The following is a 57671-nucleotide window of genomic DNA, read 5'->3' as shown; positions in this document are numbered from 1 at the left end:
GCTCATTTCAGGTGGGACTTTGTTGGCCAAATAGCTTGTGGTACTGAAACCGCCACGTCGGCATTCCTGATAGTTAGGCGTGTCATCGGTTTTCAAATCAGCCATAAAGCGTTGTGTGGCCGCGTTTTCATCACACACTTCATTTTCTAGATTGTAGGCAAAGGACAAGTCACCAAAATAGTCGCCATCGTCGTAATCCAACTGCAGCTCTATTCCACTTGTTTTCATCTTGTCCAAATTGGTAAAGCTTGTTGTCGCCACAGAAGTATTTCTATCCATGACATCCTCTATAACTTGATCGAAATAGGTTAACTTCACATTGGCATGGTCAAAGTAGTAAACGTAGCCAAGCTCCCACAATTTAGAGCGCTCAGGAGCCAACGGTGAAGACGTTGCTGGAACAGCCGAAAAACCCACGGTACTTTCGAACATACTCGGGAAGCGCAATGATTCGGCATAGCGAACATAGCTGCGGCTATCCTCTGTCATTAACCAAGTGATTGAAGCCGATGGCATCCAACCACTATCTCTCGATTCATAGTTGGTATAGGTACTGGTGGATGAGCTACTTATCGATTGAGCTTTGCAGCTACCCTCGACATAGTTAGGGCTGTTTACTGCAGCGATACACGCGTTGTCTACCGCACTGTAGTTATGTTCTCCATTGTGACGCCACTCAGACTCGATATCTTCAACATAGGAAGTATGCGCACTAGCCGCTGCAATTTCTTGAGCGACCAACGCATCCTGTTGCGCCACTTTTGCATCTAACTGTGCTTGAAAACCTGGGACGAGGAAGGGTGGAAGATTAGGGATTCCGTCACGTAAGTTAGCGATCTCCTGGTTCAAGCTAGTATCTGCGTTTCGAACTCGAGACTCTACGCCAGCTAGGTATGTTGCGCGATTGGCATCTGTAATAGGCACATTCATCTGATAAGAAAGTCGATAACCTTCGCCACCGTATTGAGATAAAGAAGAGCGATCCCCTGCGGCAAGGCGATTTTTTACATAGTTATCGATAGATTTGTAGTAGCCATAGCGAACACCGGCATTGAAGATAATAGAGTCACTCGCTCGCCATTCGACATTTGCACTACCATTGTACTCGGTACGTTCACCCGCTCGGACTTGACCAAACTCAGCGATGACAGAGTCCAGGTCTCCTTGCGGTGCTAATTGATGGTACTGATAGTTACCTGACAACGTGACATCAACATCACTACCAAGTAGCATTTTGTTGCTAAAGCTATACCCATATCGGTCTTCTTCTGAATTCATCAGGGAAGTATTTTTAATGATCGTCCCCCCTTCAGTAAGACTATTGGGCGAACCGGGGCCGGTATTAGAGCGAATGTCGGATAGCGTCACCCAGAGGTTGGATTTAAAGTCGATATAAGGGTTAGCAGGGTTAGACCGCACCCTAAGATTATAAGCTTGCAACTCGGTATGATTCAGCGGCCACTGAGCAAGCCCGGACATATAACGTGTTTCTGCTCGATCGGCCAAGATTTCCCCATGAACACTTTTTGTATAACGAGCACCAAACTCAACCTTAGTCGCTGGATTAATGTTAAATGCAAACTTACCTAAAAAAGATTCCATTTCAGAAGAGGTATTTGGCACCTCTTCTCCGGGATGGTAAACCAAAGCCAAATGCTCTGGTTGAATAAATAGCCTGCGGTTTTCAACGCCTTGTGACTCATCGCCATTAAACGGTTGTTGATAGAAACTGGCTTCTTTGGTTCCCGAAAAATAATTGCCGCGATTACGGTAAGCGTAAGCAGCTAGCCAATCAACCTTAGGCCCAACTCCACCAATCGCCAGACGATAAGCGACATCTTCGCCATTAAATGGGTTGTCATCTTGACGTTCCTTTGGGTCAACCACTAAGGCTGGGTCAGTATACAAAAGGTCATAAGCTGGGTTAGCTAGATCTGCATACTCAGGTATCGTACTGATGTCCTGTCCTGTATATAACCTAGGTTCTCGAGGAGCAGTAGAGTTACTACTACTTTCCGCGACAAATTCCATACCAAATGTTTCACCAGGCAGAACAATGTCATTGGCTGACAAAGTGGTAATTTCAACCGCTCCACCCACCGAGGTGTTTACATCAGGGTTAATTTGAGCGCCTTTATGTACCGTCATTCCGCCAATGAGGTTAGGGTCCAGAAAGCTACGGTTAGAAGCGGCACGATACCCATTGTCCATGGTAATTTCCTGCTCAGTGCCATCAATGATGACAGGCACCCTACCCGGACCTTGGACACCTCGAATATTCGGATCAATACCTCCGCCATTACGTGCATCACCACTATTAACGTTTGCCATCCCTTTAAAAATATCAGAAGCATCCGTTCCTCTAAAACGTTCGATCTCTTCTTTTCCTCGATACTCAGTGGCGAAATCTTTGTCGTATACGTTGGCCTCACCGACTTCATCTCGGTTTGCACCACCATCTAACCTGGTACCCACTTGAACGGCATCCAAAGCCCATTGATCTCCAATATCGACTAAGTACGACCCGTCTCGCTGTTTCTGCGCGCTAAGGCCTGCATCTGCAAGTAAAACACTAAATGCATCTTCAGGTTGGTAATCCCCCTGCAAACCTTGGCTATACTGACCCTGCGTCAAACTGGCATCGAGCGAGTACTCGATACCTGCTTGCAAAGCAAACTGGTTAAGCACCGTATCTAGGTTGCCTGCTGGAATATTAAAGACCTGAGCTTGAACAGAAAATGCTACCCAAGGGAGAATCAGACCAGTACAACGAAGCTGAGTACGCATGGTCATTGAAAGCCTATTTAAGGGGAAGGGGGACTTCACGTCTGATATCCTTATTCGCTGAGTTAACTAGTGTCTACACCGAGCGAATAAGCCAAAGCCTCAATCAAAGTGAGAAAAAATTATTATCTTGTCAGTAATTTATTCTTTTTTCGCAGAAATACTGACCCAAAAACGAGTTCGAGAATTAACTTCAATGGGTAGGATTTGCGTGAGGTTGTGTAAGGTTTGATCGGTATCTCGAATGGAATACACACCTGAAATACGTATCGAAGATAGCTCTGGGGCGACTTTTATCACGCCACGACGATAGCGAGATAGTTCTGCGATAAACAATGGTAGCGGCGTATCCTGAGCGAGGATTTTCTCATCCAACCAAAGCGCATCTGTTGCTAATAAACTCTGCTTTTCTTCGTATTGATACGTATTGAAACCACTTTTTTGCCCAGCTAATAGGTGCTGTCCTTCATTTCGTTGCAGAGGTTTGGTAATGACCTCTCCTTCAAACACACCAACCATAGTCTGTTGTTGAGCTAGACGGACACTAAATTTAGTCCCTATCGGCATGACACTACCATGGGGCGTAACAACACTGAATGGCGTTAGGTGATGGCCAGTCGTCACCATCACCTCTCCTTCCATCAATCGAATTCTTCTGTGATGCTGATTGAAATCAACGCGTATCCTACTCGCAGTGTTAAGTACGACGACGGTACCATCAGACAACTGTATTGGTTTTACTTCCCCTGTTGCAGAGACATACTCGGTCTCTCCTCGTGGCAAAGCGGCATCACTAGACAACACCAAGCTCATCGTCGCTAATGAAACACCGCCCCAAATCAATACCTGTCTGCGTGAGACACGTTGGCGATAAGTACCAAGTATTTTGCTGCCTGACTGGGGGTCTGGCACAGATGTGAATTTTCGCTGTAGAGACTCCATCTGTCGCCAAGCATAGTCATTATCAGGATGGCGAGTCCGCCAAAGATGAAAAGCGCGCTTATCCTGCTCTGACACATCCTCAGACCACATTCGTGCCATCCACAGCGAAGCCTGTTCGATCGATTTACGTGAAATGCGCTCCATGTTTAGTAGTATCCCTCCATCGCAACCAACATGCAGCCTTGTAATGCTTTAGCGACATATTTCTCAACGGAAGAGACCGAAACCTCCAATCGGTGAGCAATTTCCTTGTAACTCAACCCTTCCATTTGTCTCAGGATCAATGCCTGACGCGCTTTGAAGGGCAATTTATGCAACATAGCGTCAATTTCAACTAAGACTTCAACCATCATGGTTTGCGCCTCAGGAGAGGCCGCAACTTCTTCAGGCTGGTGTTCAATGATTTCGAGATACGCGGCCTCAATACGGCGACGGCGATAGAGATCAATCACTAACCCTTTTGCAATATGTGTCAAATAACGTCGCGAGTCCTTTCTCTCTGGGAGCTTGCCACTCACAAGTAGTCGTAAGTAAGTATCTTGAACCAAATCAGCACTTACTTGAGGGCAGCTCAACCTCCGTTGAATAAACAGCGAAAGCCAGCCGTGATGTTCTCGATACATGCTGTCGACTTCATTGAGATCAACGGGACTCATGGCCGTCATAATTCGCCACTCCTTGTTTCAGTTGCACAAACCACAAATGAAAATAATTATCATTAAAATTTATTCATAAGCAACGATTATTGATAAGAAATGTGTTATGGAAATTCGATTTCCTGGATAAACTACAATTAAATCAGTTAATTGCGCTCTATAATTGGGCTGGAATAATTTCAACCACATGCTGAACTTCATAAAGGCATGATTGATATGAAGAAACTCTCAAAGCTAATTAGAAGCAAAAATGGTAAGCGACGTGAGTCAAAATGGTCGAATTAGCGACCGTGACTAGGCAGATTCAGAGACTCAGCCACTTGTGAAGATCCTTATGATCATGCTACTCTTCGCCTCCATTTTTCTGGCCTAAATTTCACCACTTCGGTGTTTCAATGTGGTCAGTGCTATCTTTAATATGTCGGTACTATCTACTGGCAGTTATCAAACCAAATGTGGGATCGTACCTATGGGTAAAGGCACTCTATATATCGTATCTGCACCAAGTGGTGCTGGAAAATCTAGTCTGATTTCAGCCATGCTAGAAACTAACCCAACCTACGCGATGAAAGTGTCAGTCTCTCATACCACTCGCGGTATGCGCCCTGGCGAGCAAGATGGTGTTCATTACCACTTTGTGCAAAAAGAGCACTTTGAAGAGCTGATTGAGAGAAATGAATTCCTTGAATATGCCGAAGTGTTTGGCAACTACTACGGCACGTCTCGTGTTTGGATTGAAGAAAACCTCGATAAGGGCATCGATGTGTTCCTAGATATTGACTGGCAAGGCGCTCGTCAGATCCGTGAACAAATGCCTTTGGCAAAAAGCCTGTTTATCCTGCCGCCATCAAATGGTGAGCTAGAGCGTCGCCTTAACGCTCGTGGTCAGGATAGCGACGCTGTTATCGCGAAACGCATGGCTGAAGCAAAATCAGAAATCTCACACTACGGTGAGTACGACTACGTGATCATCAACGATGATTTCGACACTGCTCTGATGGACTTTAAAGCCATCATCCGCGCAGAAAGATTGAAGCAAGACAAGCAAGCTGCTAAATATAAAGGCATGCTTGATGCGCTTTTAGCTGAGTAAATAGCAGGAAACACAAACAGATCCTAGACACTAGGAACTGTCAGCCTGTATAATTTCTCGTCATTCAAAATTTTAGTTAACTAATTTGGAGTTCTCATGGCACGCGTAACTGTTCAAGACGCTGTTGAAAAAGTTGGCAACCGTTTCGACCTAGTTCTAATTGCGGCACGCCGCGCTCGTCAAATGCAAACTGGTGGCAAAGATTCACTAGTGCCAGAAGAGAATGATAAGCAAACGGTTATCGCTCTACGCGAAATCGAAGAAGGTCTTATCACTAAAGAGATTCTTGATGCACGTGAGCGTCAAGAGCAGCAAGAGCAAGAAGCCGCTGAACTAGCAGCTGTAAGCAGCATTGCTCACAGCCGTTAATTAGACGTCTCGTCACTACAACTATCTTCCGGGCCTAAAGTTTGTATCTATTCGATAGCCTAAAAGACGTTGCCCAAGAATACCTAACAGAGCCTCAAATTGAGGCTCTGCGTCAATCTTATGTGGTAGCGAAAGATGCCCATGAAGGGCAAACCCGCTCTAGCGGTGAACCTTATATCATCCACCCTGTTGCTGTTGCTCGTATCTTGGCTGAAATGCGCCTTGATATTGAAACCCTGCAAGCAGCCCTACTTCACGACGTTATTGAAGATACTGAAGTCACCAAAGAAGAGCTTGAAGCTCAATTTGGTAATACCGTTGCAGAACTGGTGGATGGCGTTTCTAAGCTTGATAAGCTTAAGTTTCGCGATCGCAAGGAAGCTCAGGCAGAAAACTTCCGCAAGATGGTTCTTGCCATGGTGCAAGACATCCGCGTTATTCTGATTAAGCTTGCTGACCGTACGCATAATATGCGCACGCTCGGTGCTCTTCGTCCAGACAAGAAGCGTCGTATCGCTCGCGAAACCTTAGAAATCTATTCTCCTTTGGCGCACCGCCTTGGTATCCACAACATTAAAACTGAGCTAGAAGAACTCGGTTTTGAAGCGCTCTACCCGAACCGTTATCGCGTTCTTAAAGAGGTAGTTAAAGCAGCCCGTGGTAACCGTAAAGAGATGATTCAACGTATTCATGATGAGATAGAAGGTCGCCTTGAAGAAGTCGGTCTTAAAGCGCGTGTTTTTGGTCGTGAGAAAAACCTCTTCTCCATCTACAACAAGATGAAGACCAAAGAGCAGCGCTTCCATACCATCATGGATATCTACGCTTTCCGTGTCGTCGTCGACAATGCCGATACTTGTTATCGCGTGCTTGGTCAGGTACATAGCCTATACAAGCCACGTCCAGGTCGGATGAAAGACTACATCGCAGTACCGAAAGCGAACGGCTATCAATCTATCCATACTTCAATGGTCGGCCCTCATGGTGTTCCGGTTGAAGTTCAGATCCGTACCGAAGATATGGATCAAATGGCGGATAAAGGGGTTGCCGCTCACTGGTCTTACAAAGGCAACGGTGAGCGAACAGGTACTACGGCGCAAGTCAAAGCTCAGCGCTGGATGCAAAGCCTGCTTGAGCTACAACAAAGCGCGGGTAACTCATTCGAATTCATCGAAAACGTTAAGTCAGATCTGTTCCCAGACGAGATTTACGTCTTTACGCCGAAAGGCCGCATTGTTGAGTTGCCAGTGGGTGCTACCGCAGTAGACTTCGCTTATGCAGTACATACTGATGTGGGTAATACCTGTGTTGGTGCTCGTGTTGATCGCAACCCTTATCCACTGAGTAAATCGCTGAAAAATGGTCAGACGATTGAAATCATCAGTGCTCCGGGTGCGCGTCCAAATGCGGCATGGCTCAACTACGTAGTGACGTCTCGTGCGCGTACTAAGATCCGTCAGGTTCTGAAAACCATGCGCCGCGAAGAGTCGATTACCTTAGGTCGTCGCCTGCTTAATCATGCCTTAGGCGAGCTTTCTCTATCAGATATCGATGAAGAGAACATCAACCATGTTCTGACCGACCTAAAAGTAGAGTCAATCGACGATCTACTGGCAGATATTGGTCTAGGCGAGCTGATGAGTATCGTCATTGCGCGTCGCTTATTGGGCGATGCTGATGAGTTGACCGAAGTTGAGAGTAATAACGAAGGTAAGAAGAAACTGCCGATCCGCGGTGCGGAAGGTATTTTGCTGACGTTCGCCAACTGTTGTCACCCGATCCCAGACGACCACATTATCGCTCATGTTTCACCGGGCCGAGGCTTAGTTGTTCACCGCGAGATGTGTCCGAATGTACGCGGTTATCAGAAAGAACCGGATAAGTACATGGCGGTGGAATGGTCTGATGATTACGATAAAGAGTTCATCACCGAAGTCACTGTCGACGTACAAAATCGTCAAGGTGCGCTCGCAGAACTGACCAATGTTATTTCAAAGACGGGTTCCAACATTCACGGACTTTCAACAGAAGAACGTGATGGTCGCTTATACACAGTAACAGTACTGCTAACGACTAAAGATCGTGTTCACCTTGCTGGCATTATGCGTAAGATTAAAGCCATGCCACAGACGCTTAAAGTTCGTCGCCGCAAGAACTAACCGTTTGATTTGAATATCTAACTGCCCTTGAAACTACCATTTCAAGGGCTTTTCTTTTGTATAAGATTATGAATTTAGAACGCTACAATCGAATCCAAGAAGTGTTAAAAGCACGCCAAGCTGACTTAACCCTTTGCCTAGAAGAAGTTCACAAGCCAAATAACGTATCTGCTGTTATCCGCACCGCCGATGCAACGGGTATTCACAAGATTCACGCAGTTTGGCCAAATGAAATGCGCACACTGAGCCATACTTCTGCAGGTGCTCGTAACTGGGTAGACGTTGAAACCCATGACTCTATCGACGAGGCGATTACTGAGCTCAAAGCTCAAGGCATGCAGGTGCTTGTAACCAACCTGTCTGAAACTGCAGTAGACTTCCGCGATATCGACTACACCAAACCCACAGCCATTATTCTCGGTAGTGAAAAAGTAGGCGCATCTGAGCAGGCAAAAAAGCTTGCTGACCAAGATATTATCATCCCTATGGTCGGAATGGTGCAGTCTCTCAACGTATCGGTAGCCAGTGCCGTGATCCTTTATGAAGCGCAGCGCCAACGCGAAGCGGCAGGCATGTACGACAATGAAGTAAGCTCTGTACCAGAAGAAACAATACACCGCCTACTGTTCGAACGCGGTCATCCCGTCCTGGCTAAAGTCGCCAAGCGCAAAAAGCTCCCTTACCCACCACTAGACGAGCAAGGTCAGATCCTCGCCGATGACAAATGGTGGGCAGAGATGCAGAAGAAGTAAAAGAGCTGGAGAGCTGGAGAGCTGGAGAGCTGGAGAGCTGGAGAAATTATGTAGGGTTGACTCTTAGGGTCAACCCTTTGTCATTCGGACAGGCTAGAACTGCCCGCCATACACATTAGAGCCAAAACTAGTTTTCCAGCAGGGCGAGCCCGATCCCGTTATCCAACAGCGTAGCGTTCCCGCTCTCTAATCCCAATTTTTCCTGTACAAAAACACAGCCCAATGGTTAACTAACAAGGTCTTATCTAACTCACTGAGTCACTTACTCAAAATAACGAGCGAGCTGTGTCATGTCCCAACTGCTATCTGCGATTCCTCTCACTTCTTTGACTGGCGTTGGTGCCAAAGTTGCCGAGAAGTTAGCCAAAGTTGGGCTCAATAGCGTTCAAGATCTTCTGTTTCACCTTCCTCTGCGTTATGAAGATCGCACTCGTATCTACCCGATTGTAAAACTGCATGCTGGCCTATGGGCGGCGGTGCAAGGCAAGGTGATGAGTGTTGATACCTTGTTTGGTAAACGCAAAATGCTGTCGGTGAAAATCAGTGATGGCAACGGCACCATCACGCTGCGTTTTTTCAATTTTACCGCCGGAATGAAGAACAACTTCGCCGAAGGTAAAACTGTTCACGCTTATGGTGAAATTAAGCGTGGTGGCTACGGACTAGAGATTGTCCACCCAGACTACAAGTTCTATGCTCCGAACCAAAAAGCTGATGTAGAGCAGACATTAACTCCCGTTTACCCAACTACAGATGGTCTGCGTCAAGTTACGCTACGTAATTTAACTGACCAAGCGCTTGAGTTACTCGATAAATCGGCCGTGCAAGAGCTACTACCTAATGGTCTGTATGATCACCAAATCACCCTAGCGCAAGCACTGCACACTATTCACCGTCCGCAACCAAACATCGATTTAGAGCAGTTTGATGAAGGCAAGCACCCGGCGCAGATCCGTTTGATTATGGAAGAGCTACTGGCACAAAACCTGTCGATGTTGGCGGTGCGCAGCAAAGGTCAGCAAGACACTGCATTACCACTACCTGCTCGCAACCAACTTAAGCAGCAACTGCTCGACCAACTTCCCTTCTCGCCGACCAATGCGCAAGTACGCGTAGTGGGTGAAATCGAACGAGATCTCGAAAAGCCACACCCTATGATGCGCCTAGTTCAAGGAGATGTTGGTTCAGGTAAAACCCTAGTCGCAGCGCTTGCTGCCCTACGTGCCCTTGAGCATGGCTACCAAGTCGCGCTGATGGCCCCGACTGAACTACTTGCTGAACAACACGCAATTAATTTCGCTGCTTGGCTCGAACCTATGGGCATCAAGGTAGGTTGGCTCGCAGGCAAACTAAAAGGTAAGGCCAAAGAAGCTGAGCTTGCTCAAATCGCCAATGGTGAAGCGCAAATGGTGGTCGGTACCCATGCTCTGTTCCAAGAGCATGTCGAATTTCATCACTTAGCTTTAGTTATCATTGATGAGCAGCATAGATTTGGTGTCCACCAGCGCTTAGAGCTGCGTGAAAAAGGGGCCAAGCAAGGTGCTTATCCACATCAGCTGATTATGACAGCGACCCCAATACCTCGAACACTGGCAATGACCGCCTATGCTGATTTAGAAACGTCAGTGATTGATGAGCTCCCACCGGGGAGAACGCCGATTCAAACCGTCGCCATTCCGGATACTAAGCGGGACGATATTGTTGAGCGAGTCAGAAACGCTTGCCTCAATGAGGGTAAACAAGCTTATTGGGTGTGTACTCTGATTGATGAATCTGAGGTGCTCGAAGCTCAAGCGGCAGCGGATACAGCTGAAGAGCTGCAACGCAAACTGCCAGACGTCAAGATTGGCTTAGTCCACGGTCGAATGAAACCTGCAGAGAAGCAAGCAGTGATGCAGGACTTCAAGGACAATAAGCTCCATCTTTTAGTCGCGACGACGGTGATTGAGGTTGGTGTTGATGTACCTAACTCGAGCTTAATGATCATCGAAAACCCCGAGCGTTTAGGCCTAGCTCAGCTCCACCAGCTACGTGGCCGTGTAGGTCGAGGCAGTGTCGCCAGTCACTGTGTGCTGCTCTACCATTCGCCACTGTCCAAAACCGCCCAAAAGCGCTTAGGCGTTTTACGTGAAAGCAACGATGGATTTGTGATTGCACAGCGAGACTTAGAAATCCGTGGACCAGGTGAGCTATTAGGCACCAAGCAAACCGGTATGGCAGACTTTAAGATTGCAGATTTGGTTCGCGATCAGCGCTTAATCCCCGAAGTTCAGCGCATCGCTCGTTATATTCATGACAACTATCCAGATAATGCTGTCGCGATTATCGACCGCTGGTTGGGTGATAGAGATGTGTATTCGAAGGCTTAGCGAGAGACGAGAGATTATCGCTCTTTAGAAACGAGTCCTGTCAACGCACTAAAAAAAGACTCGTTCAATTCACAACTCAATCTGCGTCCCCCGCTCGAAGGACGCAGTCCGTTCTCGATTCTCGAAGCGAAGCGTTCCTAAGGACGGAGTCCGCTTCAATCCTTAACCTTTAAAATCTCATCCCACGGCAAGTTTTCATCACCTAAAACAATAAAATTAGGGTTTTCTAACGTATCGCGTTCATTGTAAGAGAGCGGCTCTAGTAAGGTACTTAGAATACGTCCACCCGCTTCTTCGACAATACATTGCGTTGCGGCGGTATCCCATTCACCGGTTGGGCCAAGCCTTAGGTAGCAATCGACCGCACCTTCAGCGACTAAACAGGCTTTCAGTGCTGCTGAGCCGAGTGGAACTAAATCATAATTCCAACCGCTGCTCATTCGGCTTGTGATGCGATTGATATCTTGGCGACGACTAATCGCAATCGCGATTGGGCTTTGCTTGCCATCATGTTGATGGGTTTTAATACGCACGCTTTCGCTTAAGTCTGGAATTTTCCACGCCCCTTTGCCTTGGTAAGCGTAGTACGTCACTCCAGAAACCGGACCATAAACCACTCCCATCACGGGCTTATTGTTTTCTACGAGAGCGATAATGGTGGCAAAATCGCCACTGCGGGCAATAAACTCTTGGGTGCCATCCAGTGGATCAACGAGCCAGTAGCGATCCCACTGTGAGCGTTTATCTAAACTGATATCGGCTGCTTCTTCCGATAACACCGGGATATCTGGAGTCAGCTCGGTTAGTCTTTCCACAATCAGTTTGTGCGCAGCGATATCAGCACTGGTCACGGGTGTTTCATCACTTTTGGTGAACGCCTGGTACTCTTTTTTCTCGTAAATATCGAGAATTAACTGCCCAGCACTACGGGCAATTTCAATCACTGCGGGCAAATGATGAGAAAGGTCTTCTGTCATTGGCATAAAAAATCCTTACGCTCTACCTACTCTTTCCTCACGCGACATCACTGAGGAAAACGTTAATTATTTTAAGATTCGTAGAGCGAGTAACAACGCAGTAATACTGCGCGCTTCACTAAAATCGAGGTGTGTTAAAAGCTCTTCAGCTTGTGCTAAAGGCCAACGAACCACTTCTAACGGTTCTGGTTCATCACCTTCCAATTGCTCTGAGTATAGTTGCTCTGCAATGAACAGGGTCATTTTGCTAGAGAAATAAGAAGGGGCAAGCACGACTTCTTTCAAAGGTGTTAATTTATGAGCACCAAAGCCAATCTCTTCTTTCAATTCACGTTCAGCCGCTTGCTGGGGAGTTTCACCAGGATCAATTAACCCCTTAGGAAAACCCAGCTCATAACGCTCAGTGCCCGCGGCATACTCTCTAACTAACAAAATGTCACCTTGCTCGGTAACAGGAACCATCATGACTGCATTTCGCCCACTGGGTTTCATGCGCTCATAAGTCCGCTGTTCACCATTGCTAAAGCGTAAATCCAACGCTTCAATAGAGAACAGTCGAGATTGCGCGACAGTCTGTTTCGCCAGAATTTCTGGTGGGTTCCGTTTGGCCACGAGCTTACTCCTTTGCATCAAGGGAAGGTTCTAGAATCTGTCGCTCTTTCAAAAACCTATTGTTCGAAAGATCAACACTCCTAATATATGAGAAATTTATCAGCTTTGAAAACAAAAAAAGGGCTGACATTGCTGTCAACCCTATGTATTTCATTCGGTTAAATGCATTTATTAGTAGTAAGAGTGCTCACCACGATCGTGCTCTGTTGCATCACGTACCGCAGACAGCTCACCTTCGAATTGCTGAAGAAGCTCTTTCTCGATGCCTTCTTTCAGTGTTACATCAACCATAGAACAGCCGTTACAGCCGCCACCAAAGGCAACAATGGCAATGCCTTCGTCTGTGATTTCAACTAGGTTTACATGACCACCGTGACCCGCAAGCTGAGGGTTAACCTGAGTCTGAATCACGTACTCAACACGCTCTACTAGAGGCGCGTCATCAGAAACCTTACGCATTTTCGCGTTTGGTGCTTTCAAAGTTAGCTGAGAGCCCATTTTGTCAGTTACAAAATCAATTTCAGCGTCTTCAAGGAATGGCAGACTTAGCTCATCAACAAATGCTGAGAAGAACTCAAACGCCAATTCAGTATCGGTAGATTCTACCGCTTCTGGCGGGCAGTAAGACACGCCACACTCTGCGTTTTGAGTGCCAGGGTTTACCACGAATACACGAATATTAGTGCCTTCTGGCTGCTGACCTAATAGGTTAGCAAAGTGTTTTTGGGCAGTTTCTGTAATAGTAATTGTATTTGACACGACGAATACCTGAGTAATTTTGTAGGCTATTAGTTGACCATTTTACTCCTGAAAACTGAGAGATCTAGCGTTTTAGTCAATTTATACTAACTTGCTGGCTCAGGAGTACGGCAGATGCAGTAAATATCAACGCTTTTCACCCCCGCTTCAAGCAGTAATTCACATAAATGCTGCACCGTACTTCCAGTAGTGAGAACATCATCAACAATCGCGATATGGTCAGCAACAATCTCTCCATTGAGTAAGAAAGCACGGTTTAGATTTCGCTTTCGTTCCAACTTAGTTAAACCTTGCTGCTGAGGTGTTGCTCTCACTCTTTTGAACAAGGGCTGACACGATACGTTGAGTTGCCGTGCCAGTGAGCGTGCTATCAACTCACTCTGATTAAATCCGCGCCTTAGATATCGCCCCCAGTGCAAGGGCACAAAAGTGATGACCTGTGCGGGCGTTTCTATTCTGGGGGCGAGCAGACTCGCGAGCTTATTCGCCTGCCAAAATTGCCGTTCGTACTTAAGCCTATGAACATATTGCGCAAGTGGTAGTTGATAGTCAGCAACGCAATAAAGCCGCAGCCATTTAGGTGGATGTTTAAGACATTCTCCGCACTCTGCAACATCAAAAGGAGTGGGCAAACCACAGCGCTGGCAACGAGGAATAGGCGCGAAGTAGCGTGAGCAATGATCGCAAATACCACTTTGTGAATGGGGCCTGGTCAACGCGAGATGACAAACCTCGCAATGCATAGGCAACAGGTCGGCGATGTGTTTCACTACCTTTTGAGTTAACATAACCCCACTCCATTGAAACAATATTTGATGATTGTCTAGACAGGACTGAGAGCGAGAGGATGGAAAAAGTGCTACAAACTGAGAACAACCGTGAATCTTTGTATTGGCAATCCCAAGGTCAAGGTGATGATCTAGTCTTACTCCATGGTTGGGGAATGAATGGCGCGGTTTGGCAGCAGACTGTTGAAGTTCTTAGCCAGCATTTTTGTGTCCATGTGGTCGATCTGCCAGGGTTTGGTCATAGTCACCAATCTAGTTTCGAGAATATGCATGATCTCGCTGAACAAGTCTTGCAGCACGCACCTGAGAAAGCGATCTGGCTTGGTTGGTCGCTAGGCGGCTTACTGGCAACCCATATTGCCCTCAATGCCCCACAACGAGTCGAAAAGCTGATTACAGTCGCAAGCTCACCTAAATTTGCCGCCGAGAGACCTTGGCGCGGCATTCAACCGAATGTGCTTAGCGCTTTCACCGAACAATTGGTTGATGATTTCCAACTGACTATCGAGCGTTTTATGGCCTTGCAGGCGATGGGGAGTCCTTCAGCAAGGCAAGACGTCAAACAGCTGAAAAAAGCCGTTCTCTCAAGACCAACGCCAAACCCAACCTCTCTGTTAGCAGGTTTACAACTGTTGGCCGATATCGATTATCGTGCTGAGCTAGAAAACCTAACCATCCCGATGCTACGTCTGTATGGCCGCTTAGATGGTCTTGTGCCTGCTAAAGTCGCCAGTGACGTTGATAACCTCGCACCAAACAGCGCTAGCTACATTTTCACTGACTCTTCTCATGCTCCGTTTATGACTGAATTCGAGACATTTTGTCAGAAAGTACACCAGTTCATTGATCGCTAACGCATTAAATGAACAATGTACAAAAAATAAAAATCAGCGCTAAACCTTTGCCCCAACTGGTCGATAAATAAACTAACCGGAAGAGTTACCACTCTCAGGTTGGGCGTGAGGAGGTTAATGAATGCTCGTATCACCTACGAACGTAAGCGTTCCACTGATCGCCCCATCGGTTAATGTGCAAACGGAGCAAGCGGCGCGCGACAATAAAGTCCGGGAGCCAATTACACCGACGATTGCATTGACCAAGAGCAACGCACAACGAAAGGTGACAGCAGACGATAAACGGCGAAAGCAATCCTCATGGGATCCTTCAGAGCACCCGAGCTATGAAACGGAAGAAAGTGGGAGTGTGGTTGCAGTTTCTCAGGAAGAACCTAAAGATACCCTCGAAAGGCTATTCCAACTGTTGGCACTGGAAAGTTATAGCGAACATCAAGGTAAAGGCTATGCCATGCGTTTTCGTTTACCGAAGCGCATAATCGATGCGGCGATAACAGAGGGGATGATGGAAAAGCGCAGAACCGTGATTAAATTTCATTACGGCGATGCTGTGGCTCCAAATACCCCTTCTGATGTAATTGCGGTGTTGTAGTACCTTGTCGTTCTCTGGTTCGATAAGGTAATGCCGAAAAAAATCCCCGCTAGTATCGCTACTACGGGGATTTATATTTTTAGCGCAATAACTTAACGCTTAGCTTTTGCAAAGGCAGCAGCGAATGCACCACCCATAGCACTGTTATTGTTCGACAATTCGTCACGACGACGTTGACCACCTTGTTGTTGACGCTGCTGACCACGTGGAGCACTTGAACGCTGAGTTCGGTTGTCTTGCCCTGGCTCATCGGTCAAACGCATTGAAAGGCCAATACGTTTACGCTGCACATCCACTTCCATCACTTTCACCTTGACGATATCACCCGCTTTAACCACTTCACGCGGATCAGAAACGTAACGGTCCGTCAGCGCAGAGATGTGCACTAAACCATCTTGGTGAACGCCGATATCAACAAAGGCACCAAAGTTGGCAACGTTAGACACTACCCCTTCTAACACCATGCCTGGTTCAAGATCGGAAACCTGATTAACGCCATCAGCGAATGTGGCTGTCTTAAACTCAGGGCGCGGGTCGCGGCCCGGTTTATCAAGTTCTTTGATGATGTCGCTCACGGTTGGAACACCAAAGTTCTCATCGGTGTAATCGACAGCGTGAAGTCCACGTAGGAACTGAGTATCACCAATCAGCGCTTTGACATTTTTGCTGTTTTTCTCAGCAATCGCTTTGACCACAGGGTACGCTTCTGGGTGAACAGAAGAGGCATCAAGAGGGTTCTTACCATCCATAATGCGCAGGAAGCCCGCACACTGCTCAAATGCCTTAGGCCCAAGACGCGCGACTTTTTTCAGCGTGGTACGCGCTTCAAAGCGGCCGTTCTCATCTCGGTAATCAACGATGTTTTGCGCAATTGTGCTCGACAAGCCAGCTACGCGAGTTAGCAGAGCCGGAGATGCGGTATTCACGTCGACACCGACGGCGTTTACACAATCTTCGACCACTGCATCAAGACGTTTTGCCAGCATGGATTGGCTAACATCATGCTGATACTGACCCACACCAATCGATTTAGGGTCAATCTTAACTAATTCAGCCAGTGGATCTTGCAAACGGCGAGCAATCGACACCGCACCACGCAGTGACACATCTAAGTTCGGGAACTCTTTTGCTGCTAGCTCTGACGCCGAGTAAACCGATGCACCCGCTTCGCTAACCATGATTTTCTGCACCTTGAGGTTGCCACGTTTAATCAGGTCAGCGACAAAGCTGTCAGTTTCACGTGAAGCAGTACCATTGCCAATCGCAATCAAATCCACGTTGTACTTACGTACTAAAGCATCAACAATTTGCGCTGATTTATCATATTGCTTTTGTGGTGGATGAGGGTAGATGGTTTCGGTTGCTAGCACTTTACCGGTTGAATCGACCACGGCAATTTTCGAACCAGTACGTAGACCAGGATCGAGACCAAGTGTGGCACGAGGACCCGCAGGTGCAGCCATCAGCAGATCTTTCAGGTTAGTGGCAAAAACCTCAATCGCTTCAATCTCTGCACGCTCTTTCATCGCACCCATCAATTCAGTTTCCATGTGCATCGAAACTTTGATGCGCCATGCCCAGCTGATCACCTGCTTGCGCCAGCTATCTGCCGGAGCACTGCTTAGGGAAATACCATAGTGGTCGCTAATAATCGCCTCACAGTGAGACTGGCGAACGCCCTCTTCCTGTGCAGGGTCAGCATTCATCGCAAGAGTTAGGAAACCTTCATTTCGACCACGCAACATAGCAAGTGCGCGGTGCGATGGCACTTTACTTAACGCTTCATTGTGCTCAAAGTAATCTTTAAATTTCTCACCTTCGCGCTCTTTGCCATCGACCACTTTAGCGACCAGTTCCGCGTTACGATTAAGATGAGCACGAATTTTCTCTAGTAGATTGGCATCCTCAGCGATTCGCTCCATCACGATAGCACGAGCGCCATCCAGAGCCGCTTTGGTGTCAGCAATACCTTTGTCTGCATCTAGGTAGTTTGCGGCTTCCGCTTCAGGTTCGGTCTGTGGCTGATTCCAAAGCTTGTCTGCTAGCGGCTCTAAGCCCGCCTCGATCGCGATTTGGCCTTTAGTACGACGCTTTGGTTTGTAAGGCAAGTAAAGGTCTTCAAGACGCGTTTTACTGTCTGCCTGCGCTATCTCAGCTTCAAGCTCAGAGGTTAACTTACCCTGCTCTTGAATCGATTTAAGAATGGTTTGGCGACGCTCATCTAGTTCGCGTAGGTAGGATAAACGGCTATCAAGGTTACGCAGCTGAGTATCATCCAATCCACCCGTGACTTCTTTACGGTAGCGGGCAATAAAAGGGACTGTGTTTCCATCATCAATGAGGTTAACAGCAGCAGTGACCTGCTCAGGTCGAACACTCAGTTCCTGAGCAATCATATTACAGATAGCTTGGCTCATCCGTTGAATCTCTTGTTGTATTTTAACCTTCTTTATATTGGGGTTCTTGATGTAAAACCCAATACTTTTTGTTACCGCGAGCAAGGTTACGCAATTGTTTTGCCAATAGTTTGGCAATTATGTGAAAGTTGTGTCAGAAATAGAGATAAGTCAGAACTTAGATCTGAAAAATGGAACTAATTTCGTTCAAGACCTTGTGCGAATAACGAGTAGTTGGAACCGCTATGAAAAAAATCTTACTGGCCCTTTCTGTACTATCTGTATCCTTAGCTTCTCCTCTGGCCCTAGCTGATCAAGCTAGCGCTGCGATCAATGCTTCTACCCAGTCTCCTGTTTACACCCTTGATGACAAACTTGTCTTAGGGCGGGTAGAAAGCGTTTATCTCGACGAGATCGAGGCGCTAAAAGGGGTTTCATTTGCTGGTAAGATTGATACTGGCGCAGACACGACATCGATGCATGCCACCAACATTCACGTTTCCAGCTCTGATCCCCAGTTTAGCCAACTCAAAGATCACAAGCTGATGAAAGCACTGATCGATTTCGACCCTATTGATGATGTCGATTACGATGATTGGAATGCTGAACTTTTTGCCCCTTACGGCGTTGAAGTAACTTTCACCATTAAGCATCCGCACACCGGTGAAAGCATTGAGGTGACCAGGCCAATTGAACGTGTCGGCGTGATTCGCAATCGAACTCAAAAAGAACCTATTCTGCGCCCAACCATCACCTTGCCAATGACCATTGCTGGCAAAACCGTCATGACACAAGTTAACTTGACCGATAGAAACCAGTTTTCCGCGCCAATTCTGATTGGCAAAACTTTTCTCGATAACAACGCTTGGGTTTACGCAGGCTACGATTACCTTCAAGAGCAAAAGAACGCGCAACTTGTTGGTAAGAAAGAGTCAGTTGAAATCGCTGGCGTAAAACAGAAGATCAGCTACTCACTGCAAAACAACTACTCTTCACTGCATGCCACCAATATAAACATCGACTCTAACAAGCAACTGGTCTCTTTCGATATCGAAGATGGCAATGGCAGCAGCGAGACACTCACACGCCCATTGGTACGTATGTTGAACGTGAGTGGCAAAAAGCGCCCAATGGTGTTCGTTCCAATCGACACTAACGGCGCTGAAACTCAATACTGGTTCGTCTACTTAACTGACCGGAGCAAACTTAATTCACAGCTACGTCTCGGCAAAGGCACGCTCAATCGACGCTTTATGATCGATACTAGCGCGACGTCTTTGTTATCAGGCAAGCCTAAAATCATCAGTAGCAAGTCAAAAGCGATGCAGGTTTCCGGTGAGGAGTCACTGTTACTTGATGGCATTGAATTAACGGCAGAACCATCTCTAGTAGTGAAAACACCGCTGCTAAAAGTCGCAAGCTTCGAGATTTTTGAAAAGAAAGGCAAAGAATGGGTAACTTACTACCTCACTGACCAAAACGGCGAGGCCAAGCAGTTTTCTAAACCGATCAATAAAACCCTAAAAGTCGCTGACTCCACTCGCCCAGTGGTATTTGGTACCTTCACCCTATACGGCGAGAAAGTTGAACTGCCGTACGCAATTGATGTGCTCGATGAAGACGAGACCAGTGATTACTTCGTCATAGGTCAGAAGATGTCCAAAAATGGCGTGCTCATAAACACTCGCACAGATCATCTACTCGATTCGTACCCGCTATTTAAGGCAGGTCATATCGAGGTAGCACAAGTAGAAGGCCTTAGCTTCCCCGTTAAACTCGATACTGGTGCAGACGTCAGCTCTATCAATGCGCAGAACATCAAACAGTTTGAAAAAGACGGCAAGCCTATGGTCAGCTTTAGCTACCAAAATGATCTCGGTATGGAGAAAGACTTTACCCTAGAGGTCGTCGATAGTATGAAAATCAGGGCGAAAAAAGGTGAGAAACCGACCATTCGGCCAGTCGTTGAAATGCAAGTCAAACTGGGCGAACTCGAGAAGAAGATACGGGTGAACCTCAAAGACCGCAGCCGTTTCCACTACAGCATGATCTTAGGTAAAAACTTCCTCAAGTATGGCGCTGTGGTGGGCAGTGAGCATAATTACATCCTCACTGAAAAACCTGACTACGAAAAATAATCACAGCCAAAAGTCCCGCCTAGCGGGACTTTTGTTATTCAGCGCTGTAGCGAATAGTGTTAACGAACCACTCTTTGTAACCTTCTGGAGTTTTAACGCTGAATTCCTCATCGACTTCTTTTTTCAATAAGGCGCGCGCCATCGGTGAATCAATCGAAATATAACCTTTGGCATCACCGTAAATTTCGTCAGGGCCAACAATACGGAAGGCTTTGATTTCTCCCGCTTCATTTTCGATTTCTACCCAAGCACCGAAGAACACTTTGCCTTCTTGCTGCGGTGAGTAGTCGACCACTTTTACTTGCTCTAAACGCTTACGCAAATAACGTACGCGGCGATCTATCTCTCTTAAACGCTTTTTGTTGTATTGATAGTCAGCGTTTTCACTCCGGTCACCGAGACTCGCCGCCCAAGTCACTTTTTTTGTCACTTCCGGACGCTCTTCTTTCCACAAAAAATCGAGCTCTTTTTTAAGTCGATCAAAGCCTTCTCTTGTTATTAGGTTCGTTTTCATATTTCTGACGTTATTAAATTGAAGTTCCGATATACATTAGCTAAAAAGGAAATAAACGTTAACAATTCTTTGCACCAATAGCTTAAGAACAGTGTTACATTTTAAGTTGCGCATAAAGGTGATTGTTTCAACAGCCTGAAGTCGCGCAAGCTTATTAACTAGGTGGACCCATTACATGCAAGAAAATCATAAGATCTTAGTTGTTGATGATGATGCACGACTTCGTGCACTACTAGAGCGTTACTTGTCTGAACAAGGATTCCAAGTTCGTAGTGTTGCAAACAGTGAGCAGATGGACCGCCTGCTAACGCGTGAAACTTTCCATTTGATGGTGCTAGACCTGATGTTACCAGGCGAAGACGGGCTATCGATCTGCCGTCGCCTTCGTAATGCCAACAGCACATTACCGATTCTGATGCTGACCGCAAAAGGAGACGAGATTGATCGTATCGTCGGCCTAGAGGTCGGGGCAGATGACTACTTACCAAAACCGTTTAACCCACGTGAACTATTAGCGCGTATTAAAGCGGTCTTGCGCCGTCAAACGACCGAGCTACCCGGTGCACCAAGTAGTGAAGAGTCAGTGGTTGAGTTTGGTGATTTCCGCTTAAACCTAGGTACGCGTGAAATGTTCCGTGGCGATGAAGCCATGCCGCTAACTTCAGGTGAGTTTGCCGTACTGAAAGCTCTCGTGACCAATGCTCGTGAGCCAATGTCGCGTGATAAGTTAATGAACATGGCCCGCGGCCGCGAATATTCAGCGATGGAACGTTCGATTGACGTGCAAATCTCTCGCCTACGTCGTATGCTCGAAGTCGATCCAAGTAAACCTCGTTACATCCAAACTGTATGGGGCTTAGGTTATGTTTTTGTCCCAGATGGCAAAGAAGCGTAATCGACAATATGTTTTGATAGAGTGCGAGACCTAGTCTCGCACTCTTTGTTTTAGACTAACCTTTTCTCAAGGTAGGTGTTATGCGTATCCGCAGCTCATTTACTCAATCCATTTTTATCTTTCTGACTCTGCTTATTGCCAGCCAAGTCTATTCTTACTACGCCGTGTTTAATTACGCTCTGATGCCGAGCTTGCAGCAGTTTAATAAAATCCTCGGCCACGAAATTAATCTGATGCTGGATGACTCCGCCACCCTAGAAGATGGCTTAGCAATGGATGCGCCACTGCGTAGGCGTGTATTGGAGCAGCTAGGGGTAACCGTTCACGCTGAAGATAGCCCAATGGCAGAAGAGTATTACCATGCGGTGAGCATCGACCTGATGAGTGAAGAGATGACCAATGAACTTGGCTCGCCAACTGATGTTCGTATGATGCTCGGAGAAAATAGCTACATCCTGTGGATGAAGATAGATTCTCTGCCCGATTCCCTATTACGCATTCCTCTCTCTGAACTGCAAGAAGAGGACTTCACGCCACTGTTTCGCAATAGCTTAATCATGGCGTTGTTAATTGTTGCGGGAGGCTGGTTGTTTATCCGTTTGCAAAACCGTCCTCTCATTGCGTTGGAAAAAGCGGCCAAAGGGGTGGGTCGTGGTGAGATTCCACCACCATTACCTGAAAAAGGCGCTTCGGAAATTCGCTCGGTAACCCGTGCTTTCAACCAGATGTCTAAAGGTATCCAAGCACTTGAGGAAGACAGAGCCCTGCTGATGGCGGGCATTAGCCACGACCTGCGTACTCCGTTAACTAGAATTCGTCTTGCGACGGAAATGATGTCCCCTGAAGACAGCTATCTAGCTGAAGGCATTATCAGCGATACCGAAGAGTGCAACGAGATCATCAGCCAGTTTATGGATTATCTTAAACCAGTAAATAAACAATCTTTCATTGAAGTCGACCTTAACGAAATCGCCAACGATGTCGCTTCATCTGAAGGCGGTTACGAGGTGCAAATTGATACCGAGCTCCACCAACCGATGAAAGAAACCTTAGGCAGCCCAATTGCTATCAAACGTGCAGTGAGCAATTTAGTCGTCAATGCGATTCGCTATGGTAATGGTTGGACAAAAGTGAGCACTGGCATTACCGCGGATAACAAGTTGGTTTGGGTGTGCGTTGAAGATAATGGACCTGGGATAGAACAGAGCCAGATCGCGAAACTGTTTGAACCCTTCACTCGGGGCGATACCGCGCGAGGAAGCGAAGGAACAGGGCTTGGCTTAGCGATTGTTAAACGCATTGTCAGTCAGCACAATGGTTCAGTGATCGTCAATAATCGCAGTGGCGGTGGCTTAAAAGTACAAATCAGCTTCCCTGCGACAAAGTAACAGGGAGTCAACGAACAAGGGCAGCTGAATCGCTGCCCTTGTTCGTTGTTAGATCTAGTGTTTAGAGTCGACCTTGGTAACTAAACTGGAACTTACCTTCGCTGTCTGCGGGGGTTGGTAACCATTTTAACTGCTGCTGAAACGCACTTGGAAACTCTGACTGAGGCTTAAACCAAGCATTTGAGGTGTAACTCTGATCAGAGTTCAACTTAGCAGTGAAGCCACTTTCGACTTGATTACTCTTCTGCTCGCCAACCACATCAAAGCTGCTCGACTGACAGCTAAAGTTAGCAATCACAGGGCCAACTTCTAAGTCAGACATTGGCGTGCCAACACTATCGGTATTCCACACCACACTCCCTTGGGCACTCTCACAATAGGGAGACGCGTAAACGTATGAGCGCAAGCTAAGTTCTACTTGCCCGTTTAGTTCTAAAGGAACAGGCAGAGACGGTGCAAACTGCATCACTTTTTCAACGGGCAACGAAGCAATTAAGTTTTCAGCGTATAAACCACTTGGCGAATAACCAACAATTCCGCGACCTTGAAGCGATAGATCACTACCACGACCAAAACGTACTTGAGCCTCTGTAGTCCCAGTCAACAACTTAGCAACGTTAAGCTGCCAGTTGAGCGCGCCATAGTTTTGGTTTTGCCATTTCACTTGGTGCACTGAGCCCTGCCATACAGTTCCATCAACCCCAATTAAACTAAGTTGATTGGGTAAAGGTGCATATTGCACCACAAACTGAGCGGGTAAATGCACCATCGCACTGGCAACAAACACGGAACTAAGAAATAAGCCCGATAACACTGTTTTCTTCACCCGATCACCCTCTGCCAAGCTGAAGTCGATTTATTTCAATCATACCGTCTTTATTGCCTTTATCGATATCAAGAAATACCACCTTGATTCCATGCGTCTCTTGCAAAAAGGTTATCCAGTTTAAAAATTGATTGAAAGGCATAGGCGCTACCCACACCTGAAACTGCTCGCCACGTGGCTGGACACGAATCAACTCAACTTTAAAACGCCCAACACTTGAAGAAACTGCTTGGTTGATAGGTAGACTAGAAACCGCTCTGCCACCCTGTCCTTGGTACTGACTGATCTGATCCGCTTTGTCTTTCACCCAAGAGAGTAGTTGCTTCTCACTTTGAATACGCATCTGCGCATTGTTTGCTCGCTCGGCAACAGGTTGAACGACGCCCCAATACAGACCGCCAATGACCACCAATAGAGAGCAAGCAACCACTAAGCGCTGCTCACGTTGTGAGATACTCAGCCACCAAGTTTGTAAGGTATTGACCAATTTATTCATGCTTCATCCCTCACAACGGCTTGAGAACAAAAGAGCCATTGACTAGGCTCCCTGAGCGGTTAAGTTGACCTTGCTCGACCGCAAAATTGGAGCCCAACAGCTCTGCAGCCTTTTCAAAAGTTTGGAAATCTTTGCTTTGCGCTTGTAAGCGAACTTCATTACGTCCACTGTCATACTTAAAACTGGTGAGATCTAAACCAGGTACTTGATTGAGTAAAGGAGGCAGCTTCACCATCAAACTAATGAGTTCATTTCCATCGGAGCCACCAGACAGGCGACTCGCTTCACGCTCCATTTCACGCTTTAAATAGCTGACGGTCGGAATCTTAGTTTTACCCGGCAAGGACTGGCGGAAAATACGCTCACTTTCCGTACGATAAGCACTTGCCTGCGCTTCATACTTTTGAATCTTAAGCACATTATCGACAACAACAACTGCCAATAACAACACAGCCGCGACAGCTACCTTCTGCCATACTTTCCAATAGCGACTGAAAGACGATTTAGGCTTAAATTGACCAGTCAGAAGATTAATTTTGCTTATGATCGCTTGTTCCGCAAGTAACTGCATTACCAACTTTGGCTCGCCATTCAACCACTGCTGCTGTTCAGCAAGCTCAAGAGAAGTCGGCAAAGCCGAATATGAAGTTAGCGGTAGAAATTCTTCGTCTTGTTGTACCCATTCAGACTGAGCCACCAACGATAGCCAGCCACTCTCAACCGACATACCTTGGTAACTAGACTTCTTCAATAACCATTGCTGACCAATCTCAACCGCAGACAATCCTTCACTATCTGGAAGTGCCAATACGTCGGGCATGACCTTTTGTATCTGACAACCAATATCGCCAAGTTCCATGAGGACTTTTTCTAGCCACTGCGAATCCACCGCACACACCTGCGCTCGACCTTGCGATTTGTTAAGAATGGTAAAATGCAGTTGATCGACATCCTGTGCTAAATCATCTTCAAGCACATAGGGCAGCATAGATTCAAGCTGGCGACTGGCACCCGCGGGAATTTCTACATCGGTTAGAACCAAGCTTTCTGCTGACAACAAAACAATCGTGCGACGGCCTTCCGCGTATGTCGCGATCTCTGGCAGTGCCTGATAACTGTCTAGCTCTCCGCTCGCAATCACTTCCTTTTGCGACTCCGACCAGACTAACCACTGGATAGCCTGAGCGGTATTATTTGTCAGTCGAACGATCAGAAACTCGTTCACCGATACCTCCGAAGCGACGGCTAATGACCGTCGCAGTTTGTTTATCACTACTAAATAGCAAGCTGCGCACTCTCACGCGAGAATCCCCAACTAATAATTCAACGTCCAACTCAAAATAGGCACTGGTTACAGCCAAATAGCCTTTGCCCTCTTTACGTGCATCAGCCGTTACGTTGGCAAACTCTTTCTCATTTAAAAAGTCGTCAACACTCGCCCAACCGTCAAAAGGGCGATTTTCTAAAACCTGCTTAGCTTGAGTGACACTAAGAGCAGGTTGAAACAAAGCTGCCAACAATGCAGCATGCTCTGGCTTGATCGTATTTACATTTAATCTCAAATCGGTGGTTGGAATAGCACACACGTAAGGCAATACTTTTTCCATCACTTCACCCGAAACCTGATTGACCGCGCGTAACTCTGAGCTATCCGCCATCAGGCTATTTGCCGCCATATAGGCGGGAGACATCGACTCATAGAAGCTGTCTTCAACCCCAACCGTCGAGTTAACCGAGTTATTACTGTCGACGTATTCCCAAGTAGATTGTGCAACTGTTTCTGCTTGGTAATTTTCAATTTGCAACTCTTCGAGTAAGTTTTGAAAAACATCGACCAAGAACGGGGACTTATCCGAACCAGCTGTCGAAGCTAAACTCGACAAAGCATTGAGGTTAAAGCAGGACTGCTGATCAATTAAGCGGCCTTTTAGCGTCCCGTAATCCAACGGGTAAGTTTGCTCTTCTAATGCCCATGGCTGCGAAAGGTTAATCGTATCTGAGTCTTTAAAGCTTTGTTCAAGACCTGCCTTCGCCAATGCTTCAGCCCCGACGCTATACCAATAAGCTTGCTGATAATTGATCTGGTTAGTCGCTCGTTTAAACTGACTAAATAGACGGTCTGCCATACTCGCAGCGATACTGACCATGACCGCTAGTAACAACAGCACGATGATAAGTGCGACACCTCGCTGCTTTCTAACCATCTTGTTTCTGCTCCTCAGACAGCTCCAGAGTGCCCCCTGATGTCAGATAGATGCGCTCAATCTTGCCATAATCCTCTAGCTCTAAACTCAACGCTACGGCTTGTGGTAGAGCAAACTTAGTTTGCCACTCTTTCTGCCACTGCGTGCCATCGAAAAAACGCATCTCAAACTCTTCCACACCATCGAGCAATGGCATCACAATGCCTTCTTGCCCAGCGGGTGTGTCCGCATAACGCCACCATACTCGTTGCAGCTGCTTATCTTTAATCCGATAACCGACTTTACTTATTTCACCACGCGGAAACTGTTGCTGTGGATTGTGCCAACCAGCGCGAACGAACATCACCCCTTTTGCATCAGAGTCGAGTAAATAGTCTTTCCATTGCAGCAACATAGGAGAAGGCTCTTCGCCATTGGTACGAGCTTGACGCAGCGCCATTTGGCGAAAGTCATTGTCCATAAACACTAAGGCTCGTTGTAGCGTTTTTAAACGCTCACTACGCTCCATCGAAATTTCATTGCTGCGCTGAACCTGATTGAGAACCTGATAAGCCCCCACACTCAAGCTAGCAAAAATCGCAATCGCCACCAGCACTTCAATAAGGGTAAAGCCCTGTGACCGATTAAGACTATTTCGGGACATAACTTCTCACCGTGACCACTGGCGATCCTTTTTCACTGGTCGCGACTTTAACATCAAAGGCTTGTAGCATATCCCCTGCGGTGGAAACGGGTTCCACTGTCCAGAACCAATCTCGCTGTGCAAGTGTTTCTTTGCCTTTTTTCTTACTTGGCTTACTACCAGATAAAAGCACCTTCGCCATTTGATTGTCTGCCACCATAGCCGCAAAAGTTTTCTCTTCGAGAAAGTTAAGCGTATTAATATGTTGGCTAACCGAGCGAATGGTCGCAATCGCTGCAGTGGCAAAGATCGCTAACGCGACCAACACCTCAAGAAGCGTAAAGCCTTGCTTAGCTTTCTTCATCACTTTCTCCAGGTGCTAACAAGATGATCTGACCATTTTCTTTTGCCACTATTCGCCATGCATCGTCTTCAACACTGCGATCCTGCGGGTAAATAGCAATAGAAAATGGTGTCACTTCACCGCTCGACATAATGAAAACTTGCGGTGGTGGCAGCTTTTTCTTCTCTTGTTCAAACTCAGCGAACATATCTTCATCAAAGAGAGAACCAGGCTTAAACAAGCGCTCTTTGTCATTCCAGACGTTGCCTCCCAGCGTTAACATGATAGACAGGTTAGTCGCTAGTTCAGTCTCTGGCGGTATATGGTGTTGCTCGAGTTTTTGCCAACCTTCTGACTTTAATCGCATAAAGTGGTAGCTTGATTTCTTTTCATCAACGCGCAGACCGAAGTCATTACCACTCAACATCGCCTCTTCATTAAGAAGCTGAACACGATGATACAAAGATTGAGCGTGCTTTTTCGCGCCGTCTTCTGCACTGACTGGCAAGGTAGAAATCACCGCTACTGATGCGAGTGAAATCAGCACCAATACCAGCAAAATCTCAAGCAGAGTAAATCCAGAATGACGACGCATAAAGGCTAAGCGTTAGCAGCTAACTACTGAAAATCTTGAATATTCCAGTTACCGATATCAGCATTGGCACCTTCGCCACCTTCCTGACCATCCGCACCTAGCGTAAAGATATCGACATTGCCATGGTCACCTGGGCTTAGGTATTGGTAATCATTGCCCCATGGATCGGAAGGTAGACGCTTAATGTAGCCACCGTCACGGTAGTTGCGCGGCTCAGGGCTAGAAGGCTTAGTCACTAACGCTTCTAGACCTTGATCCGTTGACGGGTAAACGCTGTTATCAAGCTTGTACATATCAAGCGCATTCTCTAGCGCAACGATATCGGTAATCGCTTTCTGCTGATCCGCTTTTTCTTTGTTGCCAAGTAGGTTAGGTACGACAAAGCTTGCCAAAATACCTAAGATCACCACAACAACCATAACTTCTAACAAGGTAAAGCCAGACTGTTTTTTCATTTTTTTGTTCATTTTATTCTCCACAAAAAGCAGCTTAGATTTGCTAAAAGCTGTTATGAACTCATTAAGTTATTCATTTCTAAAATTGGCATTAGTGTCGCCATGACAATAAACAGCACCAACCCTGCCATTAAAGCGATTAAAGCCGGAGTAAAGATGCCCAGGGCGATATTAACTGTCGATTCAAAGTTTGAGTCTTGGTTGTCCGCGGCACGAGTAAGCATGCCTTCTAGCTCACCACTCTGTTCACCACTGGCAATCATGTGCAACATCATAGGTGGGAACAATTTAGTTTGCTCAAGAGCACGGCGTAAGCTGGCACCTTCACGAACATTATCTGTCGCGATTAAGACCTGCTGTTTAACGTAATGGTTCGACATAACGTCCACTGCAACGCGCATTCCTTCCAAAATTGGAATCGCGCTCGAAGTACAGATAGATAATGTACGCGCAAAGCGCGAAGTGTTTAGGCCACGGGCAATTTTGCCAACCAATGGCATAGAGATAACTTTGCGATCCCAACTCAAACGTAACTTAGGCTTACTGAGCGCAAACTTAACTAGGTAGATAACCACAATCAAAGCAACAAGCAGGGTGAGCCCCCAATGCTGGATAAAGTCACTGGCAGCAAGCAAAAACTGAGTGGATTGAGGCAGCTCTTGGCCCATCTGGACAAACTGACCCACAATTTTCGGTACAACAGCGGCAAGCAAAAACGCCACAATACCGACCGCGAAAACCACCAGCACGACTGGATAAATCATCGCTTGCTGCAACTTGGAACGTAACTTTTGACGGTTTTCAGCGTAGTCAGCAAGACGCTCTAACACTGAGTCCAAATGTCCTGACTTTTCGCCCGCTGAAACCATCGAACGAAACAGCTCGTCGAAGACATGAGGAAAGTCGGCCAAGCTGTCGGCTAAGGTATATCCTTCCGTCACCTTGGAGCGGACAGCAAGCAACATAGTACGGATGCGCGGTTTTTCTGACTGTTCAGAAACGGCCTTTAAACACTCTTCGAGCGGCATACCGGACTGAACCAAAGTCGCCAATTGACGAGTGATTAAGGCTAAATCGGGCGTGCTTAAACCCTGTTTAAACTGAAACGTCGCTTGGCTAGTCTGCTTTTTCACTTTCTGCCTTGTTTCGCTCACTTCAACCGGTATTAGGCCTTGTTCTTTAAGTCTGGCACGCACCTGACGAGCATTATCGCCTTCGATAACGCCTTTTTTGGTCTTACCTTTCGCATCGAGTGCTTTATATTCAAATGCCGCCATTAGCCTTCCTTGGTCACCCGCATCACTTCTTCAAGCGAGGTGATACCTGCACGCACTTTACTTAAACCATCATCGCGAATGCTCGGAGTATGCTCGCGAATCTGCTTTTCAATCGCCTGCTCTCCTGACTCGCTGTGAATCAAGGTCTGAACATCTTCATCAACCACCAGCAGTTCATGAATGCCTGTACGTCCGCGGTAACCTTTATAATTACATGCTTCACAGCCACATGCGCGATAGAGAGTTAAGTCCTCTTTCTTCTTCAAACCAAACAGTTTTTTGGTTTCTTTATCCGCTTCATACGGCTCTTTACAGTCGGAGCATAACGTGCGCACTAATCGCTGAGCCAAAACACCCAGTAAAGAGGAAGAAATGAGGAAAGGCTCAATGCCCATATCACGTAGACGTGTAATCGCACCGACGGCTGTATTGGTGTGCAGGGTCGACATCACTAAGTGACCAGTCAAAGAAGCCTGAACTGCGATTTGCGCCGTTTCTAGGTCACGTATCTCACCCACCATGACCACATCTGGGTCTTGGCGTAGAATTGCACGCAAACCACGAGCAAAAGTCATATCCACTTTGGGATTAACCTGAGTTTGACCGATACCGTCGATATCAAATTCAATCGGATCTTCGACCGTCAGAATATTGCGTTCATTGCTGTTAATCTCTGTCAGGCCAGCATATAGCGTGGTTGACTTACCAGAACCTGTGGGACCTGTGACCAAAATGATGCCATGCGGACGAGCGATCATCTGGCGGAACGCGTTGTGGTTGGTTTCTGTCATGCCAAGACTATGCAAGTCCAAACGCGTCGCATTTTTATCTAACAGACGCATTACCACTCGTTCACCGTGTGAAGACGGCATGGTTGAAACACGAACATCAACAGCGCGACCACCAATTCGCAACGAGATACGACCATCTTGTGGTACACGCTTTTCAGCGATATCAAGCTTGGCCATGACCTTAACACGCGATACAAGCAGTGGGGCTAACTTGCGGCTTGGTGAGAGAACGTCACGCAGTACACCATCAATACGGAAACGAATAGAGAGGCTTTTCTCAAACGTCTCGATATGGATATCCGACGCCCCTTCTTTAATTGCCTCGCCCAGCATGGCGTTGATAAGCTTGATGATCGGTGCGTCATCTTCTGACTCTAGCAGATCTTCATCTTGCGGTAAGTCTTCCGCCAAAGAGAAGAAATCATCATTATCGGCACCAATGTCTTCCATCAGCTGGCGCGCTTCCGAAGAATCACGCTGATAAGCTTCGGTTAGCTTGCCATCAAATGCTTCTTTGCTTAGCGCTTGCAAAGCAAAAGACTGACCACAAACACGCTTCACTTCAATCAAAGCCTGCACTGAAATCGGCGCGATATAGTAAAGCACTAAGCCACTGTCCGCAGGCTCTAAAACAAGCTTAAAGCGATTGGCAAAACTAAACGGCAAGCGTTTAAAGCTTGGATTTAACTCGACGTCCATTACTTAGCGCTCATCTGATCAATAAATGCTTGGATCTCGACAGGATGACCAATCTCTTCACCGTACTCAGGCAAGACCGGAATATGTCCGTCGTCCATTAGCTTCAAACCCTGATCTGCTCTGTAGAGCTGCTCTGCACGAATAAAGTTGTATTTACGTTGAGTGATACCATCCGCCGTCATGCCATCACGGATGATGGTTGGCTTGATAAACACCATTAGATTTTTCTTCTCAACCTGAGTGCTGGTTGATTTGAATAGATGGCCTAGGTAAGGAATATCGCCCAGTAGCGGCACCTTAGATTCACTTTCGAGTGCACGCTCATCAATAAGACCACCAAGGACAATCATCTGGCCATCTTCTACCATCACTGAGGTATTCAGTTGACGCTTGGCAAAGCGCACATCGACCGCACCATTCGCACCAAGCACATTCGATACTTCTTGCTCAATTTTTAACTGTACCGAGTTACCTTCGTTGATTTGCGGTACAACTTTAAGCTTGATACCGACCTCTTTACGTTCAACTGTCTGGAATGGATTGTCATTATTTGAGCCAGTCTGCGAGCCAGTAATTACCGGCACTTCTTCACCAACAATAAATGACGCTTCACCGTTATCCATTACGGTAATACTTGGCGAAGACAGAATGTTTGAGTTGGAATCTGTTGAAACAGCAGTGATAAGCGCAGTCCAGTCACCCATAACGACGCTCAATGCCGCGCCATTTACCCCAGAAAGAGCAGAGGCAAGTTTGGTGTAGTCACCTTTCTTCGTCACCGAGTTAAAGCCCGTCACTTGCCCGGTGGTATCAGTGAGCGTGGTTGTTTCCGTGCTATCTTTAGCCTCTTCTAAGCCGACCATAACATTACCAATCGGCGCACCAGCATTAGAGTGCTGAATCACTGCTCCTGTATCTAGCGAGCCCCACTGCACACCAAAATTAAGGCCATCACCTTCTGACATTTCAACAATCAGCGCTTCGATGAGCACCTGAGCACGGCGAATATCAAGTTGAGCAATCACATCCTGCAGCGCGTTCATGATATCTGGCGGAGCGGTTACCACTAGTGCGTTGGTATCTGGGTGAGCGGCAATCATCACTTCACCACGTTTAGCGCTACTCGCCTGTTTCGAACCGGATGATTTCTCTGCTTGCAGGTTATCTGACACGCCTTTTAGCACATCAACCAAGTCTTCTGCTTTAGCATATTTAAGGTAAACCACGCGGTTATTGCCCTTTGATGCCATCTCAATATCGAGTTGCTTGATCAACTTACGTAGGCGCTCACGTACTTGCGGATCACCAGAGATCAGAATCGAGTTTGTTCGGTCATCAGCAACCAATTTAGGTTGAAGGAAGGCGGGAGTGTTTTTGGCATCGGTGGTTTTGTTGAGAGCTTCGACAATACGCACCATTTCTGCAGCTGAAGCATTATCCAGTTCAACCACTTCGATCTCTTTATCACCCGCTTGGTCAACGCGCTTGATAATATCTGCAAGACGATTAACCACAGCCGCGCGACCCGTAATTAGGATGATGTTTGCTGGGTCATAGTGGACCACGTTACCCGCACCTGCATTATCATTAAGCTGACGTAATAGGGGGGATAGTTCACGCACTGAAACATTGCGTACCGCGACGACTCGAGTGACGACTTCATCACCATTGATACTACCATCACCGACAACAGGCACTGCCGATGTTTTCGCATCTTTGTCTTTGATGACTTTTAAGATGCCATTGTCCATTTCTACTACAGCAAAACCGTACACTTCGAGTACATTGAGAAAAAAGCTATAGTACTGCTCTTCCGTCAACATGTCGTAACTACGCACGTCGACTTTACCTCTCACCGAAGGGTCAACAATGATGGTTTTTTCTAAATTACGGCCAACAATATTGATAAATTCTTGAATATCTGTGCCTTTAAAGCTGGCACTAAAATCATTTGCTACCACCATTGCAGGTGACGTTAATAAGCTTCCTGCTAAAAGCCATGCGCTTTTTTTAAGCCAATGGTTCACTCTGTACTCCTCGGATCGCTGACGCTGCTGCGACAACCTTATAATTCAATGTATATTTCGTGTGGTTGACCGTTTCGTTCAACTGTTAGGTTGAGTTCAGTCAACTGGGACAAGCTTCTAAACACTTCTCCCATTGCCGCAGAATCTTTGAGATCCAGTCCATTTATTGAAATTGCGATATCACCCGGTTTAAGACCAACAGCGTCAAACAACGCTCTATCTTTACCCGGAGAAAGGCGGTAGCCAACCACCTCTCCATCTTGTTTTACTTGCGACATCCGCACATATTGGAAGATCTGTTTAGCATCTTGGCGGATTTCTTCGCGAATTTTATTTAATGAGTCTGGTGAAACCTGACTGCGTGTCACACTTTCTGGTGCTTTAACTGCCGTTACTGATGGTTTGGTATATTTCAGACCTTCTAACATAACGGTCTCATTGCGGCCTGAATTATCGATGATGACTCGATCAGACTGAACTTGGACAAGTTTAGCGCGAGTGCCTTCAATCACTTCATTTATGCCATACGTTGCCTGCTGACCGCGATTGGCAATCACTGCTAAACTTTTTTCTGGGTTCGAGCTAGTCACCACGCCAACCAAAACCACGTTCAAGCGACTTTTCGGCGCATCTTGTACTTTTGGTTGTTCGACCACTGGCGCACTTTCTTGATACTTGCCAAAAAGATTGCTGTTCTGCAGCTCTGAAATATCGAGTTGCGATGCACTAGACGAGCCCGCACTAACCACGCCACTAGGCTGCCATTGCGATACGGAAGATGTACTCCACGGTTGCCAAAGCATCTGCCCACCAATCCAAGCACTGATTGTGAGTAGAAGCATCATCACTACGTAGCTGATACGCTGCTGCATAGTCACGTCTTTGAGCGCCTCACCGAATTTAAGTAGTGCCATTACACTGTTTTGCTTCACTCGCTGTCCCTATCTCGCTAGCTTGGAGCCTTGTTGCACCCGTTAAGAATATGGTACTAAACCCTGTATAACGGAAGTTAATATTAGTTATCAAAGATGTAGCGGTTCATTGTATCAAAATATGAAACAAGCTAAACATAAAACCACCGAACGTCACTTTCTTAGTGCTTAATTTTTATGATCTCGCTTGAAAAATGCCACATTCGTCACCATTGTTACTGCATCTGAATGGAACAAACATTCATCACCTTAGAGGGCAAGAGACACAATGGGTTCCCAAACCGAAGCAGTAAGACTCGATAAATGGCTATGGGCTGCACGATTTTATAAAACTCGCTCCATCGCGCGCAACATGGTCGATGGTGGCAAAGTCCATTATAATGGTCAGCGCAGCAAGCCAAGTAAGGCTGTCGAACTCGGTGCGGTGATTACCTTAAGACAAGGGCACGAAGAGAAGACTGTGGTCATAGAAAAGATTTCAGACCAACGTCGCGGTGCCCCAGAAGCACAAACGCTCTACTCTGAAACAACAGAGAGTCTAAGTAAACGTGAAGAGAATGCAGCACGTCGCAAGCTTCACGCCCATAATCCTAGCCCAGATCGCCGCCCTGATAAAAAGCAGCGCCGCGATATCATTAAATTTAAACACCAATAAGCTCTAGCAGATTTACGAGGAATCGCCACATGGCAAGCAATGTTTTGAACCGCTACTTATTTGAAGATCTTTCAGTTCGTGGTGAGTTGGTACAATTGGATGACGCTTACCAACGTATTATTTCTAGCAAGGAATACCCAGCACCACTACAAAAGCTGCTGGGTGAGCTATTGGTTTCAACCACTCTTTTAACAGCAACGTTGAAGTTTGAAGGCTCTATCACTATGCAATTACAAGGTGATGGCCCTGTATCACTAGCTGTCATCAATGGCGATCATGACCAGAAAATCCGTGGTGTTGCTCGCTGGGAAGGTGATATTGCTGATAACGCGACTATTCATGACATGATGGGTAAAGGTCACCTGGTCATTACTATCGATCCTAAAAAAGGCGAACGTTACCAAGGTATTGTTGGTCTAGACGGTGACAACTTGTCTGAAATCCTAGAAAGCTACTTTGCCAACTCAGAGCAGCTTAAAACTCGCATCTGGCTGCGTACTGGTGAATACGAAGGTCAACAGCGTGCGGCAGGTATGCTAATTCAGGTTATGCCAGATGGTACTGGCACACCTGAAGATTTCGAGCACCTAGAGCAACTAACAGATACAGTAAAAAATGAAGAGCTCTTCGGCTTAGAGGCGAATGAATTGCTCTACCGCCTCTACAACCAAGAAAAAGTTCGTTTGTTTGATCCGCAAGCCGTTGAGTTTTTCTGTGGCTGTTCTCGTGAACGTAGTGGTGCAGCTATCGTGACCATCGATCGAGCAGAAGTGAACGACATTTTGGCTGAGGTTGGTTCAATTTCTTTACATTGTGATTACTGCGGCACGAACTATTCGTTCGACGAAGCACAGGTATCTGAGCTGTTCAATCAAACGGATTCAGGCAACAAAACACTGCATTAATTTTTACAGCATAGCAAGACTGTAATTTACCCTTCAAAAGGCCAGCACACGCTGGCCTTTTTTGTGATCATTCCCCCGTAATACCTAGCCTCATCCGTAATAAATTAACATGTTAATTTTTATCAATTAATAATGATTTTGCTCTAGCGCAAAGCTTTGCGCACACGATAAACTAACTCCACCAATATGTGATGTGTCGCTTAAAACCCCACCAAAAATACGGATATTTTTTGAGCTATATCCCTGTTTTCTACGAGGCCCATTGCTAGCATGGTGAGCAGATAAAAATTAAAAGATTATTACAAAATCCCTACAAAATATTCCTATAAGGAGCACCTATGACCGTTATGGAACATACAAAGGCTGCAACAATTGATCTTACCAAACACGGGCTTCAAAACGTTAAAGAGGTTATTCGTAACCCAAGCTACGAAATGTTGTTCGAAGAAGAAACTCGCGCGGATCTGGAAGGCTATGAAAAAGGCGTGGTCACCGAGCTAGGCGCAGTCGCTGTAGATACCGGTATTTTTACTGGACGCTCACCAAAAGATAAGTACATCGTAAAAGACGCGACCACAGAAGAGCACATGTGGTGGACATCAGATGCGGTGAAAAATGACAACAAACCGATTGATCAAGCGGTATGGAATGATCTTAAACAGCTCGTCACAAATCAGCTATCTGGAAAACGTGTTTTCGTCATTGATGGCTACTGTGGTGCCAACCCAGACACTCGTTTAAGCATTCGAGTCATCACTGAAGTAGCGTGGCAAGCGCACTTCGTGAAAAACATGTTCATCCGCCCATCGGAAAAAGAGCTAGCCACCTTCGAACCGGATTTCGTGGTAATGAATGGTGCTAAGTGTACTAACCAGAAATGGGAAGAGCACGGCCTCAACTCTGAAAACTTCACGGTATTTAACCTAACTGAACGCATGCAGCTTATTGGCGGTACTTGGTACGGCGGTGAGATGAAGAAAGGTATGTTCGCAATGATGAACTACTTCCTTCCTCTTAAAGATATTGCTTCTATGCACTGTAGCGCCAACAAGTGTAAAGAAAATGGCGATGTTGCCGTGTTCTTTGGCCTGTCTGGTACAGGTAAAACCACGCTATCTACCGATCCTAAACGCGAGTTAATCGGCGATGATGAGCACGGCTGGGATGACGACGGTATCTTCAACTTCGAAGGCGGTTGTTACGCTAAGACTATCAAGCTATCTAAAGAAGCTGAGCCAGACATCTACAACGCGATTCGCCGCGACGCACTACTAGAAAACGTCACTGTACGTAGCGACGGCTCTATCGACTTCGATGACGGTTCTAAAACCGAAAACACCCGTGTTTCTTACCCAATCGAACACATTGAGAATATCGTTAAGCCAGTGTCGAAAGCGGGCCATGCAAACAAGGTCATCTTCCTATCTGCTGATGCGTTTGGCGTTCTACCGCCAGTGTCTAAGCTGACTCCAGAGCAAACTAAGTACCACTTCCTATCTGGCTTTACCGCCAAACTAGCGGGTACAGAGCGCGGCATTACTGAACCGACGCCAACTTTCTCAGCCTGTTTTGGTGCTGCGTTCCTAACGCTACACCCAACAAAATATGCGGAAGTACTGGTTAAGCGTATGGAAGCAGCGGGGGCTGAAGCTTACCTAGTCAATACAGGCTGGAATGGCAGCGGTAAACGTATCTCAATTCAAGATACTCGCGGCATCATTGATGCAATTCTAGATGGCTCAATTGAGAATGCGGAAACCAAGCATATTCCAATCTTTAACCTAGAAGTGCCAACGGCATTGCATGACGTTGATCCTGCAATCCTAGATCCTCGTGATACTTACACTGACCCACTACAATGGGAAAGCAAAGCGAAAGACCTAGCAGAGCGCTTTATCAACAACTTTGATAAGTACACAGACAATGACGAAGGTAAATCACTGGTTGCAGCTGGACCTCAGCTAGATTAGTGACCTGCTTGGAAATTGTTTAGCTAAGCCCCTCTATTGAGGGGCTTTTTGTTGCCTGAAAAGAAAAAGTGTTCCAAGCTAGTAGCATCTATCGACGAGGGAAAGTGATTAAGCGTGAAAAAAGCACTCTTGCTGCTTACTATTCTAGTGGTCAGTACCATCACTCTATCCGTACTTGCCTTGTATACGGTCATGCAAACCAGTTACGCCGCAAAACTCGTCACTACTTTTATTAATACCCTGACGCCTTATCAACTAGAAACCACCCACGCTGAATATTCTCCACCATTCCAACTGACATTAAACGATGTTGAGCTGCAACATGACGACAAAGCGATCCAGCTCCCTAAGCTCACCTTATGGCTGAGCCAGTTTCCTTGGCAACAAGGCAAACTAAACTTCGACTCTATTTTAGTCGAAGGCGCAAGTTTAGATCTGAATGAACTTGAATCTACCCTTTTCGAGCAAGTTAAGCTCCACCAGCTAGCGTTGAAGCATGTCGATATCAGTAGTAATAAATGGTCGGCTCGTGGCGTGAATATGCAGATAGAAAACCCTATATGGCAAAGCGATCAATCTAGGCTGCCTTATGGCAATATCCAGCTATCTGTTGAACAACTTTACATGCAAGGAGAGGCTCTCGATAACGTGCTCGTCGATATGCGTTACCAAGCCGCCAACAGCACAATATTTGGCAGTTCTTTTAATTGGCGCGGAGCGAATATTTCCGGACAAGCAGAGCAGTACCCGCAAGGTTGGTCTTTAATTAACGTCACCATCGACCAACTAAAGCTGCCACTTTCGAGCCAGATAGAAACGCTTTCAACCACATTTCGTAACCTCAACCTGCCGATCTACCACATCAACAGCTTAGACATTCTTAATAGTTCATTTAACTATCGCCATTGGCGCTTTGAGCATCTTGATGCTTCGCTAGAGAATCTCGACCTAACCCAGCCAGTGTGGCAACAGCAGTCTGGTTATGCATCATTTGATGCGGAAAACATTGGCAACGGAGAATTGCAGCTCTTCTCTCCAACAGCCAAGCTCGCATTCGCTTCCAACCAGATCAGGATTGAGGAGTTTGACGCAGACTTCAAACAGGGACGAGTGCAGCTACAAGGCACAGTTTCACCACAAACTATCTCACTGTCGCAACTCAAGCTGGCAGGGATTAAGTGGTTAGAACAAACCGAGCAGCTAATACCTAATCTCAAAAAGGCCACAGCGGCAGTAAAGCATTTAGCAATTGATCAACTTGAAGTGGAAAACTCTCAGTTTATCCAAGTTGAAAAGCAGCCATATTGGCAAGTTTCAGGTTTGAATATTGAAGGCTCTGACCTGACGCTGATTGATCAAGACAAACACGGCCTGCTAGAAGGCAAGCTAGAGATAAGCGCCAATGCCGCTAGTATAGATAAGCTACTCACCACTCAGGCTCATTTGACTGCGCATGCCAGTAACAACAAACTCACCTTAGATCGCGCCTTCATTCCGCTAGAACAAGGTTACATTGAAGCTAATGGTATTTGGGACAGAAGCACATTGAGTGCGCCTTGGCAGCTGACACTTCATGCCGATGGCCTACCCTTAGAACATTATTTGCTACAACAAACACTGCCATTTTCTCTCGCCGGGCTGGCAGAGGTAGAGGTTGACGTTGAAGGTCTATCGGGTGACTACTCAATGCTATCACATAGCTTGTCTGGAAAAATAACGACCTATTTGCACCAATCCATACTAGAAGCAAAAAGTGTCGATGGCGAGCAAGAATATCGGCACCCATTAGACTTGGGAGCTATAGAAATGATTGCCGATCGAGGACGAATTTCTATCAGTAGCCCCAATAGCCAGTCACAGATTGCCGGAGAAATGGATTTGACCAAACCTCAGTTTGCGACCTTGCTGTTTAAGTCGCAACAAGAATGTTTAGAACTTTGGTCAGATATCCTCAATGGTGCCAACGTGATTAAACAAACTTGCAAGGCTGATAAACCTCAACCCACAACGAACACTCAAGAAGCAAGCAATTACACAGAGGCAGAAGAGTCACTACCAAGTACAGACTTATAATCTGGGATCAGCATATAGGTACCGATGAATTCTACCGCCGCCTGATCGCCACTCTGAATCGTGACATGAATGACAATTCGCGCTTTACGTCCTGACGCCAAACGATCCAAATCACCGCTGATACCATCTAGAGAAGTCGAGGCAACTGGGTTTTGCGTCACTGGATGACGGTAACGAATCTGGCTATCTGCCAACACAATATCACCAGTTAAACCGCGTTCTTTCATCAGCAGCCAAGTCATTCCCCAGCCTGTCAGGGTTGCTAACGTAAAGGCTGAGCCAGCAAACATTGTATTGTGTGGATTCAGGTTAGGGTTAAGCTGCGCACCACATTCAAACTGATAACCAGTGTATTGGTTTATCTTGATGCCCATCTTGTCACTGATTGGGATCTGATGCTCCCATCGCTCTTGTAGCTCAGTACACCACTCTGGTTTTCGCAGCACATTCGCCATCGGATCGAGTTGCTTAACCATCTGCTGATGCCTCACCGGGCCTCGCTCGTCTGTTAGTTCACCACGTCGTTCAAAGCCATTCTTCTCATAAAAGGAGATCGCATCCTCACGAGCATTACACACTAGGCGCTTTGCCCCCTCCTGACGCGCCAAAGACTCAAGCGCCACCAAGACAAGTGAGCCCATACCTTTACTACGACGAGAACCTTTTACCGCCATATAGCGTATTTGACCTTCACTGTCTGGCGTAATGTACAGGCGCCCGATTGCCATTGGTCTGCCACGACCATCAACAATCATACGGTGGTGACTCATTGGATCATATTCATCGCGCTCTGAACCAATCGGCATTCGCCACGGTTCGCGCAACATTTGCCAACGAAAGTGATAGTACTTATTCAGTTGGTTGTCTGTTTTTGGCGTGATCAGCTTAAACATAAAAATCCTTTTTATAGAGACGAGGTCGCCTCTCTACTAGCCTTATAATTATACTTGCAACCAGAAGGTTACGGGGCCGTCATTAACTAACGACACTTTCATATCTGCCGCAAAGCGTCCTCGCTCCGTCGGTAATACTTCTGCGCAGCGATCAGCAAAGTATTCGTACAAACGCTCGGCTTCCGCTGGGTGTGCGCCACGAGAAAATCCTGCTCGAGTGCCTTTCTTAGTATCAGCGGGTAACGTGAATTGAGAGACCACCAGCACTTTACCATCGACTTGTTTCACGTTAAGGTTCATCTTGTCCTCATCGTCACCAAACACACGGTAAGTCGTTACGCGCTCCATCAAACGTTTTGCTTTCGCTTCATCATCGTCTTTTTCTACGCCTAACAACACAAGTAGACCTTTGTCGATCTCTCCTACCACTTCACCATCTACGCGTACGGCTGCCTCACTTACTCTCTGGATCAGTGCTATCACTCTGCTTTCCTTTGACTGGCTCAATATTAGATTGGGTTGAGTTTACCATTTCTTGCTGCTCACTCCACTGCTCTCTTTCACCCAGAGCAGCCGTCACTTCAGCGCCCACTAAGACAATTAACCAACATAAGTAGACCCAAACAAACAGGATAGGAATTGCAGCTAAAGCGCCGTAAATCAACTGATAAGAAGGAAACTCGGTAATATAAGCAGCGAACCCTTTCTTACTTGCTTCAAACAGCAGTGCAGCGACAATCGCGCCAATAACCGCATGGGGGAATCGCACCTTCTTGTTTGGCACTAACAAATATAAACCGACGAAAGCGAAGAATGACAGTAAGAAGGGTAGCCAGCGCAATAACAGGTTGTAGACACCTGATATCGTCTCACTCTCAAGGATTTTCAGAGAAGTTACATAGGAAGTCGCAGCAATACTGGCGCCAACAAGTATTGGCCCAAGCGTCAGTACCATCCAGTACATTGAAAAGGAAAACACAGCACGGCGCTTTTCTGTTACGCGCCAAATATAATTGAGGTTTTTGTCGATGTTCGAGATCAGCATCAAAGCCGCAACAAACAAAAAGGCACCACCGACAGCACTCATTTTTCCTGTGTTGGCGACAAACTCCAGCAGAGCGTTCTTAACCGCATCTCCTGCGGCTGGCACAAAATGAGTAATCACAAAGTCTTGCAACGCAGTGCCAGCATTTTCAAAAATCGCAAAAGAGGATAAGACTGATAGCAGTACGGTTAGCATAGGTACAATTGACAGCAGGGTAATGTACGCCAGATAGCCTGCATTTACGTTGACTCTATCATGACCCATTCTAGTCAGCAGATAGCGCGCAAATAATACGGTTTGCTTTATCACTGGCTCAATTTTCAACTTGTAACTCCCTACTATCTCAGTCATCCTAACAGTCTAATTCTAAAGGAAAGGAAACCATCATGCCGTACTTACTGGCTATTGTATTGTCGATTTTTACCCTAACAGGGTGTCAATCAGCCTATTACTCTGCAATGGAACAAGTAGGCTACCATAAACGAGACATCATGGTGGATCGTGTTGAAGACGCTAAACAATCACAACAAGACGCGCAGCAAGAATTTACTAGTGCACTGGAAGCGCTTTCGGCACTAACCAACTTCGACGGTGGAGAACTAGAAACCGTCTACAACCAGATCAACGACAAATACCAAGACAGTGAAAAAGCCGCACAAGACGTCAGTGACCGCATTGCCGCGATTGAAGATGTGTCTGATGCGCTATTTGCCGAATGGCAAGAAGAGCTAAAGCTATACACTAGCACTAAGCTTAAGCGTTCAAGTGAGCAAAAACTTAAAGAGACTCAGCGCTCATACAATACTATGTTATCAGCGATGAAGCGCGCAGAAGACAAAATGACCCCAGTACTCAATACACTGCGCGACAATACTCTTTATCTAAAGCACAACCTTAACGCGAGCGCGATTGGCTCTCTACAGGGTGAGTTTGCAAGCTTGGAACAAGATATCCAATACGCAATACAAGATATGAATGCTGCGATTGCAGAATCGGATAAGTTTCTGCAAAAGCTAAGTCAAAAGTAAGATAAATCCATTAGCTTTTAGACTCATTTAATCACCTAATATTCCTCCAGAAAATAGTGCCCCTTAACAAGCAAAATTAACTTCACTTTTGCTTGCTACACGGTAAGAATGCAGCCAAATCAATGACTACTATTTTCTGCGAGGACTCATTCTAGTGCTTAGACAGTTCACTCTTATCTCTTTAATTACCATCGTCTCTGGCTGCACGGCAAAAGTAACTCTGGTTGATGGCGCTCACTCCGTAAGGTCAATGACCGCTCGCACAGAGCAACTCTATGCATGCGAGTTTTTGGGTAGTGGCTCGGTGTCTGACTTGCATGCAAATAATGTCACACCAACAATTCGCAACCAAGCCTATATGAAAGGGGCGACACACTATCGTATCACTGAAATCATTTCGAAGGATTATAGGGACCGTATGTCTGGTGCAAACTATGACATGTACCAATGTAGTAGCAGCTATAAATAACCAGCGAAGCCAACGGTGATCTAGTGTTTACAAGATAACTGTTTGGTTTTGCTCAGCATCTAAACCTAAAACTTGGCGAACAAAAGCAACCCTTTCAGTCAGCGTGCCCCATTGCACCTCAACCACTTGATAACCTAGCTCCGAATAGGTTTCGACAAGCACTTGGTGGATTTGCAGCGCTTCTTCAAAGCTATGTGGGCGCACCTCATCTTGAACATAAATCGAGGCTTCAGGTCGGCACGCAAACACCTGACTATGGTATCCAGCACTTTGGTCTAGGAACTCTTGCTCCACCTCGCAGCCGCCCACTTTAAGATAGCCAACAATATCAGGAATGGCTCGATCCATAAAAGCCACCTGTGATTGCTGCGCAGTGAGCTTTTGGTCACCCATAAACCTTAAGCATAAACGCGCGAATTTAGGCAAGTCGGTCCATGGCAAAATACCATCTGGCAGCTGGCTCTGCTGCTCAATCAACGCGCGAGAACCTTCAGTAAATACGGCATAGCCATATTCAGCCAAAGCCTCAAGCAAGGTTGTTTTACCAGCCCCCGGGCCGCCAGTAATTATGATAGGTTTCATTTCCATACCCTAAAAAAACAAAAGCCCCAAGTTGGCATCAACTCAGGGCTTTAAAGCTTAAACAATAACTAAGTGATATTACTTAGCGTTACGAGCTTCACGCTTACGATCACTTTCCGTTAGGAACTTCTTACGGATACGGATGCTTTCTGGCGTAACTTCTACTAGCTCGTCGTCATCGATGAATTCTAGCGCTTGCTCTAGAGTCATGATGATTGGCGGAGTCAGTACCTGTGCGTCATCAGTACCAGATGCACGTACGTTGGTTAGCTGCTTACCTTTTAGCGCGTTCACCGTTAGGTCGTTGTCACGGCTGTGAATACCGATAACCATGCCTTCGTATACTTCAACACCGTGACCAATGAACATGCGACCACGTTCTTGAAGGTTAAACAGTGCGTTAGTTAGTGCTTTGCCTGCCGCGTTCGCGATCAGTACACCGTTGATACGTTGACCAATGTTACCGCCTTTGTGAGGGCCGTAGTGATCAAACGTATGGTATAGAAGACCAGAACCAGACGTCAGTGTCATGAACTCAGTTTGGAAACCAATCAAACCACGAGATGGCATTACGAAGTCCATACGTACACGGCCTTTGCCATCTGGAGACATATCTTTCAGCTCACCTTTACGTAGGCCGATGTTCTCCATGATGCCACCTTGGTGCTCTTCCATCACGTCGATAGTTACCGTCTCAAACGGTTCCATTAGCTGACCATCTTCTTCTTTGATGATTACTTCTGGACGAGATACTGCTAGCTCGAAGCCTTCACGACGCATGTTTTCGATCAGGATAGATAGGTGAAGTTCACCACGACCTGATACACGGAATTTGTCTGGATCGTCAGTCTGTTCTACACGTAGTGCAACGTTGTGTACCAGTTCCTTCTCTAGACGCTCAAGGATGTTACGTGAAGTCACGAACTTACCTTCTTTGCCCGCGAACGGAGAAGTGTTTACTTGGAACGTCATTGTTACTGTTGGCTCATCAACAGATAGCGCAGGTAGCGCTTCAACTTGGTTCTGTGCACAGATAGTGTCAGAGATCTTCAGCTCACCAAGACCAGTGATCGCGATGATGTCACCCGCGTTCGCTTGATCTACTTCGTGACGCTCTAGACCTAGGTAACCCATTACCGTACCGACTTTACCGTTGCGAGTCTTACCGTCAGCACCAATAACTGTCACTTGTTGGTTTGGCTTAACGCTACCACGAGTTACACGAGCAACACCGATAACACCAACGTAAGAGCTGTAATCTAGCTGAGAAACTTGCATCTGTAGTGGACCTTCTAGGTCAACTTGTGGTGCAGATACTTCTTCAACGATAGTTTGGAACAATGGTTCCATGTCTTCGCCAGTTTCGCCTTCTTCTAGAGATGCCCAACCGTTTAGTGCTGAAGCGTAAACCACTTTAAAGTCTAACTGTTCGTCAGTTGCACCTAGGTTGTCGAATAGGTCGAATACTTGGTCCATAACCCAATCAGGGCGCGCGCCTGGGCGGTCAATCTTGTTGATTACAACGATTGGCTTAAGACCGTGAGCAAAGGCTTTTTGCGTTACGAAACGCGTTTGCGGCATTGGGCCATCAACCGCGTCAACGATAAGTAGCACTGAGTCTACCATCGACATGATACGTTCTACTTCACCACCGAAATCCGCGTGTCCCGGAGTATCTACGATGTTGATACGGTAATCATTCCAGTTAATAGCTGTGTTTTTAGCAAGAATGGTAATACCACGCTCTTTCTCGATGTCGTTCGAGTCCATGACTCGCTCTTCAGCTTCACCGCGAGACTCTAAAGTACCTGATTGCTGTAGTAGTTTATCAACCAGTGTAGTTTTACCGTGGTCAACGTGCGCGATGATCGCGATATTTCTTAAATTATCAATCTGTGGAGTAGCCATGGATTTTGATTCACTTATAAAAGAAGCAACCCTCTTAAATTGAACATTTAATGAGCACTGCCTATTTGATTAAAAAAACGACCGTAATGTACCAGATTCTAGCGAAAAACCCAGAAATATGTGATCTGATTCGCTCCATTTCGACGAATTTTTTATTGATGAAACGCAAGCTCACTCCGAGTAAAGGGAAATCCCCATTGACATGCGGTCGAAAACTCGGCTGAATGATTGTCGATTTTGTCTTATCTTGGTGCAATACACCCCAAGTGCACCAATTAAGTGCAAACAAAGATCATTTTGGTGCAAAGAGCTGCACCAAATTAACACCAAAACCGCTAATTTATTGAAATTAATGGATTAATTTTTTTGGCACGCTTTTGGCTTTAAGAGAAATAGCATCGATTAATACGATTGAAACGAAATTAATCAATGCTGGATTGAATAAACCAAATCGAGCTAAACCGCTTTAATAACACTGGAGGTTATCCAAGATGTCAGTAGAAAACGTTCTATCTCTGATCCAAGAAAACGAAGTTAAGTTTGTTGACCTACGCTTTACCGACACTAAAGGTAAAGAGCAGCACGTATCTATCCCTGCACACCAAGTTGACGCAGACTTCTTCGAAGAAGGTAAAATGTTTGACGGTTCATCAGTTGCTGGCTGGAAAGGCATCAACGAATCAGACATGGTAATGATGCCTGACGCATCATCTGCTGTACTTGACCCGTTCACTGAAGATGCAACGCTTAACGTTCGTTGTGACATCCTTGAGCCTGCAACAATGCAAGGCTACGACCGTGACCCTCGTTCAATCGCAAAACGCGCTGAAGACTACCTACGTGCTACTGGTATTGCTGATACAGTACTTGTTGGTCCAGAGCCAGAGTTCTTCCTATTTGATGACGTTAAGTTCGCGACTGACATGTCTGGTTCTTTCTTCAAGATTGACGATATCGAAGCAGCTTGGAACACAGGCTCAGACATCGAAGGCGGTAACAAAGGTCACCGTCCAGGCGTTAAAGGTGGTTACTTCCCAGTAGCGCCTGTGGATTCTTCTCAAGACATCCGTAGCGCAATGTGTCTAATCCTAGAAGAGATGGGCCAAGTAGTAGAAGCGCACCACCACGAAGTAGCAACTGCGGGTCAGAACGAAATCGCAACTCGCTTTAACACGCTAACGGCGAAAGCGGACGAAATCCAAGTTTACAAGTACGTGGTACACAACGTTGCTCACGCATTTGGTAAAACAGCGACATTCATGCCTAAACCACTTGTTGGTGACAACGGTTCTGGTATGCACGTTCACCAGTCTCTAGCGAAAGACGGTGTTAACCTATTCGCTGGTGACAAGTACGGCGGCCTATCCGAAATGGCGCTTTACTACATCGGTGGTGTTATCAAGCACGCTAAAGCAATCAACGCATTTGCTAACGCATCAACTAACTCGTACAAGCGTCTTGTACCGGGCTTCGAAGCACCTGTTATGCTTGCTTACTCAGCACGTAACCGTTCTGCTTCTATCCGTATCCCAGTGGTACCAAGCCCTAAAGCACGTCGTATCGAGCTACGCTTCGGCGATCCATCTGCGAACCCATACCTATGTTTCGCTGCAATGCTTATGGCTGGTCTTGACGGTATCAAGAACAAGATCCACCCAGGTGAAGCAATGGATAAAGACCTTTACGACCTACCAGCAGAAGAAGCAGCTGAAATCCCAACTGTTGCTTACTCACTAAAAGAAGCCCTAGAGTGTCTAGACGCTGACCGTGAGTTCCTAACAGCTGGCGGTGTATTCTCTGACGACTTCATCGACTCTTACATCGATCTTAAGTCTCAAGACGTAGAGAAAGTAAACATGACAACTCACCCACTAGAGTTCGAATTGTACTACTCTGTATAATCAACTTTAGTACGCGCTATCGCGTCGGGTTACATAAAACTAAGGCTCACCTCGCAGGTGAGCCTTTTTGTTTCTATGCCGTTTGATGCGCCTGATACCATGACTGTGACATCAAATCAGGAACGGTTATGCGCCCACTTCAACTCACTCTCACTGCAAGCCTTCTCTTCACTGCCATAATATCAGCTCAAACTGTTTACACCTGGGTTGATGACGATGGTACTCGTCATTTCAGTGACTTACAGCCCGAGAGCCTTGCTAGTGCAATTACCCTGCCTCAGCATGAACCAACTACTGCTCCTTTACATCAACAAGGTCAAAGCCAAGCTCCGTATCAGCACAATATTGAGCAACAGCAAGCCCCCTCTTACGCAGCTGCCATGACGACACCACTGGAAGTAAACATTACCGTGCCAGAGCCAGACTCAGCGGTAAGAAGCAATAACGGATCGCTGCAAATTAAAGCGACGCTCAACCGTAAACTTGCCCGAAATGAGCAACTACAACTTATTGTCAACGGGGTTAGTTATGGCGACCTTAACACTCAGCCCAATTGGCAGTTAGAAAACCTCGCTCGAGGTCAACACTCATTGAGCATTCAAGCATTTAGAGACGGCAAGCTTATTGCATCGTCTCAACCTATTACGGTGCATTTACTGCGAGCAACCATCAAATCGGTGAAACCAAGCCCTAATTCCTAGGACTTTCACCTGTTTTCGCTTCAGTTCTCACATTCAATGCGCCATACTTGAATTACTTAACGCACCATATTGGTGCATTGCACAATTCAAGTTCAAGGATGGGGCAAAAGCAGTGGATAGCGAACTCAACGACATTATTTTAAATCATCAAGTCACAGCAATTTTGATCATGAACGAATCGCTCTTGGTCAAATACGCCAACCCAGCCGCAGAGCAGCTTTTTTCCCAGAGCGCTAAGCGAATCGTTGACCACCCTCTTTCCCACTTAATTCAGCACGCCTCGATGGATCTCGCATTGCTCTCTCAGCCTTTGCAAAGCGGTCAAAGCATCACAGATAGTGACGTGACTTTTGTGGTTGATGGTAAGCCTTTGATGTTAGAAGTTACCGTTAGCCCTATTTCTTGGAAAAAAGAGTTAATGCTGTTAGTCGAGATGAGAAAGATTGGCCAACAGCGTCGTTTATCTCAAGAGCTCAATCAACATGCGCAGCAGCAAGCGGCCAAGCTTCTGGTGCGCGGATTAGCCCATGAAATAAAGAATCCGTTAGGAGGGCTGAGAGGTGCGGCGCAACTGCTTGAGCGAACCTTGCCAGACCCAAGCCTAGCGGAATACACCCAGATCATTATTGAGCAAGCAGACCGACTTCGCGCTTTAGTCGACAGATTGTTGGGCCCGCAAAAACCCGGTAAGAAACAACCAGAGAATCTGCACCTGATTTTGGAAAAAGTTCGCCAACTTGTCGACCTTGAAGTCAATCAAAGTGTCACGATTGAACGAGACTATGATCCAAGCTTGCCTGAAATTTTAATGGATGCGGATCAAATAGAACAAGCACTGCTTAACATTGTTAGCAATGCTGGGCACATATTAAAAAACCAATCGAATAGTCAAATCACCATTCGCACCAGAACGGTGCATCAAGCCAATATACATGGTCAGAGATGCAAATTAGCTGCCCGGATCGAGATTATCGACAATGGACCAGGTATTCCAGCCGACTTACAAGACACGCTATTTTACCCGATGGTCAGTGGCCGCGAGGGTGGGACAGGACTTGGGCTTTCGATTGCACAAAACCTGATCGACCAACATCAAGGTAAAATTGATGTAGAGAGTTGGCCAGGTAGAACAACATTTACGATTTATTTACCTATTTAAACAACATTAGTGGCATTGCTGTAAGGAAAACAATATGAGTAAAGGATATGTTTGGGTGGTCGATGACGACAGCTCCATTCGCTGGGTCATGGAGAAGACCCTATCATCTGCCAATATCAAGTGTGAAACCTTTGCTGATGCAGAGAGCGTGCTGATGGCGCTTGAGCGTGAAACACCCGATGTGCTTGTTTCCGACATACGCATGCCTGGTATTGACGGTATTGAGCTCCTTAAGCAAGTCCATGAACGCTCGCCTGAATTACCCGTCATCATTATGACTGCCCACTCCGATCTTGATGCAGCCGTGAACGCTTATCAGAAAGGGGCATTTGAATATTTGCCTAAGCCATTTGATGTTGATGAAACGCTGACTTTAGTTGAGCGCGCCATTACCCATAGCCAAGAACAAAAACAAGAACAGGCTTCTCTTGCTGATGATAACTACACACCACCAGAAATCATTGGTGAAGCACCCGCCATGCAAGAAGTGTTTCGCGCTATCGGTCGCTTATCGCGTTCGTCGATCTCAGTGCTTATCAATGGGGAATCAGGTACCGGTAAAGAACTGGTCGCTCATGCCCTTCATCGTCACAGCCCACGAGCCAGCAAACCTTTTATCGCCCTTAACATGGCCGCGATACCGAAAGACTTAATCGAGTCTGAGTTGTTTGGTCATGAAAAAGGAGCATTTACCGGCGCAAATAGCGTTCGCCAAGGTCGTTTTGAGCAAGCCAATGGCGGTACTCTGTTCTTGGATGAGATTGGCGACATGCCGCTTGATATTCAAACGCGATTGCTACGTGTTCTCGCAGATGGTCAGTTTTACCGCGTTGGCGGCCACTCGCCAATTAAAGTGGATGTAAGAATTGTCGCCGCAACCCACCAAAATCTCGAAAAGCTGGTGCATAAAGGCGATTTCCGTGAAGATTTATTTCACCGCCTCAATGTTATTCGCATCCAAATCCCTGCCTTAAGAGAGCGCAAGCAAGATATTGAAAAGCTCACGCTACATTTCCTCGCTCTCGCGGCTGAAGAGCTTGGCGTTGATGTAAAAACGCTTCATCCAAATACAGTTGAAACACTTAACCGCTTAGATTGGCCAGGCAACGTACGTCAGCTCGAGAACATCTGCCGCTGGTTAACCGTCATGGCGAGCGGTACTGAAGTTTTACCTGCCGATCTTCCTACAGAGCTGCTTGAAGAGAAAGCACACCACGATGTTTCCACTTCAGGTTCTTGGCAACAACAACTCGCGACATGGGCCAAAAGTTCTCTATCACAAGGCGATACCGAGCTACTTTCTTATGCACTTCCTGAATTTGAACGTATACTTTTGGAAGCAGCGTTGGAGCACACCAACGGACATAAGCAAGATGCAGCAAAAGTTTTAGGTTGGGGACGAAATACACTGACACGTAAGCTCAAGGAGCTCTATTAACACTGGAACAAACGTCACAACTTGATTGAAATAGAGGTGATTTAATCTGCGCAGCTAACCTCATTAGCTTGAATAATAAGGATAAATCACCTACTTTTTAATCAATACACTCGCTCGCATTTAATACAATAATAAATTCAGAGTACTGTATCAGCAGAAGAACACGGATGTCAGCGACCACTCAAATCACTCTTAGAACCGCCGTAGTACTACCTTTCGTGATGATTTTTATCTTCACCATAGGCGTGATCGTCACAGTTCAGAAGAATAGTTATGAAGAGATGGTGGTTGATATCAGTGACAAGCAACTCACAGCCCTGACCGACAACGTTAACCTCGAACTTCACAGCTTTTTAGATGAGCCCTTTCAAGCAAGCTTAGCTTTGAGCCATTCTATTGGCTTCAATCGACTCTATACTCCGGGTGATACAACAGATATTGAGCAGTATTTGCTTACCTCATTTCGCAATCTCTACAATAATTTCCCACAACTTGATGTGATTGGTTTTGGCGGAGAAAACGCCGAGTATATAGGCTTTCGCAAGGAACCGAATAAGGGTTATACCTTAATGGTGCAAGACGATCGCACTGACGGAAAGCTGGTCATTTATCGAGGTCAGGAGATCAGTGAAGATATCCGCTCAGTGTTTGAAGGCTACGATCCACGCATTCGTCCTTGGTATGCACCTGTTGCAAAAAGTTTAGTGCCGATGTGGTCATCTATATATGCCAACGCCGATGAGCGACAAGAAATTACCCTATCAGCATTAACTCCAGTCTTTTACGACCAAGTCTTTCAAGGTGTTGTCGTCACAGATATCAAAATCGACACCTTCAATACCTTTCTCAAAAATCAACAGCAAAAGACCAGCGCAGTACTCTACATCGTCGACGATAAAAACCGCGTCGTCGCCCAATCAACCAGTGGACGAATTGTCTCGTGGGGCACTCCACAAAGTAAGAAAGGTGAACGCTTACTCGCGACGGAAAGCTCCGATCCTATAGTGAAAGCTAACGCTGATTATTTCTCATCTCACAAGCTTCATCAGCAAAGCGAGACTCTAAGATACACACTCGATATTGAGGGAGAGCGCTACTTCAATCATTTTACCCCTTACACAGACGAACATGGCTTGAAGTGGTATATAGGCGTAGCCATTTCAGAAAATCACTTATTGGGCAAACTACCTGAAAGCCAAAGAAATAGCTGGATAATTGGTGTCATCGCCAGTTTCATCGGCATAGGTTTAGGTCTCGTCGCGTTCAACCGTATCGTCGCACCAATCACCTCTACAGCGGCAGCAGCCAAGCGTTTGGCGAAAGGTGATTGGGACAGTCACATGCCAAAACCTGGGAGTATTTACGAAACAACCATGCTGGTTTATGCCTTTAATGAGATGGCAAATAACCTTAAGGCTTCGTTTAGAGCGCTTCGCTCTCAGCTTCTCTACGACTCTTTAACTAAGCTTTATAGTCGAGAAGGTTTGATAGATACCTGTGACAAACTTCCTGCTCTAAATGGCACACTGATGCTGGTTGGTATCAATAAGTTTAGAGATATCAATGACAGCCTAGGTCACTATCAAGGTGATCAGCTGCTGATTACTATTTCGCGACGTCTCAAGTCAGCATTCACTAATGAGCATTATTTAGCACGAATTGGCGGTGATGAATTCGCTATTTATATACCTGAGCAACAAAATGGTGAGAGCTCGCTTCAAACCGCCAATCGAGTTCTAAAAACGTTCGCCTCTCCTTTTGTCATGGAGCAAGAAAGCGTTGTTGTCAGTGTATCAATCGGTATTGTTGAAAATGGCCCGGATGAAAACATGACTCTGTGGCTACGCAACGGCAGTATCGCGCTCAGTACAGCAAAACAAGACATGACAAGCATTAGCCATTATCGTCCTGAAATGGCAGATATTTCTCGTAACCGCACGCTAATGCAGGTCAAAATTAAAGATGCATTAGAACACAATGAATTTGTTCCTTTCTATCAACCGCTTGTGGACCTTAAGACTGGAGAAGTCGTCGGTGCAGAGGCCTTAGCACGGTGGCTCTCTCCCTCTGCTGGTTTGGTATCTCCGATGGACTTCATTCCTATCGCTGAAGAAAGTGGGCTGATTGGGGCGATTGGTGAACAGATACTGCTTCAAGCCTGTAACGACACAGTACAAGGGATGAAAGAGGGTAAATGGGACTCATCATTCCATATACACGTCAACCTGTCAGTAAATCAATTGTCTCAACCAGACTTCATTTCAACATTGCAGAAGGTCCTCGCTCAGTCGACGTTAAGCGCGAACAATCTGACCTTGGAAATTACTGAGTCTCGTATCGTTGACAACGATCCCGTCACTATTCAGAACATGCAAGCCATACGCGATCTCGGTGTTCATATTGCGATTGATGACTTTGGCACGGGTTACAGCTCGCTTGCATACTTGCATAAGCTGCCCTTTAACTGCCTTAAAATTGATCGCACTTTCGTTAATAACCTTAATCCTGAAGAGCTTGATACCTCGATTGTGGCTGCGATTGTCAATATGACGAAAGGAATGAAGGTATCGCTTATTGCAGAAGGTATTGAAACGGATGAACAGGCTAAGTTGTTATCAAAGCTCAACTGTCCACTTGGCCAAGGCTTCCTATACAGCAGACCTGTTCCTTATGAAGAATGGCCAAGCAATCTAGTTAACATAAAATAAAGCCCTTCTTTAATAAGCAACTCTCCAAGTTGTATTGATAATCATATCTTTTGACCGAGTCACGGTTTCTTGATTACCTTCCTCCTAAGATAAAAAGAACAACTTATGGTAAGCAAGGAAGCTTGAAGTGGCAAAGTATGCCTTCATAGTACTGTGTTTCATCTTTTCGGGTCACAGCTATGCATTGAAACCTCTAACTGGTGTTCAAGACGAGTGGCCGCCGTATTTTAATTCTCCGTCTCAACCTCTTGGCTATGCTCATCAGATAGTAAAAGACACGCTATGCCTTGCAGGTTATGAACTAGAAACACATTTTCTACCGTGGAAAAGGGCTTATAAGTCAACGCTAGAAGCAAAAACAGACGTCTTACTTGGAGTGTGGAAAACACCGGAAAGAGAGCAAGACTTTCTATTTAGCCATCCCTATTACATCAATCAAATTAAATTAATAAGCCCGAAGTCGGCACCTATTAAGTATCAAGACGCTCAGAGCCTAAGCGAGATCAGGCTCGGTTTAGTCTCTGGGTACGCTTATGGAGAAGCACTAAAATCCAAATCAGGGCTTAATATCCTTGCAGCGAAAGATGTCAAAGAGAACATTCTGTATTTAACTAAACAAAGAGCGGACGCCATCTTGATGGATGAGGTTGTCTTCTCTTGGAACGTAAAAACAATGGGGCTCAAGCAAAAAGACTTTTACGTATCAGATCTAGCGGTAAAGAGGGTTCCTCTACACATCGCTGTAAGTCGTGAGCACCCATTAGCTGAAGCGATTATTTCTCACTTCAATTCCGCTTTACGAAACAGTTCTGTATGCGAAATTCAGTAATATCAGAATTATAAAGCAACAACGAAAAAACCCCAGCATTTCTGCTGGGGTTTAAATAGTGGCGGAGAGATAGGGATTTGAACCCTAGATACGCTATTAACGTATGCCGGTTTTCAAGACCGGTGCTTTCAACCACTCAGCCATCTCTCCACAAATTGTCATCGTCAGATTAGTACACTGATGATGTGGTTACACGTATATACGAGTAACAGTATTTAAAGCCTGGCGATGTCCTACTCTCACATGGGGAAGCCCCACACTACCATCGGCGCTAATTCGTTTCACTTCTGAGTTCGGCATGGAATCAGGTGGGTCCAAATCGCTATGGTCGCCAAGCAAATTCTTTAATTCGGAAAGCTATTATTGTGTTCTCTACACATTCAATCTGTTCTTGCTTTGAGTCCATCAAAACCCTTTGGGTGTTGTATGGTTAAGCCTCACGGGCAATTAGTACAGGTTAGCTCAACGCCTCACAACGCTTACACACCCTGCCTATCAACGTTCTAGTCTCGAACAACCCTTTAGGACCCTCAAGGGGTCAGGGAAGACTCATCTCAGGGCTCGCTTCCCGCTTAGATGCTTTCAGCGGTTATCGATTCCGAACTTAGCTACCGGGCAATGCGTCTGGCGACACAACCCGAACACCAGAGGTTCGTCCACTCCGGTCCTCTCGTACTAGGAGCAGCCCCCTTCAATCTTCCAACGCCCACGGCAGATAGGGACCGAACTGTCTCACGACGTTCTAAACCCAGCTCGCGTACCACTTTAAATGGCGAACAGCCATACCCTTGGGACCGACTTCAGCCCCAGGATGTGATGAGCCGACATCGAGGTGCCAAACACCGCCGTCGATATGAACTCTTGGGCGGTATCAGCCTGTTATCCCCGGAGTACCTTTTATCCGTTGAGCGATGGCCCTTCCATACAGAACCACCGGATCACTATGACCTGCTTTCGCACCTGCTCGAATTGTCATTCTCGCAGTCAAGCGGGCTTATGCCATTGCACTAACCTCACGATGTCCAACCGTGATTAGCCCACCTTCGTGCTCCTCCGTTACTCTTTGGGAGGAGACCGCCCCAGTCAAACTACCCACCAGGCACTGTCCTCAACCCGGATAACGGGTCTAAGTTAGAACATCAACACTACAAGGGTGGTATTTCAAGGACGGCTCCACCGATACTGGCGTACCGGTTTCAAAGCCTCCCACCTATCCTACACATGTAGGGTCAATGTTCAGTGCCAAGCTGTAGTAAAGGTTCACGGGGTCTTTCCGTCTAGCCGCGGGTACACTGCATCTTCACAGCGATTTCAATTTCACTGAGTCTCGGGTGGAGACAGCGTGGCCATCATTACGCCATTCGTGCAGGTCGGAACTTACCCGACAAGGAATTTCGCTACCTTAGGACCGTTATAGTTACGGCCGCCGTTTACCGGGGCTTCGATCAAGAGCTTCGACTTACGTCTAACCCCATCAATTAACCTTCCGGCACCGGGCAGGCGTCACACCGTATACGTCATCTTACGATTTTGCACAGTGCTGTGTTTTTAATAAACAGTTGCAGCCACCTGGTATCTGCGACTCTCAATAGCTCCATCCGCAAGGGACTTCACCGTCAAGAGCGTACCTTCTCCCGAAGTTACGGTACCATTTTGCCTAGTTCCTTCACCCGAGTTCTCTCAAGCGCCTTGGTATTCTCTACCCGACCACCTGTGTCGGTTTGGGGTACGATTCCTTACAATCTGAAGCTTAGAGGCTTTTCCTGGAAGCATGGCATCAATGACTTCACTACCGTAGTAGCTCGACATCGTGTCTCAGCCTTAAAGAGAGCCGGATTTACCTAACTCTCAAGCCTACGCACTTGAACCTGGACAACCGTCGCCAGGCCCACCTAGCCTTCTCCGTCCCCCCATCGCAATTGTAAGAAGTACGGGAATATTAACCCGTTTCCCATCGACTACGCCTTTCGGCCTCGCCTTAGGGGTCGACTTACCCTGCCCCGATTAACGTTGGACAGGAACCCTTGGTCTTCCGGCGAGGAGGTTTTTCACCCCCTTTATCGTTACTCATGTCAGCATTCGCACTTCTGATACCTCCAGCAGACTTTACAATCCACCTTCAACGGCTTACAGAACGCTCCCCTACCCAATACAATAAATTGCATTGCCGCAGCTTCGGTTTATAGCTTAGCCCCGTTACATCTTCCGCGCAGGCCGACTCGACTAGTGAGCTATTACGCTTTCTTTAAATGATGGCTGCTTCTAAGCCAACATCCTAGCTGTCTAAGCCTTCCCACATCGTTTCCCACTTAGCTATAATTTGGGACCTTAGCTGGCGGTCTGGGTTGTTTCCCTCTCCACGACGGACGTTAGCACCCGCCGTGTGTCTCCCGGATAGTACTTACTGGTATTCGGAGTTTGCAAAGGGTTGGTAAGTCGGGATGACCCCCTAGCCTTAACAGTGCTCTACCCCCAGTAGTATTCGTCCGAGGCTCTACCTAAATAGATTTCGGGGAGAACCAGCTATCTCCAGGTTTGATTGGCCTTTCACCCCTAGCCACAAGTCATCCGCTAATTTTTCAACATTAGTCGGTTCGGTCCTCCAGTTGATGTTACTCAACCTTCAACCTGCCCATGGCTAGATCACCTGGTTTCGGGTCTATATCCAGCAACTCGACGCCCAGTTAAGACTCGATTTCTCTACGGCTCCCCTAGATGGTTAACCTTGCTACTGAATATAAGTCGCTGACCCATTATACAAAAGGTACGCAGTCACACCACGAAGGTGCTCCTACTGCTTGTACGTACACGGTTTCAGGTTCTATTTCACTCCCCTCACAGGGGTTCTTTTCGCCTTTCCCTCACGGTACTGGTTCACTATCGGTCAGTCAGTAGTATTTAGCCTTGGAGGATGGTCCCCCCATATTCAGACAGGATATCACGTGTCCCGCCCTACTCGATTTCACTGATGATGAGATGTCGGTTACGGGGCTATCACCCTGTATCGCTGAGCTTTCCAGCTCATTCACCTGTCTCATTAAAAGCTTAAGGGCTAGTCCAATTTCGCTCGCCGCTACTTTCGGAATCTCGGTTGATTTCTTTT

At 46.5% G+C, this 57671-nt stretch carries 48 protein-coding genes, 1 tRNA gene and 2 rRNA genes (1 of these 51 running past the window's edge); 22 read left to right on the top strand and 29 right to left on the bottom strand.

Features of this window, described 5'->3' with window-relative positions:
- The 3 genes from AC6R16_RS21170 to AC6R16_RS21160 all read right to left on the bottom strand — a co-directional run.
- A protein-coding gene (locus AC6R16_RS21170; RefSeq protein ID WP_500675633.1) for a TonB-dependent receptor crosses the window boundary here: on the bottom strand, window positions 1-2793 show its 5' portion. Its footprint begins 273 nt before the window's first position; only the first 2793 of its 3066 coding nucleotides appear in the window; the start codon lies at window positions 2791-2793; its stop codon lies off the left edge, out of view.
- A gap of 132 nt (window positions 2794-2925) precedes the next feature.
- Window positions 2926-3870 (bottom strand): FecR domain-containing protein, encoded by a 945-nt coding sequence (locus AC6R16_RS21165; RefSeq protein WP_500675632.1) that lies wholly within the window; start codon window positions 3868-3870, stop codon window positions 2926-2928.
- A 2-nt stretch (window positions 3871-3872) separates the two neighbouring features.
- Window positions 3873-4391: a sigma-70 family RNA polymerase sigma factor gene (locus AC6R16_RS21160; RefSeq protein WP_500640572.1), complete on the bottom strand. Its 519-nt coding sequence runs from the start codon at window positions 4389-4391 to the stop codon at window positions 3873-3875.
- Between the two features lie 460 nt (window positions 4392-4851).
- On the opposite strand from AC6R16_RS21160, the gene gmk reads away from it, so the two are divergent.
- The 5 genes from gmk (at window position 4852) to recG (ending at window position 11124) form a co-directional block, all read left to right on the top strand.
- Window positions 4852-5475, top strand: coding sequence for a guanylate kinase (gene gmk / locus AC6R16_RS21155; RefSeq protein WP_500640673.1), 624 nt, complete (start codon window positions 4852-4854; stop codon window positions 5473-5475).
- A 96-nt stretch (window positions 5476-5571) separates the two neighbouring features.
- Window positions 5572-5844 (top strand): DNA-directed RNA polymerase subunit omega, encoded by a 273-nt coding sequence (rpoZ, locus tag AC6R16_RS21150; RefSeq protein ID WP_004410883.1) that lies wholly within the window; start codon window positions 5572-5574, stop codon window positions 5842-5844.
- Between the two features lie 41 nt (window positions 5845-5885).
- Window positions 5886-8003: a bifunctional GTP diphosphokinase/guanosine-3',5'-bis pyrophosphate 3'-pyrophosphohydrolase gene (gene spoT / locus AC6R16_RS21145; protein WP_004746079.1), complete on the top strand. Its 2118-nt coding sequence runs from the start codon at window positions 5886-5888 to the stop codon at window positions 8001-8003.
- 68 nt (window positions 8004-8071) lie between these two features.
- Window positions 8072-8755, top strand: a complete 684-nt coding sequence (gene trmH, locus AC6R16_RS21140) for a tRNA (guanosine(18)-2'-O)-methyltransferase TrmH (protein WP_500675631.1) — start codon at window positions 8072-8074, stop codon at window positions 8753-8755.
- A gap of 290 nt (window positions 8756-9045) precedes the next feature.
- Window positions 9046-11124, top strand: coding sequence for an ATP-dependent DNA helicase RecG (gene recG, locus AC6R16_RS21135; RefSeq protein ID WP_500675630.1), 2079 nt, complete (start codon window positions 9046-9048; stop codon window positions 11122-11124).
- Window positions 11125-11279: 155 nt separating this feature from the next.
- Here the strand turns inward: recG and cysQ are convergent, their stop codons facing one another.
- The 4 genes from cysQ to AC6R16_RS21115 all read right to left on the bottom strand — a co-directional run bounded on the left by cysQ (window position 11280) and on the right by AC6R16_RS21115 (window position 14260).
- Window positions 11280-12107 carry a 3'(2'),5'-bisphosphate nucleotidase CysQ gene (gene cysQ / locus AC6R16_RS21130; RefSeq protein ID WP_239826863.1) on the bottom strand — a complete coding sequence of 276 codons (828 nt, stop codon included), beginning with the start codon at window positions 12105-12107 and terminating at the stop codon, window positions 11280-11282.
- Window positions 12108-12167: 60 nt separating this feature from the next.
- Entirely contained in the window at window positions 12168-12713 is a 546-nt protein-coding gene (gene nudE / locus AC6R16_RS21125; RefSeq protein ID WP_004746086.1) for an ADP compounds hydrolase NudE, read from the bottom strand.
- 171 nt (window positions 12714-12884) lie between these two features.
- A complete protein-coding gene (nfuA, locus tag AC6R16_RS21120) occupies window positions 12885-13472 on the bottom strand; it encodes a Fe-S biogenesis protein NfuA (protein WP_054962683.1) in 588 nt (195 codons plus the stop codon).
- 86 nt (window positions 13473-13558) lie between these two features.
- A complete protein-coding gene (locus AC6R16_RS21115) occupies window positions 13559-14260 on the bottom strand; it encodes a phosphoribosyltransferase family protein (protein WP_500675629.1) in 702 nt (233 codons plus the stop codon).
- 59 nt (window positions 14261-14319) lie between these two features.
- On the opposite strand from AC6R16_RS21115, the gene bioH reads away from it, so the two are divergent.
- Both bioH and AC6R16_RS21105 read left to right on the top strand, forming a co-directional pair.
- Window positions 14320-15114 (top strand): pimeloyl-ACP methyl ester esterase BioH, encoded by a 795-nt coding sequence (bioH, locus tag AC6R16_RS21110; RefSeq protein WP_500675628.1) that lies wholly within the window; start codon window positions 14320-14322, stop codon window positions 15112-15114.
- Window positions 15115-15235: 121 nt separating this feature from the next.
- Entirely contained in the window at window positions 15236-15706 is a 471-nt protein-coding gene (locus AC6R16_RS21105; protein WP_494505612.1) for an ATP-dependent Lon protease, read from the top strand.
- A 92-nt stretch (window positions 15707-15798) separates the two neighbouring features.
- On the opposite strand, the gene AC6R16_RS21100 is transcribed toward AC6R16_RS21105, so the two are convergent.
- Window positions 15799-18123 carry a Tex family protein gene (locus tag AC6R16_RS21100; RefSeq protein WP_500675627.1) on the bottom strand — a complete coding sequence of 775 codons (2325 nt, stop codon included), beginning with the start codon at window positions 18121-18123 and terminating at the stop codon, window positions 15799-15801.
- Window positions 18124-18347: 224 nt separating this feature from the next.
- On the opposite strand from AC6R16_RS21100, the gene AC6R16_RS21095 reads away from it, so the two are divergent.
- A complete protein-coding gene (locus AC6R16_RS21095; RefSeq protein WP_500675626.1) occupies window positions 18348-20240 on the top strand; it encodes a putative ATP-dependent zinc protease in 1893 nt (630 codons plus the stop codon).
- Window positions 20241-20274: 34 nt separating this feature from the next.
- Here the strand turns inward: AC6R16_RS21095 and greB are convergent, their stop codons facing one another.
- Window positions 20275-20754: a transcription elongation factor GreB gene (gene greB, locus AC6R16_RS21090; RefSeq protein WP_500675625.1), complete on the bottom strand. Its 480-nt coding sequence runs from the start codon at window positions 20752-20754 to the stop codon at window positions 20275-20277.
- 175 nt (window positions 20755-20929) lie between these two features.
- Here greB and ompR point away from each other — a divergent pair, with 175 nt between their 5' ends.
- Window positions 20930-21649 carry an osmolarity response regulator transcription factor OmpR gene (gene ompR, locus AC6R16_RS21085; RefSeq protein WP_004746095.1) on the top strand — a complete coding sequence of 240 codons (720 nt, stop codon included), beginning with the start codon at window positions 20930-20932 and terminating at the stop codon, window positions 21647-21649.
- An 80-nt stretch (window positions 21650-21729) separates the two neighbouring features.
- The gene (envZ, locus tag AC6R16_RS21080) at window positions 21730-23037 is read left to right on the top strand and encodes a two-component system sensor histidine kinase EnvZ (RefSeq protein ID WP_500675624.1); all 1308 of its coding nucleotides are present in this window, start codon (window positions 21730-21732) and stop codon (window positions 23035-23037) included.
- A gap of 61 nt (window positions 23038-23098) precedes the next feature.
- Here envZ and AC6R16_RS21075 read toward each other — a convergent pair whose 3' ends face one another.
- Genes AC6R16_RS21075 through gspC form a run of 12 tightly spaced genes read right to left on the bottom strand, consistent with a single transcriptional unit; the run spans window position 23099 to window position 34286 of the window.
- A complete protein-coding gene (locus AC6R16_RS21075) occupies window positions 23099-23863 on the bottom strand; it encodes a type II secretion system protein N (protein ID WP_500675623.1) in 765 nt (254 codons plus the stop codon).
- 4 nt (window positions 23864-23867) lie between these two features.
- On the bottom strand, window positions 23868-24359 hold the full coding sequence (locus AC6R16_RS21070) for a type II secretion system protein M (protein WP_500675622.1): 492 nt from the start codon (window positions 24357-24359) through the stop codon (window positions 23868-23870).
- 10 nt (window positions 24360-24369) lie between these two features.
- Window positions 24370-25584, bottom strand: coding sequence for a type II secretion system protein GspL (gene gspL, locus AC6R16_RS21065; protein ID WP_500675621.1), 1215 nt, complete (start codon window positions 25582-25584; stop codon window positions 24370-24372).
- A complete protein-coding gene (gspK, locus tag AC6R16_RS21060) occupies window positions 25550-26563 on the bottom strand; it encodes a type II secretion system minor pseudopilin GspK (protein WP_500675620.1) in 1014 nt (337 codons plus the stop codon). Before gspK ends, gspL begins: the two co-directional genes overlap by 35 nt.
- Window positions 26556-27206, bottom strand: a complete 651-nt coding sequence (gene gspJ, locus AC6R16_RS21055; RefSeq protein WP_500675619.1) for a type II secretion system minor pseudopilin GspJ — start codon at window positions 27204-27206, stop codon at window positions 26556-26558. The genes gspK and gspJ overlap by 8 nt, the downstream gene beginning before the upstream one ends.
- Entirely contained in the window at window positions 27193-27549 is a 357-nt protein-coding gene (gspI, locus tag AC6R16_RS21050) for a type II secretion system minor pseudopilin GspI (protein ID WP_500640558.1), read from the bottom strand. Before gspI ends, gspJ begins: the two co-directional genes overlap by 14 nt.
- Window positions 27536-28123 carry a type II secretion system minor pseudopilin GspH gene (gspH, locus tag AC6R16_RS21045; protein ID WP_500675618.1) on the bottom strand — a complete coding sequence of 196 codons (588 nt, stop codon included), beginning with the start codon at window positions 28121-28123 and terminating at the stop codon, window positions 27536-27538. Before gspH ends, gspI begins: the two co-directional genes overlap by 14 nt.
- 23 nt (window positions 28124-28146) lie before the next feature.
- Complete coding sequence (gene gspG, locus AC6R16_RS21040; protein WP_069667717.1) at window positions 28147-28590, bottom strand: type II secretion system major pseudopilin GspG; 444 nt, start codon at window positions 28588-28590, stop codon at window positions 28147-28149.
- Window positions 28591-28631: 41 nt separating this feature from the next.
- Window positions 28632-29855 (bottom strand): type II secretion system inner membrane protein GspF, encoded by a 1224-nt coding sequence (gene gspF / locus AC6R16_RS21035; protein ID WP_500675617.1) that lies wholly within the window; start codon window positions 29853-29855, stop codon window positions 28632-28634.
- On the bottom strand, window positions 29855-31345 hold the full coding sequence (gene gspE / locus AC6R16_RS21030) for a type II secretion system ATPase GspE (RefSeq protein ID WP_500675616.1): 1491 nt from the start codon (window positions 31343-31345) through the stop codon (window positions 29855-29857). Before gspE ends, gspF begins: the two co-directional genes overlap by 1 nt.
- On the bottom strand, window positions 31345-33372 hold the full coding sequence (gspD, locus tag AC6R16_RS21025; protein ID WP_500675615.1) for a type II secretion system secretin GspD: 2028 nt from the start codon (window positions 33370-33372) through the stop codon (window positions 31345-31347). Before gspD ends, gspE begins: the two co-directional genes overlap by 1 nt.
- Before the next feature lie 38 nt (window positions 33373-33410).
- A complete protein-coding gene (gene gspC / locus AC6R16_RS21020; protein WP_500675737.1) occupies window positions 33411-34286 on the bottom strand; it encodes a type II secretion system protein GspC in 876 nt (291 codons plus the stop codon).
- Between the two features lie 286 nt (window positions 34287-34572).
- On the opposite strand from gspC, the gene hslR reads away from it, so the two are divergent.
- From hslR to AC6R16_RS21000, 4 genes are all read left to right on the top strand, one after another.
- A complete protein-coding gene (gene hslR, locus AC6R16_RS21015) occupies window positions 34573-34959 on the top strand; it encodes a ribosome-associated heat shock protein Hsp15 (RefSeq protein ID WP_500640553.1) in 387 nt (128 codons plus the stop codon).
- 29 nt (window positions 34960-34988) lie between these two features.
- Window positions 34989-35864 carry an Hsp33 family molecular chaperone HslO gene (gene hslO / locus AC6R16_RS21010; RefSeq protein WP_500640552.1) on the top strand — a complete coding sequence of 292 codons (876 nt, stop codon included), beginning with the start codon at window positions 34989-34991 and terminating at the stop codon, window positions 35862-35864.
- A 338-nt stretch (window positions 35865-36202) separates the two neighbouring features.
- The gene (gene pckA, locus AC6R16_RS21005; protein ID WP_004746111.1) at window positions 36203-37834 is read left to right on the top strand and encodes a phosphoenolpyruvate carboxykinase (ATP); all 1632 of its coding nucleotides are present in this window, start codon (window positions 36203-36205) and stop codon (window positions 37832-37834) included.
- 114 nt (window positions 37835-37948) lie between these two features.
- Window positions 37949-39907 carry an AsmA family protein gene (locus tag AC6R16_RS21000; protein WP_500675614.1) on the top strand — a complete coding sequence of 653 codons (1959 nt, stop codon included), beginning with the start codon at window positions 37949-37951 and terminating at the stop codon, window positions 39905-39907.
- Here the strand turns inward: AC6R16_RS21000 and AC6R16_RS20995 are convergent.
- From AC6R16_RS20995 to AC6R16_RS20985, 3 genes are read right to left on the bottom strand one after another with little or no spacing between them, the layout of a single operon-like run.
- Complete coding sequence (locus AC6R16_RS20995; RefSeq protein ID WP_500675613.1) at window positions 39865-40800, bottom strand: bifunctional GNAT family N-acetyltransferase/hotdog fold thioesterase; 936 nt, start codon at window positions 40798-40800, stop codon at window positions 39865-39867. The genes AC6R16_RS21000 and AC6R16_RS20995 overlap by 43 nt on opposite strands.
- 48 nt (window positions 40801-40848) lie before the next feature.
- Complete coding sequence (gene dtd / locus AC6R16_RS20990; RefSeq protein WP_239852536.1) at window positions 40849-41283, bottom strand: D-aminoacyl-tRNA deacylase; 435 nt, start codon at window positions 41281-41283, stop codon at window positions 40849-40851.
- Window positions 41255-42196 carry a virulence factor BrkB family protein gene (locus AC6R16_RS20985; protein WP_408068350.1) on the bottom strand — a complete coding sequence of 314 codons (942 nt, stop codon included), beginning with the start codon at window positions 42194-42196 and terminating at the stop codon, window positions 41255-41257. Before AC6R16_RS20985 ends, dtd begins: the two co-directional genes overlap by 29 nt.
- Before the next feature lie 35 nt (window positions 42197-42231).
- Between AC6R16_RS20985 and AC6R16_RS20980 the strand changes: the two genes are divergently transcribed.
- Window positions 42232-42873, top strand: coding sequence for a DUF2959 domain-containing protein (locus tag AC6R16_RS20980; RefSeq protein WP_069667706.1), 642 nt, complete (start codon window positions 42232-42234; stop codon window positions 42871-42873).
- 154 nt (window positions 42874-43027) lie between these two features.
- Window positions 43028-43342 (top strand): hypothetical protein, encoded by a 315-nt coding sequence (locus tag AC6R16_RS20975; RefSeq protein ID WP_500640549.1) that lies wholly within the window; start codon window positions 43028-43030, stop codon window positions 43340-43342.
- Window positions 43343-43369: 27 nt separating this feature from the next.
- Here the strand turns inward: AC6R16_RS20975 and AC6R16_RS20970 are convergent, their stop codons facing one another.
- Together AC6R16_RS20970 and typA are read right to left on the bottom strand one after the other, a co-directional pair.
- The gene (locus tag AC6R16_RS20970; protein ID WP_500675612.1) at window positions 43370-43924 is read right to left on the bottom strand and encodes an AAA family ATPase; all 555 of its coding nucleotides are present in this window, start codon (window positions 43922-43924) and stop codon (window positions 43370-43372) included.
- Window positions 43925-44002: 78 nt separating this feature from the next.
- Window positions 44003-45832: a translational GTPase TypA gene (typA, locus tag AC6R16_RS20965; protein ID WP_500640547.1), complete on the bottom strand. Its 1830-nt coding sequence runs from the start codon at window positions 45830-45832 to the stop codon at window positions 44003-44005.
- 491 nt (window positions 45833-46323) lie between these two features.
- Between typA and glnA the strand changes: the two genes are divergently transcribed.
- From glnA to AC6R16_RS20935, 6 genes are all read left to right on the top strand, one after another.
- A complete protein-coding gene (gene glnA, locus AC6R16_RS20960; protein WP_004749011.1) occupies window positions 46324-47733 on the top strand; it encodes a glutamate--ammonia ligase in 1410 nt (469 codons plus the stop codon).
- A gap of 128 nt (window positions 47734-47861) precedes the next feature.
- Entirely contained in the window at window positions 47862-48434 is a 573-nt protein-coding gene (locus tag AC6R16_RS20955; protein WP_500675611.1) for a DUF4124 domain-containing protein, read from the top strand.
- A gap of 112 nt (window positions 48435-48546) precedes the next feature.
- A complete protein-coding gene (gene glnL / locus AC6R16_RS20950; RefSeq protein ID WP_004749009.1) occupies window positions 48547-49593 on the top strand; it encodes a nitrogen regulation protein NR(II) in 1047 nt (348 codons plus the stop codon).
- Window positions 49594-49627: 34 nt separating this feature from the next.
- The gene (glnG, locus tag AC6R16_RS20945; RefSeq protein WP_500675610.1) at window positions 49628-51031 is read left to right on the top strand and encodes a nitrogen regulation protein NR(I); all 1404 of its coding nucleotides are present in this window, start codon (window positions 49628-49630) and stop codon (window positions 51029-51031) included.
- Window positions 51032-51198: 167 nt separating this feature from the next.
- On the top strand, window positions 51199-53739 hold the full coding sequence (gepA, locus tag AC6R16_RS20940; protein ID WP_500640543.1) for a phosphodiesterase GepA: 2541 nt from the start codon (window positions 51199-51201) through the stop codon (window positions 53737-53739).
- 127 nt (window positions 53740-53866) lie between these two features.
- A complete protein-coding gene (locus AC6R16_RS20935; RefSeq protein WP_500675609.1) occupies window positions 53867-54568 on the top strand; it encodes a substrate-binding periplasmic protein in 702 nt (233 codons plus the stop codon).
- A 59-nt stretch (window positions 54569-54627) separates the two neighbouring features.
- On the opposite strand, the gene AC6R16_RS20930 is transcribed toward AC6R16_RS20935, so the two are convergent.
- From AC6R16_RS20930 to AC6R16_RS20920, 3 genes are all read right to left on the bottom strand, one after another.
- A tRNA-Ser gene (locus AC6R16_RS20930) sits at window positions 54628-54718 on the bottom strand.
- Between the two features lie 70 nt (window positions 54719-54788).
- Window positions 54789-54904: ribosomal RNA gene (gene rrf, locus AC6R16_RS20925) — 5S ribosomal RNA — on the bottom strand.
- A 90-nt stretch (window positions 54905-54994) separates the two neighbouring features.
- Window positions 54995-57671 (bottom strand): 23S ribosomal RNA (locus tag AC6R16_RS20920); the annotation flags it as partial.

The sequence above is a fragment of the Vibrio sp. R10-SG3-ISO10 genome, from assembly GCF_059834185.1.
Note: the sequence above shows the minus strand (reverse complement) of the source record. Positions and strands in the feature narration are given on the sequence as shown.

Bases quoted from the DNA above. Each gene is read 5' to 3' on its own strand.
- AC6R16_RS21165 (WP_500675632.1), bottom strand. From the start codon at position 3,870: ATGGAGCGCATTTCACGTAAATCGATCGAACAGGCTTCGCTGTGGATG.
- AC6R16_RS21160 (WP_500640572.1), bottom strand. From the start codon at position 4,391: ATGACGGCCATGAGTCCCGTTGATCTCAATGAAGTCGACAGCATGTAT.
- gmk (WP_500640673.1), top strand. From the start codon at position 4,852: ATGGGTAAAGGCACTCTATATATCGTATCTGCACCAAGTGGTGCTGGA.
- rpoZ (WP_004410883.1), top strand. From the start codon at position 5,572: ATGGCACGCGTAACTGTTCAAGACGCTGTTGAAAAAGTTGGCAACCGT.
- trmH (WP_500675631.1), top strand. From the start codon at position 8,072: ATGAATTTAGAACGCTACAATCGAATCCAAGAAGTGTTAAAAGCACGC.
- recG (WP_500675630.1), top strand. From the start codon at position 9,046: ATGTCCCAACTGCTATCTGCGATTCCTCTCACTTCTTTGACTGGCGTT.
- cysQ (WP_239826863.1), bottom strand. From the start codon at position 12,107: ATGCCAATGACAGAAGACCTTTCTCATCATTTGCCCGCAGTGATTGAA.
- AC6R16_RS21115 (WP_500675629.1), bottom strand. From the start codon at position 14,260: ATGTTAACTCAAAAGGTAGTGAAACACATCGCCGACCTGTTGCCTATG.
- bioH (WP_500675628.1), top strand. From the start codon at position 14,320: ATGGAAAAAGTGCTACAAACTGAGAACAACCGTGAATCTTTGTATTGG.
- AC6R16_RS21105 (WP_494505612.1), top strand. From the start codon at position 15,236: ATGCTCGTATCACCTACGAACGTAAGCGTTCCACTGATCGCCCCATCG.
- AC6R16_RS21100 (WP_500675627.1), bottom strand. From the start codon at position 18,123: ATGAGCCAAGCTATCTGTAATATGATTGCTCAGGAACTGAGTGTTCGA.
- AC6R16_RS21095 (WP_500675626.1), top strand. From the start codon at position 18,348: ATGAAAAAAATCTTACTGGCCCTTTCTGTACTATCTGTATCCTTAGCT.
- greB (WP_500675625.1), bottom strand. From the start codon at position 20,754: ATGAAAACGAACCTAATAACAAGAGAAGGCTTTGATCGACTTAAAAAA.
- ompR (WP_004746095.1), top strand. From the start codon at position 20,930: ATGCAAGAAAATCATAAGATCTTAGTTGTTGATGATGATGCACGACTT.
- envZ (WP_500675624.1), top strand. From the start codon at position 21,730: ATGCGTATCCGCAGCTCATTTACTCAATCCATTTTTATCTTTCTGACT.
- AC6R16_RS21070 (WP_500675622.1), bottom strand. From the start codon at position 24,359: ATGAATAAATTGGTCAATACCTTACAAACTTGGTGGCTGAGTATCTCA.
- gspK (WP_500675620.1), bottom strand. From the start codon at position 26,563: ATGGTTAGAAAGCAGCGAGGTGTCGCACTTATCATCGTGCTGTTGTTA.
- gspJ (WP_500675619.1), bottom strand. From the start codon at position 27,206: ATGTCCCGAAATAGTCTTAATCGGTCACAGGGCTTTACCCTTATTGAA.
- gspI (WP_500640558.1), bottom strand. From the start codon at position 27,549: ATGAAGAAAGCTAAGCAAGGCTTTACGCTTCTTGAGGTGTTGGTCGCG.
- gspH (WP_500675618.1), bottom strand. From the start codon at position 28,123: ATGCGTCGTCATTCTGGATTTACTCTGCTTGAGATTTTGCTGGTATTG.
- gspG (WP_069667717.1), bottom strand. From the start codon at position 28,590: ATGAACAAAAAAATGAAAAAACAGTCTGGCTTTACCTTGTTAGAAGTT.
- gspF (WP_500675617.1), bottom strand. From the start codon at position 29,855: ATGGCGGCATTTGAATATAAAGCACTCGATGCGAAAGGTAAGACCAAA.
- gspE (WP_500675616.1), bottom strand. From the start codon at position 31,345: ATGGACGTCGAGTTAAATCCAAGCTTTAAACGCTTGCCGTTTAGTTTT.
- gspC (WP_500675737.1), bottom strand. From the start codon at position 34,286: ATGGCACTACTTAAATTCGGTGAGGCGCTCAAAGACGTGACTATGCAG.
- hslR (WP_500640553.1), top strand. From the start codon at position 34,573: ATGGGTTCCCAAACCGAAGCAGTAAGACTCGATAAATGGCTATGGGCT.
- hslO (WP_500640552.1), top strand. From the start codon at position 34,989: ATGGCAAGCAATGTTTTGAACCGCTACTTATTTGAAGATCTTTCAGTT.
- pckA (WP_004746111.1), top strand. From the start codon at position 36,203: ATGACCGTTATGGAACATACAAAGGCTGCAACAATTGATCTTACCAAA.
- AC6R16_RS20995 (WP_500675613.1), bottom strand. From the start codon at position 40,800: ATGTTTAAGCTGATCACGCCAAAAACAGACAACCAACTGAATAAGTAC.
- AC6R16_RS20985 (WP_408068350.1), bottom strand. From the start codon at position 42,196: ATGACTGAGATAGTAGGGAGTTACAAGTTGAAAATTGAGCCAGTGATA.
- AC6R16_RS20980 (WP_069667706.1), top strand. From the start codon at position 42,232: ATGCCGTACTTACTGGCTATTGTATTGTCGATTTTTACCCTAACAGGG.
- AC6R16_RS20970 (WP_500675612.1), bottom strand. From the start codon at position 43,924: ATGAAACCTATCATAATTACTGGCGGCCCGGGGGCTGGTAAAACAACC.
- typA (WP_500640547.1), bottom strand. From the start codon at position 45,832: ATGGCTACTCCACAGATTGATAATTTAAGAAATATCGCGATCATCGCG.
- glnA (WP_004749011.1), top strand. From the start codon at position 46,324: ATGTCAGTAGAAAACGTTCTATCTCTGATCCAAGAAAACGAAGTTAAG.
- AC6R16_RS20955 (WP_500675611.1), top strand. From the start codon at position 47,862: ATGCGCCCACTTCAACTCACTCTCACTGCAAGCCTTCTCTTCACTGCC.
- glnG (WP_500675610.1), top strand. From the start codon at position 49,628: ATGAGTAAAGGATATGTTTGGGTGGTCGATGACGACAGCTCCATTCGC.
- gepA (WP_500640543.1), top strand. From the start codon at position 51,199: ATGTCAGCGACCACTCAAATCACTCTTAGAACCGCCGTAGTACTACCT.